At 65.6% G+C, this 56,801-nt stretch carries 50 protein-coding genes (1 of these 50 running past the window's edge); 20 read left to right on the top strand and 30 right to left on the bottom strand.

The annotated features are described in order from the left end of the window. The 6 genes from ACFFWD_RS06365 to ACFFWD_RS06340 all read left to right on the top strand — a co-directional run. Positions 1-514 carry the final stretch of an OmpA family protein gene (locus ACFFWD_RS06365; protein ID WP_376962587.1) on the top strand. The gene continues 1,229 nt to the left of window position 1, outside the view, so only the last 514 of its 1,743 coding nucleotides appear in the window; the start codon falls outside the window, past its left edge; it ends in the stop codon at positions 512-514. Continuing rightward, positions 514-1,014: a Rab family GTPase gene (locus ACFFWD_RS06360; protein WP_376962585.1), complete on the top strand. Its 501-nt coding sequence runs from the start codon at positions 514-516 to the stop codon at positions 1,012-1,014. Before ACFFWD_RS06365 ends, ACFFWD_RS06360 begins: the two co-directional genes overlap by 1 nt. Positions 1,015-1,545: 531 nt before the next feature. Then, a complete protein-coding gene (locus ACFFWD_RS06355) occupies positions 1,546-1,953 on the top strand; it encodes a DUF3597 domain-containing protein (protein WP_376962583.1) in 408 nt (135 codons plus the stop codon). Between the two features lie 126 nt (positions 1,954-2,079). Further along, positions 2,080-2,373, top strand: a complete 294-nt coding sequence (locus tag ACFFWD_RS06350) for a hypothetical protein (protein WP_376962581.1) — start codon at positions 2,080-2,082, stop codon at positions 2,371-2,373. Positions 2,374-2,453: 80 nt separating this feature from the next. After that, a complete protein-coding gene (gene mscL / locus ACFFWD_RS06345; RefSeq protein ID WP_376962579.1) occupies positions 2,454-2,873 on the top strand; it encodes a large conductance mechanosensitive channel protein MscL in 420 nt (139 codons plus the stop codon). Between the two features lie 64 nt (positions 2,874-2,937). Beyond that, positions 2,938-3,117: a hypothetical protein gene (locus tag ACFFWD_RS06340; protein WP_376962577.1), complete on the top strand. Its 180-nt coding sequence runs from the start codon at positions 2,938-2,940 to the stop codon at positions 3,115-3,117. 284 nt (positions 3,118-3,401) lie between these two features. On the opposite strand, the gene ACFFWD_RS06335 is transcribed toward ACFFWD_RS06340, so the two are convergent. Beyond that, positions 3,402-5,132 (bottom strand): ATP-dependent Clp protease adaptor ClpS, encoded by a 1,731-nt coding sequence (locus ACFFWD_RS06335; protein WP_376962575.1) that lies wholly within the window; start codon positions 5,130-5,132, stop codon positions 3,402-3,404. A gap of 328 nt (positions 5,133-5,460) precedes the next feature. Here ACFFWD_RS06335 and ACFFWD_RS06330 point away from each other — a divergent pair, with 328 nt between their 5' ends. The 3 genes from ACFFWD_RS06330 (at position 5,461) to ACFFWD_RS06320 (ending at position 9,804) form a co-directional block, all read left to right on the top strand. Beyond that, complete coding sequence (locus tag ACFFWD_RS06330) at positions 5,461-7,797, top strand: mechanosensitive ion channel domain-containing protein (protein ID WP_376962573.1); 2,337 nt, start codon at positions 5,461-5,463, stop codon at positions 7,795-7,797. A gap of 273 nt (positions 7,798-8,070) precedes the next feature. After that, the gene (locus tag ACFFWD_RS06325) at positions 8,071-9,171 is read left to right on the top strand and encodes an LLM class flavin-dependent oxidoreductase (RefSeq protein WP_376962571.1); all 1,101 of its coding nucleotides are present in this window, start codon (positions 8,071-8,073) and stop codon (positions 9,169-9,171) included. Between the two features lie 78 nt (positions 9,172-9,249). Continuing rightward, positions 9,250-9,804: a flavin reductase family protein gene (locus tag ACFFWD_RS06320; protein ID WP_376962569.1), complete on the top strand. Its 555-nt coding sequence runs from the start codon at positions 9,250-9,252 to the stop codon at positions 9,802-9,804. 66 nt (positions 9,805-9,870) lie between these two features. Here the strand turns inward: ACFFWD_RS06320 and ACFFWD_RS06315 are convergent, their stop codons facing one another. Then, positions 9,871-10,146 (bottom strand): DUF3303 domain-containing protein, encoded by a 276-nt coding sequence (locus ACFFWD_RS06315; RefSeq protein WP_376962567.1) that lies wholly within the window; start codon positions 10,144-10,146, stop codon positions 9,871-9,873. 167 nt (positions 10,147-10,313) lie between these two features. Here ACFFWD_RS06315 and ACFFWD_RS06310 point away from each other — a divergent pair, with 167 nt between their 5' ends. Continuing rightward, positions 10,314-10,787 carry a Crp/Fnr family transcriptional regulator gene (locus ACFFWD_RS06310; protein WP_376962565.1) on the top strand — a complete coding sequence of 158 codons (474 nt, stop codon included), beginning with the start codon at positions 10,314-10,316 and terminating at the stop codon, positions 10,785-10,787. 74 nt (positions 10,788-10,861) lie between these two features. On the opposite strand, the gene ACFFWD_RS06305 is transcribed toward ACFFWD_RS06310, so the two are convergent. From ACFFWD_RS06305 to ACFFWD_RS06290, 4 genes are all read right to left on the bottom strand, one after another. Beyond that, complete coding sequence (locus tag ACFFWD_RS06305) at positions 10,862-12,727, bottom strand: sigma-54-dependent Fis family transcriptional regulator (RefSeq protein WP_376962563.1); 1,866 nt, start codon at positions 12,725-12,727, stop codon at positions 10,862-10,864. A gap of 222 nt (positions 12,728-12,949) precedes the next feature. Continuing rightward, positions 12,950-14,395 carry an amidase gene (locus ACFFWD_RS06300; RefSeq protein ID WP_376962561.1) on the bottom strand — a complete coding sequence of 482 codons (1,446 nt, stop codon included), beginning with the start codon at positions 14,393-14,395 and terminating at the stop codon, positions 12,950-12,952. A gap of 348 nt (positions 14,396-14,743) precedes the next feature. Then, on the bottom strand, positions 14,744-16,117 hold the full coding sequence (locus ACFFWD_RS06295; RefSeq protein WP_376962559.1) for a DUF1254 domain-containing protein: 1,374 nt from the start codon (positions 16,115-16,117) through the stop codon (positions 14,744-14,746). A gap of 92 nt (positions 16,118-16,209) precedes the next feature. Then, positions 16,210-17,547, bottom strand: a complete 1,338-nt coding sequence (locus ACFFWD_RS06290) for a DUF1254 domain-containing protein (RefSeq protein WP_376962557.1) — start codon at positions 17,545-17,547, stop codon at positions 16,210-16,212. Between the two features lie 180 nt (positions 17,548-17,727). Between ACFFWD_RS06290 and ACFFWD_RS06285 the strand changes: the two genes are divergently transcribed. Then, the gene (locus tag ACFFWD_RS06285; RefSeq protein WP_376962555.1) at positions 17,728-18,630 is read left to right on the top strand and encodes a LysR family transcriptional regulator; all 903 of its coding nucleotides are present in this window, start codon (positions 17,728-17,730) and stop codon (positions 18,628-18,630) included. Between the two features lie 817 nt (positions 18,631-19,447). On the opposite strand, the gene radC is transcribed toward ACFFWD_RS06285, so the two are convergent. Further along, positions 19,448-20,161: a RadC family protein gene (gene radC / locus ACFFWD_RS06280; RefSeq protein ID WP_376962553.1), complete on the bottom strand. Its 714-nt coding sequence runs from the start codon at positions 20,159-20,161 to the stop codon at positions 19,448-19,450. A gap of 129 nt (positions 20,162-20,290) precedes the next feature. Between radC and ACFFWD_RS06275 the strand changes: the two genes are divergently transcribed. Further along, positions 20,291-21,010: a DNA-3-methyladenine glycosylase I gene (locus ACFFWD_RS06275; RefSeq protein WP_376962551.1), complete on the top strand. Its 720-nt coding sequence runs from the start codon at positions 20,291-20,293 to the stop codon at positions 21,008-21,010. Positions 21,011-21,040: 30 nt separating this feature from the next. On the opposite strand, the gene map is transcribed toward ACFFWD_RS06275, so the two are convergent. Then, on the bottom strand, positions 21,041-21,865 hold the full coding sequence (gene map / locus ACFFWD_RS06270; RefSeq protein WP_376962549.1) for a type I methionyl aminopeptidase: 825 nt from the start codon (positions 21,863-21,865) through the stop codon (positions 21,041-21,043). A gap of 110 nt (positions 21,866-21,975) precedes the next feature. Then, positions 21,976-23,292, bottom strand: coding sequence for a mechanosensitive ion channel family protein (locus ACFFWD_RS06265; protein WP_376962547.1), 1,317 nt, complete (start codon positions 23,290-23,292; stop codon positions 21,976-21,978). 218 nt (positions 23,293-23,510) lie between these two features. Here ACFFWD_RS06265 and ACFFWD_RS06260 point away from each other — a divergent pair, with 218 nt between their 5' ends. Then, a complete protein-coding gene (locus ACFFWD_RS06260; protein ID WP_376962545.1) occupies positions 23,511-25,304 on the top strand; it encodes a potassium/proton antiporter in 1,794 nt (597 codons plus the stop codon). A 30-nt stretch (positions 25,305-25,334) separates the two neighbouring features. Here ACFFWD_RS06260 and ACFFWD_RS06255 read toward each other — a convergent pair whose 3' ends face one another. From ACFFWD_RS06255 to mepA, 7 genes are all read right to left on the bottom strand, one after another. Continuing rightward, a complete protein-coding gene (locus ACFFWD_RS06255) occupies positions 25,335-26,501 on the bottom strand; it encodes a hypothetical protein (RefSeq protein ID WP_376962543.1) in 1,167 nt (388 codons plus the stop codon). 95 nt (positions 26,502-26,596) lie between these two features. Next, positions 26,597-27,268 (bottom strand): molybdenum ABC transporter ATP-binding protein, encoded by a 672-nt coding sequence (gene modC, locus ACFFWD_RS06250; protein WP_376962541.1) that lies wholly within the window; start codon positions 27,266-27,268, stop codon positions 26,597-26,599. Positions 27,269-27,270: 2 nt separating this feature from the next. Continuing rightward, the gene (modB, locus tag ACFFWD_RS06245; RefSeq protein WP_376962539.1) at positions 27,271-27,966 is read right to left on the bottom strand and encodes a molybdate ABC transporter permease subunit; all 696 of its coding nucleotides are present in this window, start codon (positions 27,964-27,966) and stop codon (positions 27,271-27,273) included. Positions 27,967-27,971: 5 nt separating this feature from the next. After that, positions 27,972-28,757, bottom strand: a complete 786-nt coding sequence (gene modA, locus ACFFWD_RS06240) for a molybdate ABC transporter substrate-binding protein (RefSeq protein ID WP_376962537.1) — start codon at positions 28,755-28,757, stop codon at positions 27,972-27,974. 192 nt (positions 28,758-28,949) lie between these two features. Next, positions 28,950-29,456, bottom strand: coding sequence for a hypothetical protein (locus ACFFWD_RS06235; RefSeq protein ID WP_376962535.1), 507 nt, complete (start codon positions 29,454-29,456; stop codon positions 28,950-28,952). A 2-nt stretch (positions 29,457-29,458) separates the two neighbouring features. After that, positions 29,459-29,665, bottom strand: a complete 207-nt coding sequence (locus tag ACFFWD_RS06230; RefSeq protein ID WP_212503554.1) for a TOBE domain-containing protein — start codon at positions 29,663-29,665, stop codon at positions 29,459-29,461. A 173-nt stretch (positions 29,666-29,838) separates the two neighbouring features. Beyond that, the gene (gene mepA / locus ACFFWD_RS06225; RefSeq protein ID WP_376962533.1) at positions 29,839-30,786 is read right to left on the bottom strand and encodes a penicillin-insensitive murein endopeptidase; all 948 of its coding nucleotides are present in this window, start codon (positions 30,784-30,786) and stop codon (positions 29,839-29,841) included. 533 nt (positions 30,787-31,319) lie between these two features. Between mepA and ACFFWD_RS06220 the strand changes: the two genes are divergently transcribed. Beyond that, positions 31,320-33,524, top strand: a complete 2,205-nt coding sequence (locus ACFFWD_RS06220) for a putative bifunctional diguanylate cyclase/phosphodiesterase (protein WP_376962531.1) — start codon at positions 31,320-31,322, stop codon at positions 33,522-33,524. A 141-nt stretch (positions 33,525-33,665) separates the two neighbouring features. Here the strand turns inward: ACFFWD_RS06220 and ACFFWD_RS06215 are convergent, their stop codons facing one another. Further along, positions 33,666-34,124 carry a DUF1801 domain-containing protein gene (locus ACFFWD_RS06215; protein WP_376962530.1) on the bottom strand — a complete coding sequence of 153 codons (459 nt, stop codon included), beginning with the start codon at positions 34,122-34,124 and terminating at the stop codon, positions 33,666-33,668. Positions 34,125-34,311: 187 nt separating this feature from the next. Between ACFFWD_RS06215 and ACFFWD_RS06210 the strand changes: the two genes are divergently transcribed. After that, the gene (locus ACFFWD_RS06210) at positions 34,312-35,436 is read left to right on the top strand and encodes a DUF2652 domain-containing protein (protein ID WP_376962528.1); all 1,125 of its coding nucleotides are present in this window, start codon (positions 34,312-34,314) and stop codon (positions 35,434-35,436) included. On the opposite strand, the gene ACFFWD_RS06205 is transcribed toward ACFFWD_RS06210, so the two are convergent. Both ACFFWD_RS06205 and ACFFWD_RS06200 read right to left on the bottom strand, forming a co-directional pair. After that, entirely contained in the window at positions 35,433-37,400 is a 1,968-nt protein-coding gene (locus tag ACFFWD_RS06205; protein WP_376962526.1) for a methyl-accepting chemotaxis protein, read from the bottom strand. The genes ACFFWD_RS06210 and ACFFWD_RS06205 overlap by 4 nt on opposite strands. Before the next feature lie 126 nt (positions 37,401-37,526). Continuing rightward, the gene (locus ACFFWD_RS06200) at positions 37,527-38,699 is read right to left on the bottom strand and encodes an acyl-CoA dehydrogenase family protein (RefSeq protein WP_376962524.1); all 1,173 of its coding nucleotides are present in this window, start codon (positions 38,697-38,699) and stop codon (positions 37,527-37,529) included. A gap of 232 nt (positions 38,700-38,931) precedes the next feature. Between ACFFWD_RS06200 and ACFFWD_RS06195 the strand changes: the two genes are divergently transcribed. Next, positions 38,932-39,378: a methyltransferase family protein gene (locus tag ACFFWD_RS06195; RefSeq protein ID WP_376962522.1), complete on the top strand. Its 447-nt coding sequence runs from the start codon at positions 38,932-38,934 to the stop codon at positions 39,376-39,378. 34 nt (positions 39,379-39,412) lie between these two features. On the opposite strand, the gene ACFFWD_RS06190 is transcribed toward ACFFWD_RS06195, so the two are convergent. Together ACFFWD_RS06190 and lepA are read right to left on the bottom strand one after the other, a co-directional pair. Next, a complete protein-coding gene (locus ACFFWD_RS06190) occupies positions 39,413-39,742 on the bottom strand; it encodes a hypothetical protein (RefSeq protein ID WP_376962520.1) in 330 nt (109 codons plus the stop codon). 104 nt (positions 39,743-39,846) lie between these two features. Continuing rightward, the gene (gene lepA, locus ACFFWD_RS06185) at positions 39,847-41,658 is read right to left on the bottom strand and encodes a translation elongation factor 4 (RefSeq protein ID WP_376962518.1); all 1,812 of its coding nucleotides are present in this window, start codon (positions 41,656-41,658) and stop codon (positions 39,847-39,849) included. Between the two features lie 175 nt (positions 41,659-41,833). Here lepA and ACFFWD_RS06180 point away from each other — a divergent pair, with 175 nt between their 5' ends. Then, positions 41,834-43,444: a glycosyltransferase family 39 protein gene (locus ACFFWD_RS06180; RefSeq protein WP_376962516.1), complete on the top strand. Its 1,611-nt coding sequence runs from the start codon at positions 41,834-41,836 to the stop codon at positions 43,442-43,444. Between the two features lie 17 nt (positions 43,445-43,461). Here the strand turns inward: ACFFWD_RS06180 and ACFFWD_RS06175 are convergent, their stop codons facing one another. From ACFFWD_RS06175 to ACFFWD_RS06155, 5 genes are all read right to left on the bottom strand, one after another. Continuing rightward, complete coding sequence (locus ACFFWD_RS06175) at positions 43,462-43,788, bottom strand: HPr family phosphocarrier protein (protein WP_376962514.1); 327 nt, start codon at positions 43,786-43,788, stop codon at positions 43,462-43,464. Then, positions 43,785-44,186: a PTS sugar transporter subunit IIA gene (locus tag ACFFWD_RS06170; RefSeq protein ID WP_021076632.1), complete on the bottom strand. Its 402-nt coding sequence runs from the start codon at positions 44,184-44,186 to the stop codon at positions 43,785-43,787. The genes ACFFWD_RS06175 and ACFFWD_RS06170 overlap by 4 nt, the downstream gene beginning before the upstream one ends. Positions 44,187-44,273: 87 nt before the next feature. Then, positions 44,274-44,840, bottom strand: coding sequence for an HPr kinase/phosphorylase (locus ACFFWD_RS06165; RefSeq protein WP_376962510.1), 567 nt, complete (start codon positions 44,838-44,840; stop codon positions 44,274-44,276). Then, positions 44,837-46,648, bottom strand: a complete 1,812-nt coding sequence (locus tag ACFFWD_RS06160) for a sensor histidine kinase (RefSeq protein ID WP_376962508.1) — start codon at positions 46,646-46,648, stop codon at positions 44,837-44,839. The genes ACFFWD_RS06165 and ACFFWD_RS06160 overlap by 4 nt, the downstream gene beginning before the upstream one ends. Positions 46,649-46,762: 114 nt before the next feature. After that, positions 46,763-47,464: a response regulator transcription factor gene (locus ACFFWD_RS06155; protein ID WP_139479670.1), complete on the bottom strand. Its 702-nt coding sequence runs from the start codon at positions 47,462-47,464 to the stop codon at positions 46,763-46,765. A gap of 237 nt (positions 47,465-47,701) precedes the next feature. Between ACFFWD_RS06155 and ACFFWD_RS06150 the strand changes: the two genes are divergently transcribed. Together ACFFWD_RS06150 and ACFFWD_RS06145 are read left to right on the top strand one after the other, a co-directional pair. Continuing rightward, positions 47,702-48,436, top strand: coding sequence for a HugZ family pyridoxamine 5'-phosphate oxidase (locus ACFFWD_RS06150; protein ID WP_376962505.1), 735 nt, complete (start codon positions 47,702-47,704; stop codon positions 48,434-48,436). A gap of 774 nt (positions 48,437-49,210) precedes the next feature. Next, the gene (locus ACFFWD_RS06145; protein ID WP_376962503.1) at positions 49,211-50,827 is read left to right on the top strand and encodes a phosphoenolpyruvate carboxykinase; all 1,617 of its coding nucleotides are present in this window, start codon (positions 49,211-49,213) and stop codon (positions 50,825-50,827) included. 113 nt (positions 50,828-50,940) lie between these two features. On the opposite strand, the gene rocF is transcribed toward ACFFWD_RS06145, so the two are convergent. The 4 genes from rocF to ACFFWD_RS06125 all read right to left on the bottom strand — a co-directional run bounded on the left by rocF (position 50,941) and on the right by ACFFWD_RS06125 (position 56,255). After that, positions 50,941-51,918 carry an arginase gene (gene rocF, locus ACFFWD_RS06140; RefSeq protein WP_376962501.1) on the bottom strand — a complete coding sequence of 326 codons (978 nt, stop codon included), beginning with the start codon at positions 51,916-51,918 and terminating at the stop codon, positions 50,941-50,943. Positions 51,919-52,034: 116 nt separating this feature from the next. After that, the gene (locus ACFFWD_RS06135; protein WP_376962499.1) at positions 52,035-52,853 is read right to left on the bottom strand and encodes an acyl-CoA thioesterase; all 819 of its coding nucleotides are present in this window, start codon (positions 52,851-52,853) and stop codon (positions 52,035-52,037) included. 129 nt (positions 52,854-52,982) lie between these two features. Further along, on the bottom strand, positions 52,983-53,678 hold the full coding sequence (locus ACFFWD_RS06130) for an alpha/beta fold hydrolase (protein WP_376962495.1): 696 nt from the start codon (positions 53,676-53,678) through the stop codon (positions 52,983-52,985). Between the two features lie 57 nt (positions 53,679-53,735). Beyond that, on the bottom strand, positions 53,736-56,255 hold the full coding sequence (locus ACFFWD_RS06125; RefSeq protein WP_376962767.1) for a glycogen/starch/alpha-glucan phosphorylase: 2,520 nt from the start codon (positions 56,253-56,255) through the stop codon (positions 53,736-53,738). Positions 56,256-56,464: 209 nt separating this feature from the next. Between ACFFWD_RS06125 and ACFFWD_RS06120 the strand changes: the two genes are divergently transcribed. Beyond that, a complete protein-coding gene (locus ACFFWD_RS06120) occupies positions 56,465-56,695 on the top strand; it encodes a hypothetical protein (RefSeq protein WP_376962493.1) in 231 nt (76 codons plus the stop codon). The last annotated feature ends 106 nt before the right edge of the window (positions 56,696-56,801 follow it).

Here is a 56,801-nt window from a genome sequence, read left to right as displayed (position 1 = left end):
GGCGCGCGAGGCGATCGCCGGAGAGGCGAGGTCCCGCGACCAGCAATACGCCAGGCTCGGCGAGCAGTTCGACAAGCTCGGCGAACAGTACGCCAAGCTCGGCGAGCAATACGCCAGGCTGCAATCGGTCGTCGACAATCCGGCCGTGAAGCTTGACCGCTTCATCGCCGCGACGGCGGTGTTCTTCACCAACAATTCCGATGAATTCCTCGACAATGATCAGGCCGAGCAGCAGATCCGCGAGCTCGCCGGATTGCTGACCGGCAATGATCTCAGGGTCCGAATCGTCGGCTATGCCGACCAGAGCGGCACGGAGGGCACCAACAAGACGCTCGGGCGCAAGCGCGCGGAGCAGGTGATGCGGAGATTGACCGCGCTCGGGATCGAGCCCTCGCGGCTGGTCCTGGTGTCGCGCTCGGCGACGATGCCGATCACCGACAGGATCGACACGACGATCGGCGGCAACCGCCGCGTCTCCTTCGAGAACGTCTATCGATCCGAAGTGGCCCGCTGATGCACATCGCAAAGGTCATGCTGCTCGGTGATATGGGGGTCGGCAAGACCTCGATCCTGTATCGCCTCGTCTACAATCGCTTCGAGGGCCAGTACAAATCGACGCTTGGCGTCGAGGTGCTGAGCCATGACGTCGCGCCGGCGGATGGCGGCGACCCCATGCGCCTCGTGTTCTGGGACACCGACGGCGATTTCGGCACGCAGATCTTCGACACCGTCTACGTCACCGGCGCTGCGGCCGCGATCATCGTATCCGATGTGACCCGGCCGCAGACGGTCACGCGGATGGTCGAGCTGGTCCACGGTTTCGAGACCCGCTTCCCGGGGCGGCCCTACAAGGCGCTGCTGAACAAGATCGATCTCCCCGAGGCCGCCGGCAGCGCGGGGCGCATTGGCGAGCTAGCAAAGTCGAGCGTCAAATCGGTGAGCGCGAAAACCGGCGCCGGCATCGCCGAAAGCTTTGCGGAGCTCGCGCAAATCATTCGCCGCCGGCAGCTTTGAACCAAACTCTCACCCCGTCATTGCGAGCCAACGGGGCGCGCGAATGCGCGCCCGATGACAGGCTCCGCGAAGCAATCCATCGTGCCGCAAGCGGAGAAATGGATTGCTTCGTCGCTTCAGCGCAAAATTGCTTTGCAATTTTGTCGCGAGCTCCTCGCAATGACGGACGGGGGCTAGGTTTGTGTCAGCCGCCCCGACTTCTCGGGGCTGGCGAATCGCGCCGGGGCGGCTGACTTCATCACGCGTGGGGCGCGCGATGAAAAGCTCTCGCCAGGAGATAAGCCGCGATCGCTCCGGCTTCGAGGCCGGCGTTCGGGGCCGTTGGCGAGCATGTGCAAGCATGCATCTCGTGGTGCGCGATCGAATCGCGGCCGCGCGCTTCACGGCGAAAATGCAGCATGTCGCTCGACTTTCCGAAAGTGACGAAGGTCATCTTCCGCCGCCATGGCCGCCTGCCTATCGTCCGCGCCATCGTCGGAACCTTGCGCGGGTCGACGCGCCGGTCCCGCGCTGGAACAGGAGCGAGAGATCATGAGTATCTTTGGTAGCATCATGGGCGCCATCTTTGGTCACGGCTCGGCCCAGGCCAAGACGCCGCCGACGGCGACGACCACGGCCGCAGCGCCCGGCGCGTCGCCAACGGCTACGCCTGCCGCTGCACCCGGCTCGGCTGCGGCGCAGACGGTCGACGTCGCGGCCATTGTCGACAAGGCCGCGGCGGCCACCGGTGAGCGGCTCGATTGGCGAACCTCGATCGTCGACCTGATGAAGGCGCTCGGTCTCGACAGCAGCCTCGCCGCACGCAAGCAGCTTGCCATAGAATTGAACTACACCGGCGACACCAGCAACTCGGCCGCGATGAACGTCTGGCTGCATCAGCAGGTGATGACCAAGCTCGCGGCCAACGGCGGCAAGCTGCCGAGCGACGTCAAGGTCTAGCGCTCAGCATCGAACCGGTGCGGGACGTCTCGCGCAACGCGAGGCGCCCGCTCGCTCCGCGACAGTTCGCGTCGAAACCGGTGAGTGCGCCTTGGCCGGATTTGTATCGCGTAAGGAAAGGTTGCCATGGCTCCACGTCACATTGCTACCAGTGATCGGCCGCGGCCCGCCTGTGACGGTGCCGCGCGTTCGACCGGATCAGTCACGGCGAGCTTCATGCTTGCGGCGATCGCGCTCGGCGCCTGCGGATCGGTTGCGCGCGCGGACAATGCCGACGGCGAGCGGCGGCAGGTGGACGGCAATGTCCAGCGCACGGCGCAGACGCCACCGCCGGCGCGGGTCATCCTGCCGGCGCCATGGGAGCCGGCCGTGCCGCTCCGGCCCGCGGGCGCGCCCGCCGAAACAGCAGATCGCAAATAATTCGCCGCGCGTTGCGGGACGGCCGTGATGGCCGGGCCGCTTGAGGCGCGGGGCGTCCGTTCTTCAGGACAGGAGATCATATGCTCAAGGAGTTCAGGGAATTTGCCATGAAGGGCAACGTCGTCGATCTCGCCGTGGGCGTGATCATCGGCGCGGCGTTCGGCGCCATCGTGAGTTCGATGGTGGCCGACATCATCATGCCGATCATCGGTGCGATCACCGGCGGTCTCGACTTCTCGAACTATTTCACGGCGCTCTCGAAGTCGGTCACCGCAACCAACCTCGCCGACGCCAAGAAGCAGGGGGCGGTCTTGGCCTGGGGCAATTTCCTGACGCTGACCTTGAACTTCCTGATCGTCGCGTTCGTGCTGTTCATGGTGGTCCGCCTGATGAACCAGCTCAAGCGCGAGGCGCCCGCCACTCCGGCCGAGCCGCCGAAGCCGACCCGGGAGCAGGAGCTGCTTACCGACATCCGCGACCTCCTGAAATCGCGCGCGTGAGTGCGGCGCGTCGACGCGTGAGGCACGAGATCCTGTGCATCGCCCACCTCTTGCGAGATTGCCCGTGACAGACCAGGTCAAGCTGCCCCGAAAGCTCTCGCAGGAGCCCGGTGCGCCGGCGCCGCGCCGGCCGAGCCACCAGCGCATCATCGAGGAGTTGGACCGCTGGGCCAACAGCCCCGGCCTGCAGCCGCCGACGACGGACGGCACCGGGGGAGACGGCGACACGCGGTCGCGTAGGTGATGGAAGTAAGGCGGCGCAATGAAGGAGCCGCATCACGCGGATGCGGCGCCGCCTTCGATCAGTTGAACGGCACGCGGGCCTTCGCCGTCAGCGTCCATGTCCGCGCAGCCTACGGTCACATCTCCGCGCGCTGGCGCGCCCTGAGCAACTCCGCGGCGATTTCGAACTCAGGCGCGAGCGCGTCGGGTTTTGCCTTCACCTTGGGATCGGCAAGCAGGCGCGCGCCTTGAGCTGTTCGAATGGAATGGTCATACGATTCCCTCTGCCCGCGCACCGGTCCGCCATCACCCCGCGCTCATCCCCTGCGCGCCGCCGAGCAATTTCACGTTGAGCCGGCCGCCGTCGAGCAGCATGTCATTGAGCGCCTCGTCGATGTCGCCGGAGGTGACCGACGTGCCGCTGTCGCGGGCGATGCTGGCCTGGGCGAGGCGGCGCATCAGCTCCTTGATGAAGGCGCCGCTGACGCCTGTCGTCCGCCGGACCGCTTCATCGATGACCGGCGATTCGAGCGGCAGGCCCCTGCCGTAGAGCCGGACCAGCTTGCCGCGCCCGACCTCGTCCGGCAGCGGCACCTCGATCGCCTGATCGATGCGGCCGGGACGCCCGGCGAGCGCGGCCTCGAGCTCTTCCGGCCGGTTGGTGGTGAGCACGAACAGGATGTCGGCGTCTTCCTTCAGCCCGTCCATTTCGTTGAGCAGCTTGTTGAGCTGCGATTCCTCGCATGGTCCGCCCATGTCGTCGCGGTCGCGCGCGATCAGGTCGACGTCCTCGATCACGACCATGGTCGGCTGCAACAGGCGCGCCAGGCCCATATGGGCGCCGAGCAGGCCGACCTGCTCGGCGGTGACGATCAGCGTCGTGTGGCCGGGCAGGTTGGTTGCGAGATAGCGAATGGTGTGGGTCTTGCCGGTGCCGGGCGGTCCGTAGAGCAGGATGCCCTTGCGGGTCGACTGGCCGAGCCGGCGCAGCAGGTCACGACTGCCGACAAAGCCGAGCACGTTGCGGTCGAGCAGCCGCAGCGTCCGCTCCGGCAGGATGACCGCGTCGCGATCGACCGTCGGCAGGCGATGCACGGTCACGCCGCGCGCGCGGCCGCGATACTCGGAAACGCCCTCCAGCGAAAGGATCTTGCCGCGATAGGACCGCGCCGCATGCACGGCGGCCTCCAGCTCGGCAAAGCTACGCTGCACGAGGGCATTGCCGGCGGCGCCGGCCGGCACCGCGAGCTCGATCCGCAAGGTCGGCTCGCGGTCATACTCGCGATGAAAGGTCAGCAGCACGGCGTAGCGCAACTCTCCGGCCCGGCACAGCCACAGCCCGTTGACGAGGCACTTCACCGGCTCGGACTCGCCGATGTCGACATCCTGATACTGCGGCGGGGCGATCGAGGGCGCGTTGCGGCTGTCCTTCATCAGTGCCGCGAAGGCGAGCGTCTCATAGCGGTATTCCTCGTGGATGCCGAAGAAATGGATCGGCGCGGTGAACAGCCTGTCGATCGCGACCTGGACGTCGGCGCGCATGTGGCCGGGAAACTGCCGCGACCGCGTCACGAGCTTGTGGCGCGGCACGCCGGCAAAATGCCAGTCCAGCGCGACGTAGCCATAGCGGAATTCCTCGCCCGGCAGCGCCTCGGAGCGGTTCCTCGCCGCGAGCAGGCATTCGCTGCACAGGCAGGCCGTCTTGCCGCCGAGAAAGATGTCCGTCACCGGTCCCAGTTCATCGCAGAGATCGCATGGCCGGCCGGAGTCGGCGGCCTCGGTGGTGATCAGCAATGGCTGCCCATTGGCCCGGATCAGTTGCCGCGCAGAGTCCAGCAGCGCCCGCGCGACCGCGGCGGGATAGGGGCCGAAAGGAATTCCGCCCTGTGGCTCGATCTTGGCGGCGAGTGCGATCGCTTCCTGTTCCGACTTGCCGAACACGGTACGCAGCAGGTTCTGAACGAATTCCAGCGGCGTCTCGCCGTCGTCATGGATGAAGAGCTTGATCGAGCCGCCATCGGCGAAAACGTCGTGCATGAAACCCTCAATACGCAACCAGAGATCGAAAGAACAAATATAGAACATCATGAAGCGCGAGGCGCGTCAAGCGAAAGGTTCCCGGCTTGAGCGGTGCATCCTGTCGTTTCAGGCAAACGGGCCCGGGGGAGGGGTTGCACGGGTCTGCGCCGCTCGATCGCGGTGACGTTTTTGTGTCGCGGCAAATGCCAAGAGAACGCCGCCGCAGTGGCACACTTCCGACACATCATCGCGGAGAAAGGGGAGCGATCCGACATGACGCGAGCGCGAGGGTGATCCCGATTTCGAAGGGCTCGCCGTCGCGCAATATTTTCAAGAAGAGGTCTTCGTGTCGCACAGACTCTTTCCCGCGATCCTGTTCGCGCTCACGCTTCTCATCTCGCCTGCGTTTGCCCAGCCTGGCGCCAAGCCGGCGCCCGCGAAAGCCGAAGCGGCCGAGGCGCTGACGCCGGACCAGGCGAAGCGCGCGCTCGAGACGCTGCAGGATGACAAGAAGCGCGCGCAGATCATCGACACCCTGCGCGCCATCGCCGGCGTTTCTCCGCAAGCTGCGCCATCAGCGCCGGAGCAGCAGTCGCCGATCCCGCTCACCGCCGACAGCCTCGGCGCGCAGCTTTTGCTGATGGTCTCCGAACAGGTCGGCGAGATCTCGCGCGACGTCGCCGACATGGCGCGGACGCTGACCAACTTTCCGTCGTTCTATTACTGGTTCGTGCGCACCGCCAACGATCCGTCGGCCTATGGCTTGCTGCTCGATATCGCCTGGAAGCTCGCGCTGGTGTTCGGCTGCGCGTTGGCCGCCGAATGGGTGGTGTTCCGCCTGATCAAACGGCCGGTGGCGCTATTGGAATCGCGGCTGCCGCAGACCGCGCGCGCCCCGGTGCAGACATTGGCGATCGCCGATCCGCCATCGTCGATCGCCGACGTCACGCCGGAGCCCGAGCTGCGTCGCCGCCGGCTCAGCCTGGCGCGGGCCTGGCAATCGCTGATCCGTCTGCCCTTCGTGCTCGGGCGTCTCGTGCTCGAACTGTTGCCGGTGGTCGCCTTCGTCGGCGTCGCCACCGCGCTGCTCGGCACCGAGATCGGCGACCAGTCGACCACACGGCTCGTCATCCTCGCGGTTGTCAACGCCTATGCGTTCTCGCGCGCGCTGATCTGCGCGGTGCGGGCGCTGGCGGGTCCGTTCGGCCTGGTCCGCGTGCGCGCCGAGACCGCGGCCTATGTCGAGATCTGGGCACGGCGCATCGTCACCGTCGGCGTTGCCGGCATCGCGCTCGCCAATGTCGCGCTGCTGCTCGGCCTCAGCCGCGCCGGCTACGCGGCGCTGCTGCGGCTCGTGATGCTGGTGGTGCATCTCTTCGTCGTCGTCATCATCCTGCAGTGTCGCCGCCAGGTTGCCGGCGCAATCCGCGCGCCGGCCGATCGTGCCGGCCTTGCGGCGCGCGTCCGCAACCGCGTCGCCGGCCTCTGGCATGTGCTCGCGATCGCGCTCGACCTCGCGCTGTGGGCGGTGTGGGCGCTCAACATCCGCAACGGCTATTCGCTGCTGCTGCAATATTTCGTCGGCACCGTCGCGGTGCTGCTGGTGACGCGGCTCGCCACCATGGTGGTGCTGAGCCTGATCGATCGCGGCTTCCGCATCAGCCCCGACATCCTACAGCGCTTCCCGGGGCTCGAGGCCCGCGCCAACCGCTATCTGCCGCTGCTGCGCAGGATCGTCTCGGCGGTGATCGGCGTCATCGGCTTCGTCGCGCTGCTCGAGGTCTGGGGCGTCGACGCCATCGTCTGGTTCTATGGCGGCCAGATCGGCAGCCGCCTGATCTCGGCGGTGGTGACGATCGGGATTGCGGCGTTCGCCGCGGCCGCGATCTGGGAGGTCGCCAACGCGCTGATGGACCGCCAGATCAACACGCTGTCGCGCGAGGGGCATTTCGCCCGCGCCGCGCGCCTGCGCACGTTCCAGCCGATGCTGCGCACCGCACTGTTCTGCCTGATCGTCGCCGTGGTCGGCCTGACCGCGCTGAGCGAGATCGGCGTCAATGTCGCGCCGCTGCTCGCCGGCGCCGGCATCGTCGGCATCGCGATCGGCTTCGGCTCGCAGAAGCTGGTGCAGGACCTCATCACCGGGCTGTTCCTGCTTTTGGAAAACACCGTGCAGGTCGGCGACACCGTCACGGTATCGGGCCTATCGGGGGTGGTCGAGAACGTCTCGATCCGCACCATGCGGCTGCGCGCCGGCGACGGCTCGGTGCATGTCGTGCCGTTCAGCGCGGTGACGACGATCACCAATGCGAGCCGCGGCGCCGGCAATGCCGCGGTCAGCGTCAACGTCGCCTTCAAGGAAGACACCGACCGCGCCGGCCAGATCCTGAAGGACATCGTCGCCGAGATGCGGAGCGAGGCGGAGTACCGAGCGGTGATCCGCGGCGATCTCGAATTGTGGGGTGTCGACAAGGTCGACGGCTCGGTCGTCACAATCGTCGGCCAGATCCGCTGCACCGATGGCGGCCGCTGGCCGGTGCAGCGCGAGTTCAACCGCCGCATGAAGCGGCGCTTCCAGGACGAGGGGATCGAGATCGCCTCCGCCGGCCAGACCATCCTGATGCAGATCCCCGCACCGTCGGAGCCGGACACCAACGCGATGCCGCGGAGAGTTGCGGGGTAGCGCTGCGGACTCCGCTTCACCTTGCCCCGCGTGCGGGGCGAGGTCGAAACGCATCATCGGGTTCGTCTCGCCGCTGCGCCACCGTCTCGCGACAGTGAGATGGCCAGGCGCTCGTTTCCATCGCCGGACCGGCCGCAACAGGCCGGAATGCGGCGCTTCCTTCTCGTTCCCTGCGATTTCCGCGCTGGCACAGCGCTTGCTCACTGATGCGCGAATGCGCGCAAGACGCATTGCAAGCCTGGACCATTCAAACGAGAAGGAAGGAAACACACCATGGAGCTTGGCTATTTCACGATGCCCTCGCATCCGCCGGAGTGCGGATTGAAGGAGGGCCACGACTGGGACCTGCAGGTGCTGCGCTGGGCTGATGAGCTCGGCTATCAGGAGGCCTGGATCGGCGAGCACCACACCGCGCCATGGGAGCCGCATCCCTCGCCCGACCTGTTGATCGCGCAGTCGCTGCTGCAGACCAAGAACATCCGCATCGGGCCCGGCGGCTTCCTGTTGCCCTATCACCACCCGGCGGAGCTCGCCAACCGCGTCGCGATGCTCGATCATCTCTCCAACGGCCGGCTGAACTTTGGCGTCGCAGCCTCGGGCCTGCCGAGCGACTGGGCGATGTTCAATGTCGACGGCATGAGCGGCCAGAACCGCGACATGACGCGCGAGGCGCTCGAGATCATCCTGAAGCTGTGGACCGAGCCGGCGCCGTTCACCCACAAGGGCAAGTTCTGGACGGTGTCGAAGCCCGACACGATGTTCGATTTCCTCAAACCCCACATCAAGCCGTTGCAGGGACCGCATCCTCCGATCGGCGTCGCTGGCCTGTCGAAGAACTCCGACACGCTAAAACTCGCCGGCGAGCGCGGCTTCATCCCGATGAGCCTGAACCTCAACCCCGCCTATGTCGGCAGCCATTGGGAGTCGGTCGAGGCGGGCGCCGCGAAGACCGGCCGCAAGCCGAGCCGCAAGGATTGGCGGCTGGTGCGCGAGGTGTTCGTCGCCGACACCGACGAGGAAGCCTGGAAGCTCTCGGCCGGCGACATGATGGGCCGGATGATGGGCGAGTACTTCCTGCCGCTGCTCGGCCATTTCGGCTTCAAGGACTACCTGAAGCACGCGCCCGACGTGCCCGACAGCGACGTCACCGTCGAATATTGCGCGCGCCGGAATTGGATCGTCGGCTCGCCCGCAACCGTCACCGAAAAGATCGAGACCATCTACCAGGAGGTCGGCGGCTTCGGCGTGCTGCTCGTGTTCGGCTTCGACTACAAGCACAAGCCGCAAGCCTGGCGGCGCTCGCTGGAGCTGCTCAAGACCGAGGTGATGCCGCGGCTGAAGCATCTCGGCGCCGAGTTCGAGAAGGCTGCATGACTGCTACGCGAGGGGCGGGGCTTGCTCCGCCCCCTGCGTCACATATCTTGGCAGGATATTTCTGCCTCGGAGCGCGGCATGACGATCGACGCACAGAGTTTCAAGCAGGCCATGCGCCACTGCGCCGGTGCCGTCGCCCTAGTGACGGTCGGCGCCGAGCCCGGTAAGCGGACCGGGCTGACGGTGACATCGGCCTGCTCGCTCTCGGACAATCCGCCGTCGGTGCTCGTCTGCGTCAACCGCAATGCCAGCGCGCATGCGCGCATCCTTGAGGAGCGGCATTTCGTCGTCAACTTCCTCAGCGAGGAGCACGCGCTGCTGGCGCTGACCTTCTCGGGCCAGAAGGGCGTCAACGGCGACGACCGCTTCGCCTTCGGCCGATGGACCACGGGCGCGACTGGCGCGCCGGTGCTGGAAGACGCGGTCGCCGCGTTCGACTGCGTGCTGACCGAGGCGCTCGAGACCAAGACCCATTCGGTCTTCATCGGCGAGGTCCAGCATGTGCGCACGGCGACCGAGGCCGATCCGCTGATCTATCTGCGTAGCGGCTTCCACAGCGTGCGCGATGTCAGGGACGCCGTCTCGCTCGGCGACGCCGACGCCCGGCGTGTGAGCTGGAACGAGTTTTCGTAAGCGGCCGAACAGCGCCGCGGCGGCCGATGCGGATCGTTCGCGGGCCGCCGCAAAGATTGCGCTGGATCAGCGCTTCGGCAGCGCCGCGAGGATCGGGCCGGCCTCCGCGTCTTCGACGCACGGCGTCACCGTCAGCTCCAGCACGTCGAGCCATTGGGCATACCACTGATACATGGCCTTCGGGTCCGTCGACTCCGAGATCGCGAATCCCTCGCCGTTCATGCCATGCCAGCGTCCGAGCATCTTGATCCCCTCGGGTGGCGCGCCGCCGGTTTCGAGAAACCGCTTGATTGCAGCATTCACCGTGCCCTGAGGCAACTTCCAGTGGGAGATGTATTTCATGCAACGTCCCTCCTGTGAAATGAAGCAAGTGCCGCTGCGGCCATCATCGATGGCCCAGTGACTCTGGGTCTGCCTGACAGGCGGAAGGTTCATTTTCGGGAGGGTTTGCAGGATATCGGCGGGCGGGGCCCGCTTGCTGCCGCCAAGCGCGGGCGTATATTCGCCGGATGGCTGTCAGCTCGCCCGATCTGAAAGCATTCCTGCTCGCCACGCCGTTCTTCGGTGGCCTCTCGGACACGAGCCTCGATCTCCTCATCCCCATGCTGGTCGAGCGCCGCTTCGATGCCGGCGCCACCATCGTCGCGGAGGGAGAGCCCGGACGTTCGATGTTCGTCGTTCACTCCGGCGAGCTCGTGGTGAGCAGGCGCGGGGATACTGCGGGCGTCATCCGCATGGCTGACCTCGCGCCCGGTGATTTCTTCGGCGAGATGACGCTGATCGAAATGCAGAACCGGTCGGCCACCGTGGTCGCGCAGAGCGCGGTCGTGCTGTACGAGCTCACGGCCAAAAGCCTCTACGCGTACTACAAGACCGACATCCACGCCTATGTGCTGGTGATGCAGAACATCAACCGCGAACTCTGCCGGCGGCTCCGCCGCGCCGACGGTCGCATTGCCGAGCTGCTGCACGGGAGCGGGTGACACGTTATGCCGGCGACTTGAATGCGTCGCTCCGTCATGCACGGCCATGACGGCGCAGGACGCACGCTGATCGGCTAACCGTCCAACCCGATCTTCAATGCCTTGATCCTGCGATACAGCGTGGCGCGGCTGAGCTTGAGCACTTTCGCCGCCGCCGTCACCCGTCCGCCATTGGCGCGCAGCGCCTCGATGATGACAGCGCGTTCCGCTGCAGCATGATCCGCCTCCGCCAGCCGCCCGCCGAGCGGCGGCAGGTCGAGATCGGCCTCGGTGATGACGCCGTCCTCCGCGGTGCAGCCGGCGAGCCGCAGCACATGGCGGAGCTGGCGCATGTTGCCGGGGAAGGGATAGGCCATAAGCTGGGCCCAGGCCTCGGGCGCGATGCGGCAGTTGGGCGCTTCTTCGTGCGCGATCTGCGCGATCACCTCGAGCTTGTCGGCGCGCTCGCGCAAGGCCGGCAGCCTCACCTCCATGCCGCGCAGGCGGTAATAGAGATCGGCGCGGAACGTGCCGTCGTCGGCCATGCGCGCGAGGTCGCGATGGGTGGCGCTGATCAGGCGGATGTCGACCGGGACCGGTTTCAGCGCGCCGAGCGGCCAGACCTCGCGATTTTCAAGCACGCGCAGCAAGCGCGTCTGCAGCGCAAGCGGCATGTCGCCGATCTCGTCGAGGAACAGCGTGCCGCCGCTCGCCTGCACGATCAGCCCCTTCGATCCCTCGCGCCGCGCACCGGTGAAGGCGCCGGCCTCGTAGCCGAACAGCTCGGCGTCGATCAGGCTCTCGGGCATCGCCGCGCAGTTCAGCGCGACGTAGTTATTGCGCGCGCGATTGCTCGCGGCATGGATGGCGCGGGCGAACACATCCTTGCCGGCGCCGGTCTCGCCATGCAGCAGGATCGGCAGATCGAGATTGCCGACCGTCATTAGCCGCTTCACGCCTTTGATCAGCACGGGATCCTGGCCGGCGAGCTTGTGCAGTCCGGCAAAGCGCTCCGCGCCGCGCTTGCGCGGCACCGGCAGCGGGCGCTGTGATCGCGCGCGCACCGGTGGCGCGACATGTCCGCGGCCCCAGGGCGAGCCGTCGGCACGGCGCAGCGCGACGCTGCCGTCCGCGATCGCGCCGGCGTGATCGTCGAGCTGGATAAGGCGCGCGAGGTCGATGCCGTCGGCGAGCAGCGCATCAGTCAAGCCCAGCGCCGCGCGCGCGTTGCGGCAGGCGCCGATGACGCGGCGGTCGTCGTCATAGGCGAGCATGCCGCGGCCGTCGCTGCCGGGCAGCGTCGCGACCCAGGAGGTGCGGTAATGCCGGCGGAAGAAGGCGCGCTCGATCTGTCGCGTCGTCTCCGTGGTGACGGCCAGCGCCAGCTCATGCGCGCCGCGGCCGAGATCGGTGCGGCACGAGGTGATGTTGACCGCGCCGGCGAGCCGCCCGGCATGATCGAACAGCGGCGACACCGCGCAGGTGAACATGCCCCATTGTTCGCGGAAATGCTCGTCGCGATGCACGATGATCGGTTGCTGCTCGGCGAGCGCGGTGCCGAGCCCGTTGGTGCCTTCGAATGTCTCGGCGAAGTTCGAGCCGGTGTAGATCTTCCATTCCAGGAACATCCGCGCGTAGTCGCCCTCGGGCAGGCGGCTCACCAGCATGGTGGCGTTGGGATCGGCGAGATTGACGCAATAGCCGGAGTCGCGCAGCACGCGGGCGAGGTCCTCCAGCTCCGGGAGCGCGACCTGGATCAATTCCTCCATCGGCTCGGCGACGTGGCGCACCTCGGCTTCGGTCAGCGTCTGCGGCGGGCCGCGCCGGGCCGGATCGAGCTTGTGATTGACGAGGCAACGTCGCCAGGAGGTCGCGATCCGCGACTCGGTCTCGACGCCTGCCAGATGATTGGCCGCCGACAAAACACGGGCGACGTGATTAGAGGCCGCGAGATTGGCCATCCAGAGGTCTCCACCCTGTATTTTTGGGTGAAGTCTGGCATTCAGCCGGCGAATGTCAATTGGTCGGCGGGGGGCGGGAGGAACGCCACGCGGCTTGTCTGAGAGCATCGGCGCGTCAGGCGGACATCAACCAGCCGACAGTCCCAGCGAAATCGGTCGCAATTGACTCGTTCCAGACATTCAGGGGTGGCCGCACTCGACTGCTATCGTCGCTTCGCGATGCTATCGAGCAAGCACCGGGTAGCTCTGGGGCGCCCAGCGATCGGTCCAGGGGCGCGCGGCTTCGAGCTGATAGGCGAGGCCGAACAAGGTCGCCTCGGCGCCAACGCGAGCGACGAACTGCGAGCCGAGGGGCAGGCCGTTGGCGTTCCGGTTCAGGGGTATGCTCATCGCCGGGGTTCCCGCCGCATTGAACACGGGCGTATAGTCTGCGTTGGCGACGACCCGCTCGAACAGTAACTCGAATGCCAGGTCGGTCGCGTGTTCGCCGAGAAGCTTAGGTGGATGGGGCACCACCGGCGACAGCAGCACATCGTAGGTCTCGAAGAATCCGTCCAGCGCTCGGCTGGCCTGCATCAACTGATCGACCGCGCCGGCGATCCGATCGGGTAAAAGCGCGGCCCCGCGGCGCGCGAGCGCCAGGGTCCAGGCCTCGAAGCGATCAGTGTCCGCCTCACATCCGGTCCAGGTGCACGTCGCTTGCACCACTCCAGCGGCCAGTACCATCCATTCATCGAGGAAGGCCTCGATCACCGCCGGGCCGGAAAACGGCCACGCCGTCAGCTCCACATGGTGGCCCAGGCTCTCGCAAAGCCGGGCAGTGGACAGCACGGCATCGTCCACTTCGGTGGCGGCGCGCTTGCCGCTGGTGCCCTCCCGCACCAGGCCGATGCGAAGCGGTGTGCTGAGCGGATCACGCACGAAGCCCAGCCGACCAAGCTGGCTGTCGGGGTCCTCTGTGAGGCTGAGCATGAGCGCACTGTCGCGCACCGACCGGGTAAGGACATGGTTGACGGCGATGTCGGGCAGGCCGAACGGCATGGGTGGGGAGCCGTCGTTTCGGTTGCGTCCGCGGCTCGGCTTAATGCCGAAGACGCCATTGTGACACGCCGGATGGCGGATCGATCCGCCGCCATCGCTGGCGTGCGCCATCGGCGTCATCCCGGCGGCGACCGCCGCGCCGGCGCCACCTGAAGATCCGCCGGGCGAGCGCACGAGGTCCCACGGATTGTGGGTTGGGCCGAACAGCTTGGGTTCGGTCGTGTCGATCAGACCGAACTCCGGCGTGTTGGTCCGTCCCACCGTGACCAGGCCGGCGGCCTCCAACGCCAGGGCGTAAGGGGAACTTTTTGCCGCGATGAAGTTGGCGAACGCGCGGCATCCCATCGTGTTCGGTGCGCCGGCCACCGACAGCAGATCCTTGATCAGAAACGGAACACCCGCGAAGGGCCCGGATAGGGCCGGGCCGGCCGCGCGCTCCCGCGCCTGGTCATAGAGTTTATGCGTGACGGCGTTGAGCGCTGGGTTGATCGCCTCGATGCGCACGATGGCGGCCTCGACAAGCTCGGCGGCGCTGGCCTGGCCGGATCGAACCAGATCGGCCTGGGTGGTGGCGTCCAGCGTGGCGAACGCGTCAACGGTGCCCGGCGGGTCCTGGGTCTGCGACATGCATGCCCCTGATTTTTATTGTCTCGTTGGCCTCATTCATGGCCGCTGGAGGCACCGTATCAATGCGGGAGAGGCGAGGGCAAGTTGGTTGAAGGCACAGAACGGACAGCCGGCTCGAAACCAATCAGGCTCTCATATTCGTTACCTACCATTGAGGAGATCGATGCGGGGCCTACCGGAATTCGGCAGGACGCGAAACGCGTATGACCGATTGAAAACAGCACGATCGGCTGGACGAACTGGCGCGCACGCTGGAAGGTTCGGACCTCAACAGCAGCGATCTCGCGCGCTTGCTGGCGCCTCAGCGCGAGACGCGTTCGAAAGCCCTTCGCTATGCGGGGAGCTCCTTTACTGGCTCCTCTCCACCCCCGGGATCCGAAACCGATAGTCGAGAATTTCAGACTTCGGCTGATAGGCCCGGAGGACCACCTTGAACTGGCCCTTCGGCGCCGGAAGCCAGTTCGCATCCTTGTCGCTTCCAGGCGCTTCATGCTGGATCCAGATGTCGAGGCTGCCGTCGGCATTCTTCTTCAGTCCGCTGGTGCGGTCGCCAATCGCGTAACGATTGATGGGATTGGCGGTGAAGAACAGCCGGCCATCGTCCATCAGCTCATACATGGACAGCGACCAGAACGCTTCGACAGGAATGCCGGTCGCCGGGATGTGAAGGCGGTATTTTCGCTCGCCGGTGAACGCCTCGCCGCGCGTATCTGTTTCGGCGCTGGGGTAGACAGCCTCGGCGGGCTCCAGGGCCAGCAGCGCATTGAGGGCGATGATCGCCCGATAATTATAATCCGTTCCAAAATTTCCGATCTGCGGCGGATTGTAGTACCAGCCGTCGACCGGCGTTGCGTCTCCCGCCAGGGATTTCTTGAGCGACGCAAGCATCGCCGGGAAGCGCCGGTCCCATTCCGTCCGGACATCGGCGGGCAGCGCGTCCCAGGAGCATGCCTCGCCACAAATGCCGACTTTCGCAAATCGCTCCAGTAACGGCTTCTCGTAGGACGGCGCTCCATTCAGCGCCAACGCCTGATTGACGGTCGCCACGAGCGCCGCCGCATTGCCCGGCACGGGAGCGATCCCCTTCGGTCGCTGGGATTCCTGCTTGCTCAGCGAGGTGATCCTGGTTCCGTCCTGCAGCGCGCGGACAGCGGGCAAATCTGCCGGTCCGTCGACTACGATGCGCGTGAGGACGAGGACATCGTCGGTCGGTGCGCGGACGAGCCTCGCGTTCCCCGGCAACTCTCCCTGCCAGTGCGGGCCAACGACGATAATGTCGCCTTCGCGCGTACCCGTCAGGCGGCGACCGATCGTCGCAAAGTGGTTCGAGAAAACGTCGTAGAATGCGATAGAATAGTATCGTCCGTTCGTGTCTGGCATATGGACTCGAACGGGCCCCGCCGACAGATCGAGAAAGGCCCGCGAATAGAGCGTGTCATTGTTGGGAGTCGTGACCACCCGCCGCCGGTAGTCCACGAGGTCGCGGCCGTGCACGAATTCATTGGCCGGTCCGCGCGCAGGATTGGCGGGATCCTCCAGGTAGCTCCAGCGCAAACGCATCATTTCAGCAATTGGAAAGGAATATGTGAACGCCTGCTCCATTGCGGAGCCTGCCGAGAACGGCGTGGCGGGCTGGGCCATCAGCGACTGGGCAAGAAACGGGGCGATCATGAGCAGCCCAGATCCGGCTAACGTTCTCACCGCTGTCCGAAGTCGGTTCATTCTCATTTATCCTCTGCGTTACTGGTTGTCATCGATGCCCGCGTCGGAGTCGACGCGGGAGTTTTTGGCCGCGACCGCGAACTGCATCAGCCTCAGGCCGATTGCACCGCAGGCACCTGGTAGATTCCCTCAAGCAAAGACGGCTTCGGCATGTATGCCCGCAAGATCAGAACGAACTTGCCGTCGGCCGGTGCCGGCAGCCAGTTTGCGTTCGGATTTGAGGTCGGCTCGGTTCGCGACATCCAGATTTCGAGCGAACCATCGGTGCCGCGCTTCAACCCGGCGGTCCGGTCGCCGATCGTGTATCGATCGATCGGATTCTCGGCGAAGAAAAGCTGGCCGTCCGCTGTGATCCGATACATGGAGAGCGACCAGAATGCGTCGACGGGAGGAAGTTGATCCGCCGAAAATGTCAGTTTCCACGATTGCGAGCTGTCGAATCCTCGCCCGTCCGTGCCCGCGGAGCGGAGATACATCGCTTCGACCCGTGGCAAAGCGGCGAGGCCACCGAGGGCGACCGCAGCGCGGTAGTCGTAGTCCTCGCCGAAATTTCCAAGACTGAAGCGCGGGAAGCTCCAGCCGTTTCGCGCCAGCATAGTCCTCCGCAACTGCGCCATGGCATTCGCCGCCTCTGCAATGCCGGCCTTGATTTCGATGACCTGATCGGCGGAGAAGCGCGACGGATCGAAGGGTTGCCCGAACTGGATCAACGGAGTCATGCTGTCCAGCATGCGGGCATCCGTCACCGGGGGCGGGCTTTCGTTCATGAGGCCCTGGACGGATGCAAAATATTGGTCCCATGGCGCCGAGCGCTTCGCATAGCTCTTCGGCGCGCCCGTCTCAGGTCCCTTGATTGTCCATCCGTCCTGAAATGCATGAGCCTTCGGCAAATCGCTTTCGCCGTCGACCAGCGTCCGCCCGAGTATCCAGACCCAGTTGGTCGGGGCGCGGATCGCCATCGGAATGTGGCTTGCTTCGTGAGGGCCGACGACGGTGAGCGTCCGCGCGCTCGATCCGGACGTGCGGGTGCCCACGATCGCGAAATTGTTCGAGTACATGTCCATCAACGGCACGCAGTAGTACCTGCTGCCGGAATCCGGCACGCCGATCGTCACCGGACCCTTTTCCAGGTTCAACCAGGCTTGCGAATACAAGGTGTCGTTGTTGGGGGTGGTGACGAATTGGCCCTTCGCGGTGATCAACGCGCGCTGATGCTGGAAGGTGTTGACCTTGACACCATCCGCGCTGCGTGCAGCCCGCTGGTCTGCCATCTCGATGAGAGGAAGGCCCCAAAGCCAGGCATTGCGTGCAGCAACCCTCAGGCTGCCAGGCGCGGCGGCCGGAGATGCAGCTTCAAAGCGCGTTTGCGCGCAAACCAGGTTTGAAGCCAGCGCGGCTGCGGTGGCGGCAAGAAACTCTCGGCGGTCCATCGTCACTCCTCCCTGCCTGTTTCGTTGGCGCCAGATGCCGAGACCTCGGAGACCAACTGGCAAGCAGGGTGAACGATTGGAACATTCCCGTAAATTTGATTATATTCAGCTAGCTATTACTTTTTGTTATGCCGAGCGTACAAAATGCCTACGCCAGACTTTCTGCTCAGGCGGCTGCGAATGCGGCATTTTCAATTGCTCGTTCTGCTTGCCGATCAAGGTTCGTTACGCGCCGCGGCCGCATCGCTGAACCTCACCCAGCCCGCAGCAAGCAAGATGCTGGCCGAGGTCGAGCGGGCGTTGGGGACCGCCTTGTTCGATCGCGGGCGGCACGGCGTTGAACCCAATGTCTTCGGCCGCTCCGCGATCCGCCACGCACGCGTGATGATGGGCGAAGCTACGCATGCCGCGAACGAATTGAACGCGATGCGGGGTGGCGCGACCGCTGTCGTGCGTGTGGGAGCGCCATCGATCACCGACGTCGTGCCGAAGGCGACAGTGGAACTGATGCGGCTTGTCCCAGGCGTCTGTGTCGAGATTCGAGAGGGGCCCGTGCGCGACCTCTTGAAACTGCTTCTCGAGGCCGAACTCGATTGCGTGTTCGGCGCGCTGCCCTCCGAGGCGTTGATGAACGATCCGATCGAACAATTGCAGTCGGAGATCATCTTCAACGATCACATCTGCGCAATTGTGGCGAAGGCGAACCCGCTGTCCCGCAAAGGCCAGGTAACCTGGCATGATCTTGCCTCCCAGCGATGGATCGCTCCCCCTCGCAACACGGCGGTTCGGCGGGCCTTCATGGCAGGGTTTCTGAACAACGGGCTGACGCCGCCGCAGCCGGTTGTGGAAGCAGTTTCGCCCCCAACGCTTGGCGCACTCATAAGGCTGGATCGTTCATTGGTCGCCGTTGTTCGGCACGGCAGCGCTCGGGACAGCGACGCGTTTCCCGGTGCCCGGGTCGTTGAGATCATGCCGCGCGTGGCATTGCCTCCGCTGTGCGTGATCCTGCGCCGAATATCGGCCGAACGCCCCAAGGCTGTCATGACCTTCGTTGAGGCTCTCAAGCGCGCTGCTAACATGTGACCCAGCGCGACATGAGAAACCCCGCAGTCGGCGATCATTGACGCAGCGCAGCGTGGCGGGCGGTCGTTATTCCGGGCTCGCGCCAGGAGATGCGTCTCGGAATGAGGAACGGCCCCATGCCACTGATTTGCCCGACGGCGCAAGGCTGATTGTAAAAAATATTCCGCTTCCGTCGTCGGGCAAATCAGTGGCACGAATCCGCCCGTCTCACCCGATCGAGGGGCGCGTCGCGATCGTCACGAGCGTTGGGTCGAGATGCGGTGGACGCGGCGTGCGTGACTGACGAGTGCGCGCAAGGCGGACGGTGAAGTCGTGTGGTCCTGACGCCCCAGTGGCAGGTGTCTCGTCAGCAAGTCTTTGCTGGCGACGGTGACAAACAAGCCCGTCTCGCCGGGGAGAGCACGAAGGAAGCCGTAAAACCATCGCGCAGGGAAAGCCGGAGTTTCCGGTTAGTAAAACCATCGCGCAGGGAAAGCCGGCGTGTTTTCCGGTTTCACCTGTGGTCCTACCCCTGTGCTTTTTGTTGCACCGGACCCATGGGTGCAATCGGCACCCGGCTTTCCCTGCGCCCTCTGCTTGAGGAGAGGGCGGAACGAGATGCAAAGCTCGGGCGGTTCGCGTCGCGAGAAGGCGGATATGTGTCTCGCAAGCGGTGCAACAGATTCGATGTCGTCCCGGCGAAGGCCGGGACCCATAACCACAAATGCCGCTTGCTGTGCGGCGCTGGAACGACGAGTCATTTTCACAACACCCGCCGTGGAGTATGGGTCCCGGCTTTCGCCGGGACGACGCCGGGAGATACCTGCGCAATGCCCCCTCAAATCAATCGCATCCCCTTCAGGCTCGCGTGCCCGTTCTTGCCGACGATGATGTGATCATGCACGGCGATGCCGAGCGGTTTTGCGATCTCGACGATCGCTTTCGTCATCTGGATGTCGGCCTGCGACGGCGTCGGGTCGCCGGAAGGGTGGTTGTGCACCAGGATCAGCGCGGTCGCCGACAGTTCGAGCGCGCGCTTGATCACCTCGCGGGGATAGACCGGCGTGTGGTCGACGGTGCCGGTCTGCTGCACCTCGTCGGCGATCAGCTGGTTGCGCTTGTCGAGGAACAGCAAGCGAAACTGCTCCTTGTCGGCAAAGGCCATGCTCGAGCGGCAGTAGTCGATCACGTCGTTCCACGACGACAGCGCGACGCTGCGCTTGATCTCGCCCTTGGCGATGCGACCAGCGGCCGCCGCGAGCAGCTTGAGCTGGTTGATCGAGGCATCCTTGATGCCGTCGACTTCGCGCAACCGCGCGACGGGGGCGTGCACGACCTCGGCGAACGAGCCGAATTTCTTGAGCAGTGCCTTGGCGAGCGGCTTGGTGTCGCGGCGCGGGATGGCGGCGAACAGCGCCATCTCCAAGAGCTCATAGTCGCTCAGCGCGTCCGGGCCGGCCGCGTGGAAGCGCTCGCGCAGCCGCTCGCGATGGCCGTGATAATGCGGCGTCGCGTCGGCATCGTCGGGGCTGTCGCTGGTCTTGGCGGGCATCGGCCACAACCTTGCCGTGCCGGACGGGTTTTGCAAGAGCGGATCGTGCCGCGACGCGCACGCCCGATTTGCCTTGCTGGGGCGGTCGAACTACCGTTCGCCTTGACGACATCGAGAAAGGCAATCCGCGTGACCTCGTTCAAAGTGATCCGTGCCCGCGCCGAGAAGCGCAAGGGCGGGCCCAAGGCGCTGGAAAAGCTGCTGCCGCCGGTCGTGAGCCCAAAGACGCTGGCCAAGCTCGGCGACGATCGCGTGCTCGCCGAGATGACGAAGCGGGTGTTCTGCGCGGGCTTCGCCTGGAGCGTGATCGACACAAAATGGCCGGGGTTCGAGGAGGCCTTTCTGGGCTTTGCCCCGGCCAAGCTCGCGTTCAAGCCGGATGAATATTGGGAGAAGCTGACCAGCGACACCAGGATCGTGCGCAACGGCGCCAAGATCATGTCGGTGCGTGACAATGGCCGCTTTGTGCAGGAGATCGCGCGCGAGCACGGCAGCTTCGGAAAATTCCTGGCCGCATGGCCGTCCTCGGACGAGGTCGCCCTACTGGATCTGCTGGTCAAGCGCGGCAGCCGGCTCGGCGGCAATACCGGGCAGATGCTGCTGCGCTTCCTCGGCTGGGACGGCTTTGTGACGTCGCGCGACGTCGTCGCTTGCCTGCGCGATGCCGGCCTCGACATCGCCGAGGAGGTCAAGTCGAAGCGCGATCTTGCCAAGGTGCAGGCACAGTTCAACGCCTGGGCCGAGGAGACTGGCCTGCCTTACGTGCACATCTCGCGCATCTGCGCGATGTCGATCGGGGAGAACTATGAAGCGGAGGAAATCACCCGCCGCATGCGAGGGGACGATTGATCACACGCCGTTTGCTCACACGTCGTTTGATCAGACCTGCACCCACGGCTTCTCGCCATGGCGCTCGGACAGCGTGAAGATCTCGACGCCGTCGGCGGTGACGCCGACCGAGTGCTCGAACTGGGCCGACAGCGAGCGGTCGCGCGTCACCGCGGTCCAGCCGTCGGACAGGATCTTCACATGCGGCTTGCCGAGATTGATCATCGGCTCGATGGTGAAGAACATGCCGGGCTTCAGCGGCACGCCCTCGCCGGGGCGGCCGATATGGATGATGTTCGGCTCGTCGTGGAACAGGCGCCCCAGGCCGTGGCCGCAGAAGTCGCGCACCACGCTCATGCCTTGCGGCTCGACATAGCTCTGGATGGCGTGGCCGATATCGCCGGTGGTGGCGCCAGGCTTCACCGCGGCGATGCCGCGCATCATCGCCTCATAGGTTATTTCGATCAGGCGCTCAGCCTTGCGCGCGATTCCGCCGATTGCGTACATCCGGCTGGAATCGCCGTACCAGCCGTCGACGATGAAGGTGACGTCGATGTTGACGATGTCGCCTTCCTTCAACGGGCGGTCGCCGGGCATGCCGTGGCAGACCACGTGGTTGATCGAGGTGCAGGTCGAGTAGCGGTAGCCGCGATACATCAGCGTCGCCGGATAGGCGCCATGGCTGAAGGCGAAGTTGCGGACGAACTCGTCGATGACAGAGGTCGGGATGCCCGGCTTGACGACGTCGGTGAGCGCGTCGAGGCACTTCGACACCAGCGCGCCGGCCTTGCGCATGCCGGCAAAGCCGCTCTGGCCGTGCAGCTTGATCTGGCCGGTCTTGCGAAGGGAGGTGTCGGTGGCGTCGATATAGCTCATGGGCTGGGCGGTTCTGTCCGGGAAGGGGTTGATTTAGGGCCTAATTTAATGATCGGGGCGGCCGGCGCAAGCCAAGGTTGGGCATGGGGACGATGCCCAAACGCCTGAATCTAACTGGAAACCTCGACCACGCTCTCCACCGGCAGCGCGCCGCCGCGAATCCGGAGTTCCCGCACCGGATAGGGCACGCGGATGCCCTCCTGCTTGAAGGCGTCCCACAGGGCCAGCATCACGTCGCTCTTCACATTGTCCATGCCATCAGGATCGGCGATCCAGAAGGTCAGCGAGAACCGCATGCCGGCCTCGGCGAACTCGGTCAGTATGCAGTTCGGCGGCTTGACCTTGGTCGCGCGTGGATGGGCCGTGGCGGTGTCGATCGCGAGCTTGCACACCTGCCTTGGATTGGCGTCGTAGTTGGCGGCGAAGGGGATCTTCACCAGCGTGTTCTTGTCGGTATAGGTCCAGTTGGTGACTTTCTGCGTCACCAGGTCCTCGTTCGGGATCAGGAACTCGCGGCCGTCGCCGGCGGCGACCGAGATGTAGCGGGTCTTCATCGCGCTGATGCGCCCCTGGCTGTCGCCGACAGTGACGAGGTCGCCGGGCTTCACCGATTTGTCGGCGAGCAGGATGATGCCCGAGATGAAGTTGGCGACGATCTTCTGCAGGCCGATACCGATACCGACGCCGACCGCGCCGGAGAACACCGCAAGCGCCGACAGGTTGATGCCGACCGTGCTCAGCGCGATGACGACCGCGATCACCATCAAGCCGATGCGGATGATCTTGACCAGCAGCACCTGGATCGAGGGGGTGAGGTCGGTAGCGCGGTAGATCCGGCTCTCGGCGAAATTGCTGGCGATGTTGGTCAGCCACAGCGCCACGATCAGCAGCGCGCCGGCCTTGATCAGCAGCAGCGGCGTCAGCCTGAGGCCGGCAACCACGATCGCATAGGAGTCCAGCGTGTCCGCGGCCCAATCGAGCTGGCCGATGATGCTGAGTGCCGCGACCACCCACGCCGACACCGACACCAGCTTGACGATGAAGGCGTTGTCGATCACCGACGTCACGAGGCGGATGGCGAGCCACGCCACCGCCAGCTTGGCGGAGACCGCGATCAGGTAACTGCGGCTCGGCCACGTCATGTGCCACATCACAACGCGCGAGATCAGCATCAGGAGCGCGAATATGGCGGTGGAGGCGCTCGCCACCATCACGCGCGCGGCATGGCGGAGCGGCAACGGCCAGCGCATGGCAAGCGTCGACATGTCGACGCGCGCACGAACGGCGGTGTCGGCCGCATAAGCGATCCCGGCGCCCGCGAGGATGATGCCGAACTGAAGATAGAACCAGGGCGAGGCGATCTCGGCGCCGACCGAGCGCGCCGCCATTTGGATCGATTCCAGAAGCTCCTTCAGGCTCATGTCCATCGGCAAAATCTCAATTCAAGCAGGTCAGGCAAATGTGATTCGAACGATCGGCAGAATCCCACAAAGGCATTCGCGCGACCATCGATACAACACAGTGTCGGGGCGATGTCAGGCCGTAAAACCGGGCACATTGCCGCTATCGTCACAAAATGGGTTGGCGTCCAAGTGTGGCGACGATAAGGATGCAATTGCAAGTGTTTGTCACCTTCTGAAGGCGCATGGCTTCCCTCGACTCGGTCAGTATAGCGATCCTGCTCGGCGCGGTTCTGGTGATGGCCGGAATCCTCTCGAGCCTGTTGGCGCTGCGGTTCGGCGCCCCCCTGCTGCTGGTGTTCTTGCTGGTCGGCATGCTGGCGGGCGATTCCGGCCCGGGCGGGCTGCAGTTCGACGACGTCCGCACCACCTATCTGGTCGGCTCGGTGGCGCTGGCGCTGATCCTGTTCGACGGCGGCTTGAAGACGCGCTTTGCCAGCATCCGCACGGTGCTCGCGCCGTCGATGGTTCTGGCGACGGCCGGCGTGCTGCTGACCGCGCTGATCACGGCGCCGGTCGCCCGCTATGTGCTCGACCTCAACTGGACCGAGTCGCTCCTGGTCGGCGCCGTCGTCGCCTCGACCGACGCCGCGGCGGTGTTCCTGCTGGTGCACACCCAGGGCCTGCGCCTGCGTCCGCGCGTCGGTGCGACGCTGGAGGCGGAATCCGGCACCAACGATCCGTTTGCGATCTTCCTCACCTTGATGCTGGTCGAATTCATTTCGATCGGACAAAGCTCGGCGTCGCATATCGCGATGGAGTTCCTGCGCGAGGCCGTGCTCGGCGCCATCATCGGGGTGATCGGCGGCCGGCTGGTGGTGCTGGCGCTGAACTATGTCGCGCTGCCGCAGGGGCTTCACGCGCCGTTCGTCACCACAGCCGCGCTGGTGATCTTCGGCGGCTCGCAGATCGCGCATGCGTCGGGATTCCTCGCCGTCTACCTTGCCGGTATCATCATCGGCAACCGGCCGACCCGCGCGCATAATTCCGTGGTGACGTTCCTGGACGCGGCGACCTGGCTGGCGCAAATCGTGATGTTCGTGCTGCTCGGTCTCCTGGTGTCGCCGCATCGCCTGCTCTCGAGCGCCGGCGGCGCGGTGCTGGTGGCATTCGCGCTGATGCTGATCGCGCGGCCGCTCGCGGTTCTGATCTGCCTTGCGCCGTTCCCCTTCAACTGGCGGGAGAAGATCTTCATCGCCTGGACCGGCCTGCGCGGCGCGGTCGCGATCTTCCTCGCCTCGATCCCGATGCTGGTCGGCCTGTCGAAGGCCTATCTCTATTTCGACGTCGCCTTCGTCGTCGTCATCATCTCGCTCTTGCTGCAGGGCTGGACGCTGGCGCCGGCGGCGCGGCGTCTGCATGTCGCGCTGCCGCGCGCCGAACGCGGCCCGCGGCGTGTCGAACTCGACCTGCCCGGCCAGCTGGAGCAGCAGCTGGTCGGCTATCCGGTGCGGTCGAAGAGCCTGTATTTCCGCCGCGGGCTGATCCCGTCCTGGTCGAAGCCGACGCTGGTGATCCGCGACGAGCGGATCCTGACGCCGACCGAGGCCGATCCGGTCGCGCCCGGCGACTACATTTACCTGCTGGCGCCGCCGGAACGCGCCGGGGCGCTCGATCGCTTCTTCGTCGAGATGGCGCCGTCGAGTGCGCCCGATCCGCATCTGCTCGGCGACTTCATGGTCTCGGGCGAGCATACGCTCGGCGAGCTCGCCGAGATCTACGGCGTCAAGGTCGACGAGCATCAGGCCAAGCTGACGCTTGCGGATTATTTCGACATCAATCTCGACCGCGCGCCGAAGGAAGGCGCCGAGCTCGCGCTCGACGAGATCGTGCTGGTGGCGCGCAATATCGGCGGCGGCCGCGTCAACGTCGTCGGTCTCCGCCTGCCGGAGGAAGAGGAAAAGGTCGTGCCGCTGACGCGCACGCAGGCTCTCAAGCGCAAGCTCGCCGACATCTGGACGTCGGTGGCGGGCGTCTGAGTTCGGGCGTGCTGCCGGTTGGCGCCGGCCTCACTGCTTGCGCAGGAAGCTCGAATCCGGCGCGAATTTTTGGATCATGTCGGTCAGGTGATCGTCGCCCGGCGGGCTGGCTGCGTCCTTGGCGGCGGTGGCCGGCTTTGATGGGTCGGCGCTGCCGGGTGTCTTGTCGCCGGATATTTCGGCAAGTGCCGCGAGCAGCGATGCATCCAGTTGCTCCGCGGGTGCGGTGGCGGGCGCTGGCGGCGGTTGGACCTCGGTCGGTTGCTTCGGCGCGCTCCGCGCGTCCGGCTCGCGCCGGCCCACGACGGGTGGACGATCCTGCGGCTGCGCCGGCTTCGGCGGGTCGGCGCGCTTGGCGGAGGCCTCAGAGACGACGGCAATCAGCGAGGCCTCGAGATCCGCCGGCGTGCTGGCCGGCAGGGGCGGCGGCGTTCGGCCGGGCGGCTGATCCGCGGCGCCGTCCCGCCTGGGTACGCTGCCGAAAGCCGGTTCCCGCCGGGTGGCGGGCCGTGGTCCTTCGCCTGCCGTGGCCGGCTTCGATGCGTCGCCGCGCCCGGTGACCTTGGCCGATGCCTGCTCGAAGGCCGCAATCAGCGCCGCCTCGAGGTCGTCAGCGGGGGCGGTCGGAAGCGGCGGCGGCAGGCGGCTCGGCCGGTCTTCGGGCAGGGCCGCAACCTGCGGCTCCGGCATGGGCACGGCCGGCGGCGGGGCGGGGGGCAGCGGGAGCGTCTGTCCGCGCGCCCTGGCGATGATCCCGTCGACGATCGCGCCGAGCCGGCCCTTGTCGGGGGCGGCCAGGTAGCTGATCGCGAGCTCGTCGACATATTGCGGGCCGTAGTCGGCGAGGACGGCGGCGAGCCCCGCGAGATCGGGGTCGCTCTCGACCAGAACGCGCCAGGCCTCCTTGTCATAGGCGGCGCCCGGGCGGTTGTCCGGCCACGCAACGCGGCGTCGCGGCGGCTGTGGGGCGGCTTCGCGCGGGGGGACCGGCTCGAACATCGGGGGCCGCAATCCGCTGGCGGGGAGCTCGAGGCCGGCCGCGCCGGCCACCGCGAAAGTCGCCTTCCGCCGGCCCCGCTCGGCCACCTGCAGCGAGATCAGGCCGACCCCCATCAACAGGAAGCCGAGCGCAGCCCACGCGATCGTCGCGCACAGCAGCAAGCCGATCAGCAGCAATATCCAGCCGGTAAATCGCACAACCCGTCGTCCCCGATGCGCCCGATCCGATGACCCGGTCAGGGCCTAGCCAGCGAGCCTGGCCATCTTAAGCCAGCTTGGGGGGAAACAGCCAGCTAGGAGGTCGCCGTCAGCACCTTGACACCGCCGAATGCGGTGACCTGGCCGCGGCGGAGCATCACGATCTGGGTGGCGAGCTGGCGCAGCTCGGCCGCGTCGTGGCTGACATAGACCATCGGGATACCGGCCTCATCCCGCAGCCGGACCAGGTAGGGCAGGATCTCGACCTTGCGGCCCTCGTCGAGCGCCCCCAGCGGTTCGTCCAGCAGCAACAGCCGCGGCCGGGACAGCAACGCGCGCCCCAGCGCGACGCGCTGGCGCTCGCCGCCCGATAGCTTCCCGGGGCGGCGGTCGAGCAGCTCGCCGATGTCGAGCAGGTCGACGATGCGCTTGCGTTGCGCGGGATCGTCGGCGAGGCCGTTCATGCGGCGGCCGTAGTCGAGGTTGTGCCGGACGTCGAGATGCGGGAACAGCCGCGCGTCCTGGAAGACATAGCCGATCCGGCGGCGATAGGCCGGCACGTGGATGCCGGCTTCGGTGTCGTCGACCGTTTCACCGTCGATCGCGATGGTGCCGCGGTCCGGGCGCAGCAATCCGGCGATCATGTTGATGAGCGAGGTCTTGCCCGAACCGGACGCGCCGAACAGGCCGGTGACGCGGCCTTCGCTGGTGAAGGCGGCCGCAAGCGAGAATTCGCCGAGCTGTTTCTTGACGTCGACGCGCAGCATGGTCAGTTCCCGTGCAGGCGTTGCGTCGCGCGTCGCGCGAACCATTCGGAGGCGATCAGCGCGGCCATTGCGATCACGATAGAGATGACGACGAGGCGCATTGCCGCCGCGTCGCCGTCCGGCGTCTGGATCAGCGAGTAGATCGCGGACGAGATCGTCTGCGTCTCGCCGGGGATGTTGGACACGAAGGTGATGGTCGCGCCGAACTCGCCGATCGCCTTGGCGAAGCCGAGCACCATGCCGGCGAGCACGCCGGGCAGAGCGAGCGGCAGCGTCACCGTGGCGAACACCCGCCACGGCGCCGCGCCCAGCGTCTCCGCCGCCTGCTCCAGCCGCTGGTCGATCGCCTCGATCGAGAGGCGGATCGGCCGCACCAGCAGCGGAAACGACATCACGCCACAGGCGAGCGCCGCGCCGGTCCAGCGGAAGGCGAAGACGATGCCGAGATGGTCGGCCAGCCAGCCGCCGACAAGGCCGCGCTTGCCGAAGGTCAGCAGCAGCAGATAGCCGGTGACGACCGGCGGTATCACCAATGGCAGATGCACCACGGCATCGACGACCGATTTGCCCCAGAAGTCGCGTCGCGCCAACAGCCAGGCGAGCGCGATCCCGAACGGGGTCGCGAACAGCGTTGCGACGATCGCGACCCTGAGTGAAAGCAGGATCGCGGTCCATTCGGCCGGTGTGATCTCGAACACGCGCGTTATGTCGTCGGGCTGACCAGGAACTTGAACCCGTATTTCTCGAGGATCGTCTTCGCCGCCGCGGAGCGCAGGAAGGCGAGATAGTCCGTTGTCTCGCCCTTCGCGGTCGTGGTCGCGGCGAGGGGATAGATGATCGCCGGATGCGAATCGGCCGGGAAGGTGCCGACGATCTTGACGCCGGGCTCGACCTTGGCGTCGGTCGAATAGACGATGCCGAGCGCCGCCTCGCCGCGCGCCACCAGCGTCAGAGCGGCGCGCACGCTTTCGGCCATCGCGAATTTCGGCTCGGCGGCCTGCCAGGCGCCGAGCTTCTCCAGCGCCGCCTTGCTGTACTTGCCGACGGGCACCGACTTGACGTCGCCGGTCGCGATCTTGCCGTCGCCGGCGAGCTTGGCGAGGTCGAAGCCGGGACCGATATTGACGTTGTCGATCTTGGAGTCCTTCGGGGCGATCAGCACGATCGAGTTGCCGAGCAGGTTGACCCGCGTCGGCTCGTTGATGGTCTTCTGCTTGATCGCGTAGTCCATCCAGTCGGTGTCGGCGGAGATAAATACGTCGGCTGGCGCGCCCTGCTCGATCTGCTTGGCCAGGACCGAGCTTGCGGCGTAGCTGGCGCTGATCTTGACGCCCGTCTTGGCGGTAAAGGCCGCGTCGATCTCATCGAGCGCGTTCTTCATCGAGGCCGCGGCAAAGACGGTGAGCGTCTTGTCCTCGGCGGCCGCGGGCGAATGCGCCGCGCCGAACAGGATGACGAAAGCGGTGAATAGTGCGGCAAGACGAGACATCGATCGCGCTCCGTGCGAGCTTGCGCGCGAACGACGCGCAAGTCAGGCGTTGGGTGGGTCAGAAAATTGCGACGGACGGAAGCGCTGCTCCGCTTCTTCCCCGGAAGACTTACGGTCGTCGGGGATATCGCGATAGCCCAACAATATCAGGCTGGTGGCCCGGGTAAAGGCGACCGTTTGTCGAACGGGCGCTTATTCCGTCGGCAGGATGGCGATCGAGATCGAATTCTCCTTCGTGCCGCTGACCTGCAGCACGAAGGGGCTCGCCGCCAGCTCGTATTTCATGGTCTTGCGGATACCGTCGCAATCGGTCGCACCGCTGAACGCCCTGGGTTTGAGGACGTGTCCATCCTGCACGACGTCGACCCAGCCGCCGGCTGAGAGGCTGATGGTGTAGAGCCCGGCCTTCGGCGCCGTCTTGATTCTGGTGAAGCCGGCGAAGGTGCCTTCCTTCGGCGCGCGCTCGGGCGGCGACGGCAATTTGGCATCGCCAGGGGCGACCAGCGCCAGCGTGATGCCCGTTGCCGGCAAGGCCGCCTGCTCGCTGCCCGACGCGAGCTTGGCGCGATCGGGCGTGGTGAGCGCGGCGCGCTCGCAGTCAACAGGCCATTTGAACTTGTCGCAACCGCTCGGCTCCTCCGCCGCGAAGGCGGGGGCCGTAGCAAGCAACAGCAATGCAGTGACGAGCGATTTGCGCATGTTCAATCCACCGCAATCATCACGTCGGACGCCTTGACCACGACGATGACCTTGCCGCCCACCTTGATGCCGAGGTCGTCGACCGCCTCATTCGTGATGGCCGATGTCATCACATTGCCGCCGATATCGACGCGGACGTGAGACGTGGTCGCGCCCTTCTTCACCTCGACGACGGTGCCCTTGATCTGGTTGCGTGCACTGATGCGCATGACGGCTCCTCGCAAATGCCCAGCGACCGCGCAGAGATGCAGCGCCGGTGTGACGTGGCTGTGAAACGTTGATCGGGACCTGCGTCCCGGCGGGAGACGTGCGCTTACGGCGCGACGGCGCCATAGCTTAGCAAAATCCCGTGTGGAGGGGCTATAGCCGCCTGACGAAGATGTTATTGCTTGGCGTCAGCGGCCTTCAGCACGATTTTGCAGGCGGCCGGCAGCTGCGCCAATGTCATCGGCGGGCGCGGTTTCGGCGGCGTCGGCGGGGGCTTCGGGTGCAGCACCGCATCCGAGAACCAGTAGGCGAGGTCGGCAGGCTTGCAGCCTTCATCCTCGGATTGCGATGGCTGGCCCTCGCATTCCGGACTGCCGGCGGGACAGCGCATGCGGATGTGAAAGTGGTAGTCGTGGCCCCACCACGGCCGGATCTTCGACAGCCAGCCGCGGTCGCCCTTGGCCTCGCGGCACAGCGCCTTCTTGATCGCGGCGTTGACGAAGATGCGCTGCACCGCCGGCTCCTGCGCGGCTGCGCGGATCACCAGCACATGTCCCGGCGTGAAGACCCTTGGATTGATATCGAGCCGATCGTCGCGCACCATCATGACGGCGGAAGTCTCTTCTCGCTCTTCGCGCGACAATTTGCGATCGGGCATCGGCGTCAGCCAGATGTCGGCATCGAGCCCGATCTGATGGCTGGCGTGGCCGGAGAGCGCAGGTCCACCGCGCGGCTGGCCGATGTCGCCGACCAGGATCCCGGGCCAGCCGGCGTCCTTCTGCGCCCCGGCCGCGAGCCGCTTCAACAGCGAGATCATCTCGGGGTGGCCCCAGTAGCGATTGCGTGACAGCCGCATCACCTGCCAGCTCTCGCCGTTGAGCGGCATCTGCGCGGCGCCGGCCAGGCAACCCTTGGCGTAGGAGCCGATCGACCGCGGCGGCATCGCGGCCGGCAACAGCTTGCGCGCGAACAATTCCTTGGCGCCGATCTTCGGATCGTTCGGGTTGGCGAGCGGCTGCAGCGGCTTGGGATTGACGGAGCCCTTGTCCTGCGCCCATGCCGAAGCGCTGCTGGCGACGAAGACGGATAGCAGGAGCGGGATCAGAAGCAGGCGGGGTGTCATTCGGATCACTCTGTCTGCGCAAGGCTAGCACGGATTCAACCGACGCGGGCCGCGTATCAATCGCATTTGCTTGATCGCCCACAGCCTGGATGAAGATGACCCGCGGCTTCTCCGCCTGCCTCTGTGCACCTGCATCCGGCGCGCACTGTCGCTCGTATGCGCTGGTCGCGCGCGACGCACATCGCGAGATCTTGAACGAGCGCGGGGCGCGCGCAGGATGCGACGAAAGCCGCAGTGGCTTAACCGCGCGATAACCCTGTTGCTCGTTGACAAATGTTGATGCGCAGCAGACGCGTTCCGCGCATTCGTTGGGCATCCGTGCGCGTGTTTACGCATTCGTCACCATGCATTGGTGCGGATTGACGGTGAAATGCAGTGTGCACTGCGCCTCGTGTTCGCTTGCGGCGTGAATTCGCCTTCAAAGCAGGCAACCGGTCGGACCTCGTCGGGTGCAGCCAGTCGCCAATAGATACCAATTTTTCAGATACTTATCGCAGAACTCACGCCGAGTTGGAATGCGCGTGGGGCGTGCGATGCCGAGCATACGGCCGAAGGAAACCAAGAAACTGAAGCGGGCCGTGACGTCCCGCCTGCCGGGGCGGCCGGTCAGGGCCGCACCGAAACTGTCGGGCAAGTCGCGCCGCCCAGTGGCGGGAATTGGCGAACTGGTGCGCCAGCGCGCCCAGGCTGAAGCCGCGATTGCCGAGGCTCGGAAGTCTCATGAGCGGCTGCGCGAGGCGATCGACATCCTGCCGCAGGGCATCGTGTTCCTGGACGCTGAGGGGCGCTACATCCTCTGGAACAAGAAATACTCGGAAATCTACAAGCGCAGCTCCGACCTATTCGAGCACGGCGCGCGTCTAGAGGACACCATTCGTGTCGGCGTCGAGCGCGGCGATTATCCCGAAGCCAAAGGCCGCGAGGAGGAGTGGATCGCCGAGCGGCTCAAGAAGCTCTACGAGCCTGGCGAGCGGCATGAGCAGGCGCTGGCCGACGGCCGCGTCATCCTGATCGAGGAGCGCCTGACCGCGGACGGCGGCGTCGTCGGCCTGCGCGTCGACATCACCGAGTTGAAGCAGCGCGAGGCATCGTTCCGCCTGCTGTTCGACGGCAATCCGGTGCCGATGATCGTGTGCGCGCTCGACGGCGAGCGCATCCTCAGCGTCAACGACGCCGCGATCACGCATTACGGCTATGGCCGCGCCGAGTTCGAGAAGCTGACGATCAAGAGCCTGCAGGCGTTCGATGCCGAATTGCCCTGGGTCGGGGAGCACACGAGCGACGAGCAGGTGGCGCGGACCTGGAAGCATGTGCGCGCTGACGGCACGCTGATCGATCTCGCGATCTATTCGCGCCAGTTGATGCATGGCGACCAGCCGGCCATGCTGCTCGCGCTGATGGACATCACCGAACGCAAGCGCGCCGAGGCGCGGCTTGCCTTCATGGCCCAGCATGACGGCCTGACCGGCCTGCCGAACCGCAACCTGCTGCGCCAGCAGATGGACGATATCCTGCTGCACAACCGCCGCAACTCCGACAAGGTCGCCGTGCTGATGCTTGGGCTCGACAATTTCAAGGCGGTCAACGACACGCTCGGCCACGGCATCGGCGACAAGCTATTGCGCGGGGTGGCCAAGCGGCTACGCTCGACACTGCGCGAGGAAGACGTGTTGGCCCGCCTCAACTCCGACGAGTTCACCATCGTGCAGAACGGCGTCGGGCGGCCGGAAGATGCGGTGTTGCTGGCAAAGCGCATCCTGGCGGCGATCGGCGAACCCTATCTGATCGAAGCGCACTCGGTGGTGATCGGCGCCAGCATCGGGATCGCGATGTCGCCCGGCGACGGCGACGATTCCGAGAAGCTGTTGAAGAGCGCCGACATGGCGCTGTCGCGTGCCAAGAGCGAATTCCGCGGCACCTTCTCCTTCTTCGAGGCGGAAATGGACGCCCGCGCGCAGAGCCGCCGCAAGATCGAGATCGACCTGCGCGATGCGATCCAGAATGAGGGGTTGCGGCCGTACTATCAGCCGTTGGTCGATCTGAAGAGTGGCCGCATCACCGGCTTCGAGGCCCTGGTGCGCTGGCCGCATCCCGAGCGCGGCATGATCTCGCCGGGCGAGTTCATCCCGGTCGCCGAAGAGACCGGACTGATCAATCCGCTCGGCGGGTTGATGCTGCGCCACGCCTGCGTGGATGCGGCGCAATGGCCCGACGACGTTCGCGTCGCGGTCAATTTGTCGCCGCTGCAGTTCCGCACCGGCAATTTGCTCTCGCTGGTGACCGACGCGCTCAAGCAGTCCGGCCTGCCGCCGCGCCGGCTCGAGCTCGAGATTACCGAGACGCTGCTGTTGGAAAAGAGCAGTCAGGTGCTGGCCACGCTGCACGCGCTGCGGGCGCTTGGCGTCCGTATCTCGATGGATGATTTCGGCACGGGGTATTCGAGCCTGAGCTACCTGCGCAGCTTCCCGTTCGACAAGATCAAGATCGATCAGTCCTTCGTGCGCGATCTCGGCTCCAACCGTGATGCGCAGGCGATCGTGCGCTCGATCATCAGTCTCGGCATGGGGCTTGGCGTCACCATCACCGCCGAGGGCGTCGAGACCGAGGCCGAGTTGAGCTGCCTGCGCGCCGAGGGCTGCCACGAGGGCCAGGGCTTCCTGTTCAGCCGCGCCCGGCCGCATGCCGACATCGTGAGCCTGCTACAGGCGCAGCGCGGCGAGGCGCAGCTGGTGGCGTAAGGCGGGCTGCCAACTCTCCGTCATTACGAGTGAAGCGAAGCAATCCATCTTTCCACATATGCGGAACGATGGATTGCTTCGTCGCCTCAGCGCAAAAATGCTTTGCAATTTTGTCGCGAGCTCCTCGCAATGACGGTGGGGTTACGTTTCGCGACCCGTCTTCCGCTTGTTCAGGTGATAGGTCAGCGCCAGCGCGACGCAGTGGCGCAGCGCGGTCTCCGGGACCTTGTCGGCGACGTTGAGCAGGATCGCGCGGTTGCCGCTGTAGCGGAGCTCGGGATCGAGCTCGCGAAACGTCTCGACCAGATTGGTCTGGCAATGGAAGTAGACCGCATACTGGTCCGTCGCCGGTTTCACCTGATCGATCCGGATGGTGCTGCCGCTGCCCGTCTCCGCCGTGAGGTAGCTCGGCTGTCCCCATTTCAGCGTCTCCTCGAGGGCGCCGACGCCCCTGGTCGCCTTCGCGGTGTCGAGGATCAGCCGGCGCAGCGCCAGTAGCTTCGCCTTGACCGGCGCCGGGTAGCCGCCGAACAGTGCCCCCGCAGGATCGGGCTTGCCTGCGCGCGAATGGCTGGTCGATCGTCGGGCCGGCTTGGGCATGGCGGACTCCACGTGGGGTTGCGCCAGGTAAATAGGTTGTCCGCCGGTCTGGCGGAAGGCCGCGCCCGCCCACCCGCAAGGCGGGCCGTTCTCGCCGCCGGCCGTCAGTCGATTTCGCGCTATTTTGCTGCTGCAACCATCTGCTAGTCTGCCCGTAGCTCGCCTCGTCGACCGAAGGGTTCTGGCCGTGGCACAGAAGGGCTTTCTTCTTATCGCCGACATCACCGGCTACACGATGTTCCTGACCAGCTCGGAGCTCGAGCACGCCCAGGGCGTGCTCGATGGGCTGTTCAAGAGCATCTTCGCCGAGATCCGCGCGCCGATCGTGCTGTCAAACCTGCAGGGTGACGCGGTGCTGGCCTATCTGCCCGACACCGACCTGCCGCAGCGGCAGTTCCCACTCGATGCGATCGAGCGGGTCTATTGCAGCTTCGCCAACACGCTGGCGGCGATGCGGCTCAACACCACCTGCACCTGCAATGCCTGCCGCAACATGGGGCAGCTCGACCTGAAGTTCTTCCTGCATCACGGCACCTATGCCATGCAGACGCTCGCCGGGCGCACCGAGCTGCAGGGCGCGGAGGTGATCCGCCTGCACCGTCTGATGAAGAACTCGGTGACCAAGGCGACCGGCATCAAGGCCTATGCGCTGGTCACCGAGCAGGCCGCCGACGCGATCGGTCTGCCCGAGTTCTTCGCCGACACCGTCCGTCACGTCGAGCCGAGCAGCGAGTTCGGCGACACCGTCTGCTTCGTCTATGACCTCGCACCGGTGTTTGCGGCCTGGCGCGGCGCGCGGCGGATCGCCGTGCGGCATGACGAACCGCTGGCGTTCGAGATCATGGAATGCGAGCTGCCGGTGCCGCCGGCGGTGGCCTGGTCCTACGTCACCGACGTCGCGCGGAAGGTACGCTGGCAGCAGGGCATCGATGGCATGACCATGACCGGGCTCGCGCGCGGCCGGGTCGGCCTCGGTGCCACCCAGCACTGCGCCCACGGCAAGGAGACCACCGTCCATGACGTCGTGGACTGGCGGCCGTTCGACTACGTCACCTATCACATCCACACTCCGCTCGGCACGGTGGTGCGGGAGACCGCGGAGTTCACGCCGCTGGACAATGGCGGCACCCGTCTTGTGCTTCGCTGCGCGCGGCCACAGAGCGACAACCAGGTCGCGCAGACCGTGGTGCGGATGATGATGCCGATGATCAGGGGCAAATTGGTGCGCGACCGCCGGGCCTCGAAGGTCGCGCTGATGGAGCTCGTTGCCGACGATCTCAAGGCCGCCGCGTCGGCGCAGCAGAGCGCTTAGGCGGCGTTGCGCAGGCCGGCGAGGAAGGTGTCCACGCTTTGCATCAGCGCGCCGGCCTGCTGGCCGAGCTCGCCGGAGGCGACCTGCACATTGCCCGCCAGCGCGCGGGACTGGTCCGCGGCACGGCTGGCGCCGGCGACATTGTTCGACACCTGGCCGGTGCCGGCCGAAACCTGCTGCACGCTGCGCGCGATCTCGCGCGTCGCCGAGCCCTGCTCCTCGACGGCGGCGGCGATCGTGGTGGCGATGCCGCTGATCTCGCGGATGGTGTCGCTGATGCCGCCGATCGCGGTGACGCAGTCTCCGGTCGCCGACTGGATCGCGGTGACCTGGCCGGCGATCTCCTCGGTCGCCTTCGCGGTCTGGCTCGCGAGCTCCTTCACTTCGGAGGCGACGACGGCAAAGCCGCGGCCGGCTTCGCCGGCGCGCGCCGCCTCGATCGTGGCGTTGAGCGCCAGCAGATTGGTCTGGCTCGCGATCGCGCTGATCAGGCGGAGCACGTCGCCGATCTTCTCGGCGGCGGCGGCGAGGCTTTCCACCATCTCGGTGGTCTGCCGCGCCTTGACCACGGCGTTGTCGGCGACCTGGCTCGAATGGGTGACCTGACGGCCGATCTCGCTGACGGACGAGGCGAGCTCCTCGGTCGCGGCGGCGACCGTGCTGACGCTGGTCGAGGCCTGCTCGGAGGCGGCGGCTGCGGCGGCGGCCTCCGCGGAGGTGCCGTTGACGCTGGTCGTGATGTCGCCAGCCGCGCGCTCCATGTCCTTGGTGGCGCGCGCCACCGCGGCGACCACGCCCTTGACGTCGGCCTCGAAGCGGTCGGCCATTTGTCGCTGCAGCGCCTGCTTCTCCGCCTCGGCCTTCGCCTTGTCGGTCTCCTGCGCCGCGCGCAAGCTGCCGGCTTCGATCATGCTTTGGCGGAACACGTCGACCGCCTTGGCCATGGTGCCGAGCTCGTCGCGGCGCTCGCTGCCGGGAATCGCGACGTCGGTGTCGCCGGCCGAGAGGCGGTTCATCACCGCGGTGATAGCGGCGAGCGGCCGCGACAGGCCGCGGCCGAGCAGGAAGGCGAGCAGCACTGCGCCTGCCAGGATCGCGATCGTGCCGAGGATCAAATTGCGCTGCGCGCTCGCGGCGGCCGCTTCATATTCGGTGGTGTCCTTGATGATCTCGAGCACCGCGACCGGCTGGCCGGCGTAGTTCTTGATCTGCCCGAGATAGAGCTCGACCGCATGGCCGTCGAGCGTGGCGTCGCGCAGCAATGCGGAGCCGTTCATCACGCTCTTGAGCTCGTCCTGGGTCGCCACGACGGTGTTGCCGAAGGTCGAGGACAGCCGCCGGAAGCTCTGGCCGTCGAAGGAATGCACCGCGAGGTCGATGCCGAAGCGCTTCTTGGCGCGGTCGACGAATTCCTTGCCGAAGGCGGCGCCGACGTCGACATTGGCGATGCTCTTGCCGTCGCGCATGATCGGGGTCAGGCCGAAAATGTTGAGCGCCTCGCGGCCGGGCTCGACGCCGACGATCGACCTGCCGCTCTTGATCGCCTCGACCACGGTCACGCGGCGGCCCGAGACGTCGTCGCCGAAGACCTTCGGCTCATGCACGCGATAGAACGACGTCGCCGGCGGCACCTGGAAGGTGATCAGCGGGATGCCCTGCTCCTTCAGCGCCTTGTTGGCGTCGCCGAGCAGCGCGGCCAGTGCTTCGCGATTGTCCTTGACGATGGCGTCGCCGACCGGCGGCAGCGCGGCGATCGCGGAGCTGACCGCAAGCGCGGCGCGGCCCTCATAATCGATCGCTGCAATCACGCTGTCATATTGCAGCTTGAGCTGCTGATCGAGCGCCAGCCGGGTCAGTGCGCGCTGCTGGCTGATGGAGAAGCCGCCGAGGATGGCGCAGGCTACCGCGACGGTCAGTGAAATGGCAAGGATCAGGCGGGCGGCAATCGATCGAATCTTGAACATGGGACTGGCGGGACTCCAGGCAGTAACGAGTCCGCAAAGTCTCAGAAAAAGCTTAACAACTGCCGCCGTCGCGGCCCGTATTTCTACCGCGGCAGTGCGGCCCGCTATTACTTTGGTACCGTCCGGCTAGCGCGTCGTCGGCGGCGCGGCGAGGTTGCCGGTCAGGATCGCCTTGCCGGCGTCCTCGTATTGCGTGTCGCGGGCCTGGATCTGCTGCGCGATCGCATGCATGTCGCGGAAGCGGCGCTCGAACGGATTCTTGGCAAACACCGCGGTGGCGCCGGCCATGTGGTAGGCGATGTCGACCACCGCGGCCGATTGATGGATGGTCCAGGTCGAGGCGATGCGGATCGCGACGCGATGCGCCTCGGTGATTGGCTCGCCGCGCGACAGGTCGCGCCAGACGTCGTTGGCCGTGGCGTAGAGATAGGCGCGCGCGGCGCGCAGGCTCGCCTCGGTGCGGCCGATCAGGCCCTGCACGGCGTTGTTGTCGCGCATCGCCTTCAGCCCCTGGGGCGTCTTGCCGCGCGCAAGCTCGGTCGCCGCATCGAGCGTGGCGCGGGCCACGCCGAGCGAGGTGGCGGCAAAGCCCATGCTGAATACCATGTTGGTCGAGAGCTTGTAGAGCGGTCCGGGCTCGCGGCACGCCGCGGGATCGTCGCGCAGCGCGGCGAATGTCTCCGGAATGAAGAGGTCCTCGACCGAATAGGAATCGGTGCCGGTGCCCTTCAACCCGATCACGTCCCAGACATCGTGCATGGTGGCCGAAGTCATCGGGAACAGGATGGTGCGGATCTCCAGCGAGCCGTCCGGCTTCTTGCGCGGTGAACCGTCTGCCTCGACGACACGGACATGGGCGCCGAGCCAGCTTGCCTGCCGCGAGCCGGAGGCAAAATCCCAGCGCGCGCTCGCCCGATAACCGCCGGGCTCGGCGCGGACCTCGTGCGCGATCGCGCCCCAGGCCAGGATGCCGGGCGCGACGTTGAAGATCTCGTTGGCGGCATCGGGTTCGAGATAGGCAGCGGTCATGGCGCAGACGCCGCACTGGCCGAGGCACCAGGCCGTCGACGCATCGGCCTTGGCGATCTCCTCTTGCATCTGCATGAAAATATCGAGCGGGGCCTCGGCGCCGCCAAAGCTTCGCGGCAATAGCGCGCGATAGAGCCCGTTCTCGACCAGGGCCGAGGTGACCGCCGGCGTCAACCGCCGCGTCCGCTCGATCTCGTCGGCTTCGCTGATGATGAGCGGCTGGAGCGCGCGTGCCCGCTCGACGAGGTCGAAACCCTGCGGCCTGTTCATGCGTTCCTCGTCCCCTTTGCCTTCTTATGGGCGGGTAGGGGATGGTGACCTATCCGTGGAGAGAGGGCAAGGTGGGGTGACACCGTTGCAGATCAGCCATCTCGCGACGATGTGGTCGGCTCTTGGCCGCGTGATGCGTGGCTGAACGGGCCGCGCAGCGGACCCAAAGCGAACAAATTGTTGCGGTAGCAGCACGCCGCAACAGCAGCCGAGACGCCGATGGAGCATCGCCATGCTCAAGCTCCCGCCACCGATCTGGACGTTGATCTATCTCCTGCTCGGCGCGGCCCTGAGTTGGTCGCTCGGCTGGCCGCGGCCGTCTGGCCTGCCGCTTCCGCCGCTCGGAATGGCGCTGGTGGTAATCGCGTTCGTTCCGCCGGTGTGGGCGCTCGTCCTGTTCCGGCGCGAGGGGACCGAAATCGAGCCGACCTCGCCAGCCAATCGCACGCTGGTCACCAGCGGTCCCTACCGGTTCACCCGTAACCCGATGTATCTCGGCCTCGTGCTTCTCGCGCTCGGCATTGCGCTATGGGTCGGCGCCTGGCCGATGTTCCTGGCCCCGATCGCCGTGTTCGCGACAACCAATTGGGTCCACATTCCCTTCGAGGAAGCCAAGATGCGCCGCCAGTTCGGCGCGTCCTATGACGACTACACCGCGCGGGTGCGGCGCTGGGTGTGAGAGGGCAATCCGGGCGCAGCACGCTTTCGCGCTCCTACCCGCAATTCCACATCCGCCCGATCGGCGTCCAGGTCCAGCACGGACCGAAGCTGCCGCCATTGTAGCGCCCGCGATAGAATCCGGGCCGGCCGAAATAGTATAGGTCGCCGCCATACCAATAGCGCGGCGAGTAATCCGGCAGGCCACGGGCCGCGCCGCGCGCACCAAACACCGGAACGGTGTTGATGGGCGGCTGACGATAGCCGGGCAGGAAGCCGTAGCCGTGCCAGCGCGCGGCGTTTCGCTTGTGCGCAGGCGCGGCCGACGTCACGGCCGGCAGCAGTGACAGGAGGATGATGATCGATACGAACAATTTGCGCGACATTGCCGCAGCATAGTCGGCTCGCCGTTCAAGCGCGATTCAAATCGAGGTGCGCTTCAACCTTGTCGCGGTGGCGACGGCATCAAGCGTGCCGTTGCGGAGTAGCCTCAGCTATCCACCTTCAGCGCGGCAATGAAGGCTTCCTGCGGGATGTCGACCTTGCCGAACTGCCGCATCTTCTTCTTGCCTTCCTTCTGCTTCTCCAGCAGTTTCCGCTTGCGCGTGATGTCGCCGCCGTAGCATTTCGCGGTGACGTCCTTGCGCAGCGCGCGCACGGTTTCGCGGGCGATCACCTTGCCGCCGATCGCCGCCTGGATCGGGATCTGGAACATGTGCGGCGGGATCAATTCCTTCATCTTCTCGACCATGGCGCGGCCGCGGCCTTCGGCGCGGGTGCGATGGACGAGCATCGAGAGCGCATCGACCGGCTCGGCGTTGACGAGGATCTGCATCTTGACGAGATCGGCCGGCTTGTAGTCGGTCAAATGATAGTCGAACGAGGCATAGCCCTTCGAGACCGATTTCAGGCGGTCGTAGAAGTCGAACACCACTTCGTTGAGCGGCAGGTCGTATTTCACCATCGCGCGCGAGCCGACGTAGGTGAGCTCCTTCTGCGCACCACGGCGGTCCTGGCATAGCTTCAGAACGCTGCCGAGATATTCGTCGGGGGTAAGGATCGTCGCCTCGATCCACGGCTCGTCGATCTCGGCGATCTTCACCACGTCGGGCATGTCTACCGGATTGTGGATCTCGAGCTCGGTGCCGTCGGTGAGCCTCATCTTGTAGATCACGCTCGGCGCGGTCGCGATCAGGTTGAGGTCGAATTCGCGCGACAGCCGCTCCTGGATGATCTCCAGATGCAACAGGCCGAGGAAGCCGCAGCGGAAGCCAAAGCCGAGCGCGGCCGAGGTCTCCATCTCGAAGGAGAAGCTCGCGTCGTTCAGCCTGAGCTTGCCCATCGCGGCGCGCAGCGTTTCGAAGTCGTCGGCGTCGACCGGGAACAGGCCGCAGAACACGACCGGAATGGCGGGCTTGAAGCCCGGCAGCATTTCCGACACCGGCTTCCGGTCGTCGGTGATGGTGTCGCCGACCCGGGTGTCGGCGACTTCCTTGATCGCCGCGGTGATGAAGCCGATCTCGCCGGGGCCGAGCTCATCGACCTGCTGCATCTTGGGCGTGAAGAAGCCGACGCGTTCGATGTCATAGGCCGCGCCCGTGCCCATCATGCGGATGCGGCTACCCTTCTTCATCACGCCGTCGACGACGCGGATCAGCACCACGACGCCGAGATAGACGTCGTACCAGCTGTCGACCAGCAGCGCCTTCAGGGTCGCGTCGCGGTCGCCCTTCGGCGGCGGCAGGCGGGTGACGATGGCCTCCAGCACGTCGGGCACGCCGACGCCGGTCTTGGCCGAGATCATCACGGCATCCGACGCATCGATGCCGATCACGTCCTCGATCTGCTGCTTCACCTTCTCGGGCTCGGCGGCCGGCAGATCGACCTTGTTCAGGACCGGCACGATCTCGTGATTGTTGTCGAGCGCCTGGTAGACGTTGGCGAGCGTCTGCGCCTCGACGCCCTGGCTCGCGTCGACCACCAGGAGGGAACCCTCGCAGGCCGCCAGCGACCGCGAGACCTCGTAGGCGAAGTCGACATGGCCGGGCGTGTCCATCAGGTTGAAGATGTAGTCCTTGCCGTCCTTGGCGCGGTAGTTCAGCCGGACGGTCTGCGCCTTGATGGTGATGCCGCGCTCGCGCTCGATATCCATGGAATCGAGCACCTGTTCCTTGCCCGCCATTTCGCGATCCGACAGCCCGCCCGTCATCTGGATCAGGCGGTCGGCCAAGGTCGATTTGCCATGGTCGATATGGGCGACAATGGAGAAGTTGCGGATGTTGGAAATCGGGGCGGTTGTCATGGGGCGCGGGATAGCATCCGCACCCCCGCGCGGGCAACCATATTGCGGTATTTTGCGGGGGTGTGACGGGCGAATCAGCGGCTGTTTCGCGGGCCTTGGACCGTTCGCCCCGCTTCAGCCCCTCGTTCACGCCAAGCTGATTTCGTCGTCGTCAAAAACGCGCTACGCACAAGCCATGTCGACTGCTTCCTACCTACCCGCCGCATCGCGCGCGAGGCGCCGGCCGACCGTGCGCCGGCTGGCGGCGTGGCTCGCCTCGCGCGCCGTCGATCCGCGGACCGGCGTGTGGCTCGTGATCGGCTTTGCGCTGATCCATGCGGTGCTGTGGACGCTGATCCTGGTCAAGCTCAAGGCCGCGCAGGACGTTCACATGGACGTCGCGGAAGCCTATGCCTGGGGTCAGCGCTTCCTGCTCGGCTATGGCAAGCATCCACCGCTCTCGGGATGGATCGCCGGTGTCTGGTTCAGGATCTTCCCGGTCACCAATTGGTCCGCTTACGCGCTTGCGATGACGACCGTGAGCTTTGCGCTCGTCGCCTGCTGGCTGATCGCGCTCCGTGTCGTCGACCGCCGCCGCGCGTTCTTCATGGTGGTGATGCTCGCGCTCTACCCGATCTTCAATTTCAAGGGCTTCAAGTACAACGCCGACCTCGTGCAGCTCGTGCCGCTGCCGCTCCTGGTGCTGGCCTATCTGAATGCGTTCGAAAAGCGCAACGTGAAATCCGGGCTGTGGCTCGGCTTTGCCAGCGCGCTGGCGCTGATGACGAAATACTGGGTGGTGACGGTGATCGGCGCCGTCGGTCTTGCGGCCTTGATCCATCCGCAGCGGCTTGCGTTCCTGCGCTCGCCGGCGCCGTGGGTTGCGATCGGCACGATGATCGTCGCGATGCTTCCGCATCTGGTCTGGCTGGAGGAGGTCAGCTTCACGCCGTTCACCTATGCCGGCGACGTCTATTCACTGTCGAGCCGCGCGCTCAACGTGCAGCTCGTGATCGGCTATATCGGGCACAATCTTGCGCTGCTCGCCGCTCCGGTCCTGCTCGGCCTGCTGGCGCTGTCGCTGGGCTCGTCGACCTGGCGGCCAGCGGCCGCGCTGGCGCGGATCTGGTCGCGCGGGCCGAACCCGGGCGTCAACCTTGCGCAGGCGCTCAACGTCTGGATCATTCAGGCCATCGTCGCGATCGGGCCGCCGCTCGGCGCACTCGCGTTCACGGTCTATATCAAGACCGATTGGGGCATCCCGCTGTTCTTCCTGGTGCCGCTCGCGCTGGTCGCGATCCCCCGCGTGCGGGTTCCGCTGATGGCGCTGTTCACCATCACCGCGATCTGGCTCGTGATCACGATCGTCATGCTGTTCGCGGCGCCGAGCATCGCGAGGCAGGAGATGGCGTCGAGCCACAATGGCGCCTCGACCTATTTCGCGCGTTCGGAGCTTGCGCGCGAGCTGACCGGGACCTGGCACAGCAAATTCCATTCGCGCTGGGCGGTGGTCGCGGCGCGCACCGATATCAGCGAGCCGATGACGTTCTACAGTCCCGATCATCCGGCCGCGATCACGCCCAACGAAGTGTCATCGGGACTGATCTCGCTCGATGACGCCAAACGCCTCGGCTTCATCGGCGTCTGCGACACCACCGATCCGATCTTCCTGAAGCCGTGTGAGGCGTGGATGGCCGAGCATGCCAGGGATGCCGAGCCGCTGGTGATGACCACGCAGCGCTTCTTCGGCGGCCATCCCGGCCCGTTGACGGTATGGAAAGTTTATCTGGTGCCGCCGGCGAAGTAGCGGCGCTCGCGATGCGCCTAGGTGCCTTCTTCGTTGAACTTGCTGGCGACAAGCTCGGCGATCGCATTCAGCGCGGCTTCCGCTTCGGGGCCCTTGGCGGAGACAACGACCGACGTGCCGGGGCCGGCCGCGAGCATCATCAACCCCATGATCGAGGTGCCGCCGACGGTCTCGCCGCCGCGCGTGACCCAGACCTCGGCGTTGAAGCGTTCGACCATCTGGACGAATTTGGCCGAGGCACGCGCGTGCAGGCCGCGCTTATTGACGATCATGAGCTCGCGGGAAATGGCGCCCGCAGGCACGGCGGCTCCGACGTCGTATGTGCCCGGGGTTTCGTCGCTCATTTGCCGGCGAGAACGCGGCTGGCGATGGTGACGTATTTGCGGCCGGCTTCCTGGGCCATCGCGATCGCGTCGGGCAACGAGCGCTCCTCGCGGACCTTGGCAAGCTTGACCAGCATGGGAAGGTTAATGCCTGCGAGCACCTCGACCTTCGGGCGGCTCATACAGGAGATCGCAAGGTTCGACGGCGTGCCGCCGAACATGTCGGTGAGGATGGCGACGCCATCGCCGCTGTCGACGCGATTCACCGCTTCGATGATGTCGCTTCGACAGAGATCGGAGTCGTCCTCCGCTCCGATCGTAATTGCTTCAATTTGTTTCTGCGGACCCATGACGTGTTCAAGCGCAGCTCTGAACTCGTCGGCAAGGCGCCCATGGGTCACCAGCACTAGACCAATCATCGGAAACTCCTCGCGGGCGCTTTTTGGTGCACCGCACGAACGCGCCACTTTGACCATCCAGAGGCCCTGCGCAAGAGGGCATCTTGGCTAGTCTCCCGGTTCCTGGCGGTAGAGAGGGGAGGCTGCGCCGACCGAATCGGACGCAATAGTGGATGTGATATGGTTACCAATTCCCTGTGCACAATCTTCCGCAAGATTACGGGGGGATGAACTTTCAGTTGTCGTCAGCGCCGCGACAACCAGCGGCAGGGGGTGAAAACCGGCTCCGACGGGGATTCTCGGTAACAAAACACCGTTGATGCGGCTCCTGAGCGCTTCCGGCGGGGGCAGCCGCTCCGCGTCGTCGGCCGCGAGGTCGACCACGAGACCGACCACAGCCTCGGCGGCGAACGCACAGCGGCGGATTCCGAGGCCGTGGATTTCGATCAAGCCGGCCAATTCGGGCGCCGGGCGGACCCACAATTGTTCGCCGGCTGTGTCGAGATGGACACGGTCGTCGCCCACCAAAATGGCCGATGGAAGCTGTCCGGAGCGCCCGGCAAGAATCAGATCGAAGGCCAAACGCGACTTGCCGGAGCCGGAGGGGCCGCGGATCAGCACCGCGCGGGTGCCGATCAGGACGGCGGAGGCGTGCACGCTCGGCGTGCGGCTCATAGCGCTGGCAGCCTGACCACGAAGCGCGCGCCGGCCACCGTGAGCTGGCCGTCCTCGTCGACGGGGCCGAGACGGTTCTCCGCCCAGATGCGCCCGCCATGCGCCTCGATGATCTGCTTGGAGATCGAGAGCCCAAGGCCGGAGTTCTGGCCGAAGCCCTGGTGCGGCCGGTCGGTGTAGAAGCGCTCAAAGATCCGCTCCAGCGCATCTGCGCCGATGCCGGGGCCGTCATCGTCGACGACGATCTCGATCTCGCCGCGCGTGCGGCGGCAGACGATGCGCACCTTGTCGCCGGGCTTGGAGAACGACTGCGCGTTCGACAGCAGGTTCGAGATCACCTGGCCGAGCCGTGAGTCATGGCCGGGCACAGAGAATGTGTCGGTCGGGCCGCGACCTTCGAAGCGCGCCTCGACGGCGACATCGTGGCCGAGCCGCGTCTCGTTGGCGACGCCGACAAGCGTCGTGAGCAGGCGGCGCAGATCGACCGGCGCCATGTCCTGCCGCTGCAATTCGGCATCGAGGCGGCTCGCATCGGAGATGTCGGATATCAGGCGATCGAGCCGCTTGACGTCGTGCTCGATCACGGCGAGCAGCCGGGCACGGCTGTTCTCGTTGCGCGCCAGCGGCAGCGTCTCGACCGCGGAGCGCAGCGAGGTCAGCGGGTTCTTCAATTCATGCGCGACGTCGGCGGCGAACATCTCGATCGCCTCGATGCGGCTGTACAGCGCGTTCGTCATGTCGCGCAGCGCGCCGGAGAGATGGCCGATCTCGTCGCGCCGGCCGGTGAAGTCGGGGATTTCGACGCGGGTCTGGATGCGGCGGCGGACCCGCTCGGCGCCGTCGGCAAGCCGCCGCACCGGGCCGGCGATGGTGCTGGCGAGCAACAGCGACAGCACGATCATCACAGCGGAAGCGACGCCGCCGATCTTCAGGATGGCGAGGCGTTCGGACGTCACCAACTGGTCGATGTCGTCGCCCTGGGTGGTCAGCATCAGTGCGCCGCGCACGGCGCGGAAATGCTGAACCGGGACTGCGACCGACACCACCACGGCGCCGCGTTCAGTGACGCGCACCATGCTGCTCTTCATGCCTTCGAGCGATTGCGCGACTTCGGGATAGCCCCTGCCGCCTTCGGGCCCGAGCTCGCGATAGATCGGCAGGTCGCCACGGTTCAACCAGGTCTTGATCGCGGTCTTGGTCTTCTCGAACAGGGAGGGCTTTTCCGACGGCGGCGGCAGCTCGAAGCGCAGCACGTCGCCGCGCGCGAACAGGTTGCGGCTGTCGAGGATCAGCCCGCCGTCGCGGTCGAAGATGCGGGCGCGCGTCTTGGTCGGCGCGATCAGGCGGCGCAGCACCGGCGCCACGCGCTCGGGATTGATCGGGAAGTCGGCCGATTCATCCGGCGTGCCGACGCTTTCGCCGAGCTTCAGATCGAGCAGGCGGTCGGGATCGAAGGTCGTGGTGTTGCCCTCGGCGGTCGCCGAGGTCGCGATCGCTTCCGAGATGATCTCGGCATAGACGAGCAGGCTCTGGGTGCGCGCCTCGATCAGGCCGGCACGGAATTGCGAGAGGTAGAGGATGCTCGCCACCAGCGCGACGAGGCCGGCGAGGTTGAGCGAAACGATGCGGCGCGTCAGGCTCGAGAACGACAGCGCGAAGAAGAACTGGCCGGCGCGGCGCAGCCAGTCGAGCGGGCGCCAGCCTTTCTCCTGCGCCAGTACGGTGTCGTCGGCCGCGAGGTCCTGTTCGAGGAGCTGTGCGGCGTCCTCGCTGGTCAGGCCCTGCTCTGGCTGCGTTCGATCAAGCACAGGCAAAACTGCCGGTTGGTTTGGATGTCGTCCCGTGAAGCATGTGATCGCCCGCGTCAGCCTACCCCAGCCGCGCGGGCTCTGTCAGTTAACAAGCCGTTCCGAAAGTGCAGATCAGGCTTCCTTGAAGCGATAGCCAACGCCGTAGAGCGTCTCGATCATCTCGAACTCGTCGTCGACCACCTTGAACTTCTTGCGCAGCCGCTTGATGTGGCTGTCGATGGTGCGGTCGTCGACATAGACCTGGTCGTCATAGGCCGCGTCCATCAGCGCGTTGCGGCTCTTCACCACGCCCGGGCGGGTGGCGAGCGCCTGCAGGATCAGGAATTCGGTCACCGTCAGCGTCACCGGCTCGTTCTTCCAGGTGCAGGTGTGGCGCTCCGGGTCCATCCGCAAAAGGCCGCGGTCGAGCGCGCGGGCGTCCGGCTCCTTCGGCGGGGCGGTCGGATCCTTGGGCTGGCCGCGGCGGAGCACGGCCTTGACGCGTTCCACCAGCAGGCGCTGGGAGAACGGCTTGCGGATGAAATCGTCGGCGCCCATTTTCAGGCCGAACAATTCGTCGATCTCCTCATCCTTGGAGGTGAGGAAGATCACCGGCAGATCCGATTTCTGGCGCAGCCGCCGCAGCGTCTCCATGCCGTCCATGCGCGGCATCTTGATGTCGAGGATCGCCAGATCGGGCGGCGAGGTGCGAAAACCATCCAGCGCCGACGCACCATCCGTGTAGGTCATGATGCGATAGCCTTCGGCCTCGAGCGCGATCGAGACGGAAGTGAGAATGTTGCGGTCGTCGTCGACCAGGGCGATTGTGGGCATGAGCTGCTTTCACAATGAGAGTGGCTTAAACGGCGGGCATTCCAGCAACGCGCCGTACAAATGGGCTTCGAACGCGGCCAACGAGCGATGCAAGCTTGGCTGAAGTGTGACCGAGTTCCCAAGAACGCTTCTGCGGTCCGAGCGTTCCAACCCCCATATAGCACCCTGAGACCATGAGGAAAGGCCCTTTTTGGGATAAGAAAAGGGCCGTTTTTGCAATGAGATGGCTGCCAAACCATGCAACCGACCGCTGATTTCGACCCCGCAAGGCTCGCTCGCTCGCTGCTTCGCCGCAGCCGCCAGGGAGCGCTCGCCACGCTCTCGGCCGGCAGCGGCGACCCCTATTGTTCCCTGGTCAATGTCGCCAGCCATCCTGATGGCTCGCCGATTCTTTTGATCTCGCGGCTGGCGCTGCATACCAAGAACCTCTTGGCGGACAACAGGGTCTCGCTGATGCTCGACGAGCGCGCCGCGGGCGATCCGCTGGAGAGGGCCCGCATCATGCTGGCGGGGCGGGCCGAGGAGGCACCCGAAGCCGCCATCGACCTCCTGCGGCGGCGTTACCTCAATGCCCATCCATCGGCTGAAGCTTTTGCAGGATTTAAGGATTTTTCGTTCTTCCAGATTCGGCCCACAGGCGCGCATCTGGTCGCGGGCTTTGGCCGCATTGTCGACCTCAAGCCGGAGCAATTCCTGACCGCGATCGGCGATGCCGCCGCCCTGCTGGAGGCCGAGCCGGGCGCCGTCGCACATATGAATGAAGGCCACCGCGAGGCCATGAACCTCTATGCCACGCGCCTGCTTGGCGCCGAGAGCGCGGATTGGACCTGCACCGGCTGCGATCCCGACGGCATGGACATGCAGGCTGGCGGCAAGACACTGCGGCTCGACTTCCCGGAGCGGGTCACCAGCGGCACTGAGCTGCGCAAGATGCTGGTCCGGCTCGCCGGCGAGGCCCGCGCCAAGGAGTAATTTCAGCGGGGATTTTTGGGGGATGATCTTTGGCCCGGCCGGCGCCGCCGCGAGGCATCATGTCGCACGGCCGTTGCTCCGTGCGCGCGCTCCAAGGACAGCGATGCGCCGGCGCCTGTGAGATTGCGCTGTCACGCTGACGTCACGCTATCGTTGGCACTTTTGCGAACATCGGCATGATAGCGCCATCATTTGTGGACTGGCGATGCCGGATGCGTCTCCGAGATCGTCTCCGAATGTGCAATCAGGTTGCGCGCATTCGCGTGCATGGCGAGTGCAAGGCCGATGACCAGCTTCGGCGATCCCGGCTTCAATCACTCGCATCAACGGGTGCTATCCGCGTGCGATACGATCGCTGGCGACAAGCCTCGCGCCGACGTGTTGTCCCGCCGAACAAAACATTACTTTCGTGCCGAAGGATTTGACGGCCCGCAACGCGCGTGGTCGTGCGCCAGCTGAATGGCACTCTTTGTGCATCGCAACGCCGTAGTTTTCCGGGAACAGCGACTGAACGTCGCGTGACTCCTGGGAATACAACGGGCAACCGAAAGCCAAACGAAAGGCTCCCGCGCTGCGGCAAGTATTTGCATATGACGATGTGGCTGCCATGGAATAAACCAAAACCCGGTCGACTAGCTTGGCAAGCCCGGCGATCCCCACTATTAGGTCGCCGGACCGGGGCCAGAGGGCTATATTCACAGAGCGGTCACCGCGACGGGGGCGCGTTTGGCGACATTCGCGCGAACAGGATACGCGGTTTCGAGGAGGTAATTCGTGCAAGAGACGGGCGTGCATAACGGTGCCTTTGGCGCCGATAAATTCGGCTTAAAAAATCTCAAGGGCGTCTACTGGAACTTCGGTGCGCCTCAGCTTTACGAGCATTCGCTGCGCAATGGCGAAGCGGTGCTCTCGGCCGACGGCGCGCTCTGCGCTGATACCGGCGTGTTCACCGGCCGCAGCCCGAAGGACAAGTTCACGGTCCGCGATGATCTGACCGACAAGAACATGTGGTGGGCCGGCAACCAGTCCATCACCTCGGAGCAGTTCGCCACGCTCCATGCCGACTTCCTCAAGCATGCCGAAGGCATGACGCTGTTCGCGCAGGACCTCTACGGCGGCGCCGATCCGAAGCACCGGATCAAGACACGCGTCTTCACCGAGCTTGCCTGGCACTCGCTGTTCATCCGCACGCTGTTGATCCGTCCCGAGGTGTCGGAGCTCGCGAGCTTCGTGCCCGAACTCACCATCATCGACCTGCCGAGCTTCCGCGCCGATCCGAAGCGCCACGGCTGCAAGTCGGAAAACGTCGTCGCCATCGATTTCGCCCGCAAGATCGTCCTGATCGGCGGCTCGCAATATGCCGGCGAGATGAAGAAGAGCGTGTTCACCACGCTGAACTATTACCTGCCCGAGAAGGGCGTGATGCCGATGCACTGCTCGGCCAATGTCGGTCCCGACGGCGACACCGCGATCTTCTTCGGTCTCTCGGGCACCGGCAAGACCACGCTGTCGGCCGATCCCAAGCGCACGCTGATCGGCGATGACGAGCATGGCTGGAGCGAGGACGGCGTCTTCAATTTCGAAGGCGGCTGCTACGCCAAGTGCATCAAGCTGTCAGGCGAGGCCGAGCCTGAAATCTACGCCGCCAGCAAGCGCTTCGGCGCGGTGCTGGAGAACGTCGTGCTCGGCGAGAGCAACCGCGTGCCCGACTTCGACGACGGCTCCAAGACCGAGAACACCCGCTCGGCCTATCCGCTCGATTTCATCCCCAACGCCTCGCGCACCGGCTGCGCGCCGCACCCGAAGAACGTGGTGATGCTCGCCGCCGACGCGTTCGGCGTGATGCCGCCGATCGCCAAGCTGACGCCGGCGCAGGCGATGTATCACTTCCTGTCCGGCTACACCGCGAAGGTCGCCGGCACCGAGCGCGGTCTCGGCAACGAGCCGCAGCCGGAATTCTCCACCTGCTTCGGTTCGCCGTTCCTGCCGCGCGATCCGTCGGTCTACGGCAACATGCTGCGCGAGCTGATTGCCAAGCACAATGTCGATTGCTGGCTGGTCAACACCGGCTGGACCGGCGGCAAGTACGGCACCGGTCGCCGCATGCCGATCAAGGTGACGCGTGCGCTGCTCACCGCCGCGCTGAACGGTAGCTTGCGCAACGGCGAGTTCCGCACCGACAAGTATTTCGGCTTCGCTGTGCCGACCTCGCTGCCTGGCGTCGAGCCGGACATCCTCGATCCGATCAAGACCTGGGCCGACAAGGCCGAGTTCGACAAGACCGCGCGTGCGCTGGTCGGCATGTTCCAGAAGAACTTCGCGAAGTTCGAGGCGCAGGTCGACGCCGAAGTCCGCGCCGCGGCGCCGGAAGTGAAGATCGCCGCGGAATAATCCGCGCAATGATACGTGATATGAAAAGGCGGCCCTCGTGGCCGCCTTTTCTGTTTCGGCTGTTCCGTCGCCGCGCCGATATCCCTGCCCGTCACCCTGACCTGGTGCACGGGCTACTCACCCATATCCGGCAGCACGGCGTTCGTCGGCGTCGGGCGATCGGTGATTTGCAGGCCGAACAGGCTGCCGATCAATTCGACCGCGACGCGCGCGGTACGGCCGCGCTCGTCGAGGAACGGATTGAGCTCGACGATATCGAGCGAGCGCACCAGGCCGGAATCGTGCAACAGCTCCATGATCAGATGCGCCTCGCGGTAGGTCGCGCCTCCGGGCACCGTGGTGCCGACGCCGGGCGCGACTGCAGGATCGAGGAAGTCGACATCGAAGGAGACGTGCAGCACGCCGTTCTTCGCCTTGACGCGGTCGATCACGCGGCGGATCAGCACGGCGACGCCGAACTCGTCGATCTGGCGCATGTCGGCGATCGAGACCTTCCGTTGCCGCAACAATTTGCGCTCCAGCGGATCGATCGAGCGGGTGCCGATCATCTCGAGCTGGTCGGGCGGTATCGAGGCGCGCGGCAGCCCGCCGAGCAGATCGTCGAGTCCATCCTCGCCGCACAGGAAGGCCGCCGACATACCGTGCATGTTTCCGGTGATGGTGGTGGCCGGCGTGTTGTAGTCGGCATGCGCATCAACCCACAGCGCGAACAGTGGCCGGCCCTGCTCCTGCCAGTAGCGTGCGACGCCGTTGATCGATCCCATCGACAATGAGTGGTCGCCGCCCATGAAGATCGGAATCGCGCCGGAACGCGCCAGCCAATAGGCGCGCTCGGAGAGAGCGCGGGTCCAGGTCTTCACCTCATCATAGAATTTTGTGTTTGCCGGGGCCGGGGCGTCGGTGACAACGGCCGGGATCGCAAGATTGCCGTGGTCGTCGACGCGGAAATCCAACTGCTCGAGCACGCGGGCGATCCCGGCCGTGCGCAGCGCGTCCGGTCCCATGAGCGGGCCGGCCTGCGCCGCGCCGATCTCGATAGGAACGCCAAGCAAGGCAATGCGCGAGGGTCTGGACGTGTCGGCTTCGGACATGCGGCAGGGCTCCCAAAGGCGTGGAACAGAAGCGACGCACCAATGTTCCTTCAACCCTTGAAATAGGCAATCCGGTCAAATTCGACCATGTGGATAGTTTGCCTCGCCTGCGCCGCCTAAGCCTTGAAATAGGCGATTTGCGTCGTGGTTGCGAGCAGGCGGCCGGACGGTGACCACAATTCGCCGTGCTGGTCGCCGTAACTCTTGTGGAAAATCCGCCCGTCGGCCGCCGCCAGCACGCGGGTGGCGCCCTCCGCGGCGAGGTCGTCGGTGTCGACATGGAAATAGGTCGTCAGCGACACCGTGCCGAACGGGACCAGCTCGCGCCGCGCGTGGAAGACGCGGCCGAAGAAGGCGTCCGACATCGACATCAGCGACAGCGCGTCGAGCCTGCGCGGCACGCGGTCGGCGATCCACAGCTTCGAATAGGCTGACGACGGCGGGTTTGTCGGTCCGCTCCTGAGCTTCGGCTCGCCCGCGACGAAGCGGAAGTCGTACTGCTTGACCCAGGACATTGCGAGGCTCGGAAACGGCAGCGTCTCTTCGAACGGCGTCGCGCCCGGAAAGTCGGCCTGCTGGTGCGACCATGACGGCCGCCGCTCGGCGAACACGGCGGTGGCGAGCGTGACGACGTCGCCGCCGCCCTGCGTCATCTCCACGCTCCAGTGCTGGCTCGAGCGGTTGGCCTTCACCAGGCGGACGTCGAGATCGAACGTGCCTTCGGCGACCGGCGCGCAATAATTGACTGTCAGCGCCAGCGGATCGCCCGCGCGCTGCGGATGCTGGATCAGGGCCCGCAGGATCGTCGCGGCGGTACAGCCGCCAAACGGGCCGACGAAGGCCCAGTAATCCGGGCTGGTCCGCCCCTGCCAGCGGCTGTCGCCGGCCGTAACTGCTGTGGCTTCGTCGAAGAGGTGCGGGGTCTTGGTGAGCATCAAATCCTCAAGTGCAACTAACGCTCGCAATGACGGCGCGGCGGGTCAGTACCAGTATCCCGGCAGCCGCCCCGAGTTCAATGACGCGGGAGGCAATGAATTTCCGCGTGCCGGGATTGCATGGGTCCGTCACTGGTCCATGGGAGCGCAAAAATCGTCGATTGCCCTGGCAGCTTCGTCGGGATGAGTTGCCAGCAGCATATGCGCGGCTTCGAACCGATGGATTTGGCAACGCGGCTGCTCAGCCAGGATCTCATCGACTTGTCTCCGTCTCACCAGTCGGTCGGAGCGACCGTGCAGACACAGCACCGGGCAGGTGATCGCCCGTAGTCGACTGCGCTTGTCCACGCGAAGCACGTCGCGGAAGCGCCGCTGGAGAACCTTATGAGGCAGGTTCGCGAGGATGCGGCAAAGGCGAGCGGTGAGTTCGGGCGTCGCCGTTGATCCCATCAGCGCCGCGGCGATGATGCCCTTCGGGAGCCATCTGAAGTCGATGAGGGGAGCAAGCGCGGCGAACTGCGCCGGTATCGGATGTCGCGCGAAGCTCGATGCCAGGACCAGCCCAACGACACGGGGATCGGCGGCGGCTAGCTCGATCGCGATCGGCCCGGAAAAGGATTCGCCGAGGATGACGAACGGGCGATCCGGCGTGCGCTCCACGACGTAAGCGGCCAATTGATCGTAGCCCAGCGGTCGGTCGAGCGGGTACGCGCACACCTGGACAGGGCGAACTAGCGCGAGCCTCTCTGCGAGACTTCCCAACAACTCGCCTGTTCCGTCCATGCCCGGCAAAAGGATGATCGGAGTGGCGTCGGACGCGCTCATCAGGCCATCACAGCACGTCGCGGCTCAAGCAGGGACCGGGCAGATTGCACGCGCGTCCTATCCCTTCGCCTCGCGCTTGGCGCCGAGCTGTGGTGACGCGGTCGGGTGGACCGGCACGTGCCAGATGTCCTCGGCGTATTCGCGGATGGTGCGGTCGGAGGAGAACCACGGCATCCGCGCGACGTTGAGGATCGAGGCACGGGTCCAGGCCGGCATCACCTGCCAGCGGGCGTCGATGCCGCGCTGCGCCGAAAAGTAGGAGTCGAAGTCGGCCGACACCATGTAGTGGTCGAGATAGCGCAGCGCATGCCCGATCGAGGCGAAGCGGGCGGGATCGCCGGGCGAGAACGCGCCGCTCTCGATGGCGTGGATCGCGCGATCGAGCCGCGGCGATTTCTCGATCACGTCGCTGGCATCCAGCCCCTGCTTGCGGCGGACCATCACGTCGCCGGCTTCCATACCGAAGATCGCGATGTTCTCCGCGCCGACCCAGTCGCGGATCTCGATATTGGCGCCGTCGAGCGTGCCGATGGTCAGCGCGCCGTTGAGCGCGAGCTTCATGTTGCCGGTGCCGGAGGCTTCCATGCCCGCGGTCGAGATCTGCTCTGAAAGGTCGGCGGCCGGGATGATCACCTCGGCGAGGCTGACATTGTAGTCGGCGAGGAAGGCGACCTTCAGCCTGCCGCCGAGCACAGGGTCGTTGTTCACGACTTCGGCGACGTCATTGATCAGCTTGATGATCAGCTTGGCGTAGCGGTAGCTCGCCGCGGCCTTGCCGGCGAAGATTTTGACCCGCGGTACCCAGTCGCGTTGCGGCTCGTCCTTCATGTCATGATAGAGCGCGATCGTCTCCACGATGTTGAGCAGTTGCCGCTTGTATTCATGGATGCGCTTGATCTGCACGTCGAACAGCGCCGACGGATCGACCTGGATGCCGTTGCGCTCGCGGATCAGCCGCGCCAGCGCCAGCTTGTTGTGGTGCTTGACGTCGCGGAAGCGCTTCTGGAACGCAAGGTCGCTGGAATGGCTTTCGAGGCGCTCGAGCAGCGAGAAGTCGTCGAGCACGGCCTCGCCGCAGGTCTCGCGCAACAGCGCGGTCAGGCGCGGGTTGGCCAGCATCAGCCAACGGCGGAAGGTAATGCCGTTGGTCTTGTTGGTGATGCGCTGGGGATAGAGATGGTGGAGATCGTGGAACACGGTCTCCTTCATCAGGTCGGAATGCATCGCCGAGACGCCGTTGATGCGGTGCGAGCCGACGAAGGCGAGCTGGCCCATCCGTACCCGGCGGCCGCTCCTCTCGTCGATCAGCGACACCGAGGCGCGGTATTCGATATCGCCGGGACAGCGCTCCTCGGCGAGCGCCAGATGCTGCACATTGATGCGGTAGATGATCTCGAGATGCCGCGGCAACAGCCGCTCGAACAGCTCGACCGGCCAGGTCTCCAGCGCCTCCGGCAGCAGCGTGTGGTTGGTGTAGGAGAAGGTGGCGACCGTGATCTTCCAGGCCTCGTCCCAGCGGTAGCTGTGCAGGTCGACGAGGATGCGCATCAGCTCCGCGACCGCGAGGCTCGGATGGGTGTCGTTGAGCTGCACGGCGGCCTTCATCGCAAGGCTGCGCAGCTGGCCGTCGGCGGAGAGGTGCCGTTTGACGAGGTCCTGCAGCGAGGCGGAGACGAAGAAATATTCCTGGCGCAGCCTGAGCTCGCGCCCCGCGGCGCTCTCGTCGTTCGGGTAGAGGAACTTGCAGATCGCTTCCGCGCGCGCCTGCTCGGCGCTGGCCGAGACGTAGTCGCCGCTGTTGAAGACGTCGAGGCTGAGCGGGTCGGGCGCGTGCGCCGACCACAGGCGGAGCGCGTTGACGTGCTGACCGCGCCAGCCGACGATCGGCGTGTCGTAGGCCATTGCCTCCACGGTTTCCGCCGGGTGCCAAATGGCGCGATCGCGGCCGCGGTCGTCGACATGTTCGACATGGCCGCCGAAATGGACGTTGTAGACCACCTCCGGCCGCTGCAATTCCCAGGGGTTGCCGAAGCCCAGCCATTCGTCCGGATATTCCTGCTGCCAGCCGTGGTTGATGATCTGGCGGAACAGGCCGAAATCGTAGCGGATGCCGTAGCCGATCGCGGGGATCGCAAGCGTCGCCATGCTCTCCATGAAGCAGGCGGCAAGCCGCCCTAGGCCGCCATTGCCGAGCGCGGCATCCGGCTCGCATTTGCGCAAATCCTGGAGGTCGACGCCGAGATCGCCGAGCGCGGCCTCGAACACCCTTAGCAGCCCCATATTGTTCAGCGCGTCGGTGAACAGGCGGCCGATCAGGAATTCGAGCGACAGGTAATAGACCCGCTTGGCGCCGGCGTCGTAGCTCTCCTTTTCCGCCGTCAGCCAGCGGTGCACGATACGGTCGCGCAGCGCCAGCGCTGCCGCCTTGTACCAGTCGCGCCGGGTCGCCATACCGGCGTCCTTGCCGATCGCAAGCCGGAGCTTGGCGAGGATCGCGCCCTTGATCTCGGCCAGCGCCAGCTCGTCGACGGGCTGGTTCAGAGCCGGGTGGTTTGTTTGTTCCTGCAACGCGCCAATCCCTGCCGTTCAGACTCATTACAATGATACGCTTACAATGATACGCGCGTTGCACTGCAACCGAAACCACCGGAAGCGTTGCCGTGCAACGCGCTGATATGATTTTATGCAAGGACCGGGCCGGTTTGAGGCATTCGGGCGCCACAAGATTGGTGTTAGGATCGACGCCGAAAGTCGAGATTCTGCGACCATTTGGCGGAGGAATCGTGATGAGATTGCTGATCGAGATCGCAGCCGCGGCGTTGCTCATGATCTGCATCACCGCCACCAGCGCTGCCTTTGCCGCCGGGACGAGCGGCCGCAGCGCCGACGGCCTCACCTGCAGCTTCTCGGTCCCGCAAAACGCCTCGCCGGCAGCGCGCTGCGCCGCCATCAAGCGCCAATGTGGCGGCAAGTTCTACGCGAATTATTGCGGGGACAGGCTGCTCTCGGCGATGTGACGATCGCTGCTGCCGAAATCTTGGCGATGTGATGCTGCCTCCACGACGTCGTCCTGGCGAAACAGGCCGTGTAGAAACGCTGGCGCGGCGGCTGGAGCTGAGATCA

It is taken from the genome of Bradyrhizobium erythrophlei, assembly GCF_042430365.1.
Taxonomy (GTDB): Bacteria; Pseudomonadota; Alphaproteobacteria; order Rhizobiales; family Xanthobacteraceae; genus Bradyrhizobium; species Bradyrhizobium erythrophlei.
This window is presented reverse-complemented; position numbering and strand designations above follow the sequence as displayed.

Coding starts and splice junctions, on each gene's coding strand:
- ACFFWD_RS06360 (WP_376962585.1), top strand. CDS start 514: ATGCACATCGCAAAGGTCATGCTGCTCGGTGATATGGGGGTCGGCAAG.
- ACFFWD_RS06355 (WP_376962583.1), top strand. CDS start 1,546: ATGAGTATCTTTGGTAGCATCATGGGCGCCATCTTTGGTCACGGCTCG.
- ACFFWD_RS06350 (WP_376962581.1), top strand. CDS start 2,080: ATGGCTCCACGTCACATTGCTACCAGTGATCGGCCGCGGCCCGCCTGT.
- mscL (WP_376962579.1), top strand. CDS start 2,454: ATGCTCAAGGAGTTCAGGGAATTTGCCATGAAGGGCAACGTCGTCGAT.
- ACFFWD_RS06335 (WP_376962575.1), bottom strand. CDS start 5,132: ATGCACGACGTTTTCGCCGATGGCGGCTCGATCAAGCTCTTCATCCAT.
- ACFFWD_RS06325 (WP_376962571.1), top strand. CDS start 8,071: ATGGAGCTTGGCTATTTCACGATGCCCTCGCATCCGCCGGAGTGCGGA.
- ACFFWD_RS06320 (WP_376962569.1), top strand. CDS start 9,250: ATGACGATCGACGCACAGAGTTTCAAGCAGGCCATGCGCCACTGCGCC.
- ACFFWD_RS06315 (WP_376962567.1), bottom strand. CDS start 10,146: ATGAAATACATCTCCCACTGGAAGTTGCCTCAGGGCACGGTGAATGCT.
- ACFFWD_RS06310 (WP_376962565.1), top strand. CDS start 10,314: ATGGCTGTCAGCTCGCCCGATCTGAAAGCATTCCTGCTCGCCACGCCG.
- ACFFWD_RS06305 (WP_376962563.1), bottom strand. CDS start 12,727: ATGGCCAATCTCGCGGCCTCTAATCACGTCGCCCGTGTTTTGTCGGCG.
- ACFFWD_RS06300 (WP_376962561.1), bottom strand. CDS start 14,395: ATGTCGCAGACCCAGGACCCGCCGGGCACCGTTGACGCGTTCGCCACG.
- ACFFWD_RS06295 (WP_376962559.1), bottom strand. CDS start 16,117: ATGAACCGACTTCGGACAGCGGTGAGAACGTTAGCCGGATCTGGGCTG.
- ACFFWD_RS06290 (WP_376962557.1), bottom strand. CDS start 17,547: ATGGACCGCCGAGAGTTTCTTGCCGCCACCGCAGCCGCGCTGGCTTCA.
- ACFFWD_RS06285 (WP_376962555.1), top strand. CDS start 17,728: ATGCGGCATTTTCAATTGCTCGTTCTGCTTGCCGATCAAGGTTCGTTA.
- radC (WP_376962553.1), bottom strand. CDS start 20,161: ATGCCCGCCAAGACCAGCGACAGCCCCGACGATGCCGACGCGACGCCG.
- map (WP_376962549.1), bottom strand. CDS start 21,865: ATGAGCTATATCGACGCCACCGACACCTCCCTTCGCAAGACCGGCCAG.
- ACFFWD_RS06265 (WP_376962547.1), bottom strand. CDS start 23,292: ATGGACATGAGCCTGAAGGAGCTTCTGGAATCGATCCAAATGGCGGCG.
- ACFFWD_RS06260 (WP_376962545.1), top strand. CDS start 23,511: ATGGCTTCCCTCGACTCGGTCAGTATAGCGATCCTGCTCGGCGCGGTT.
- modC (WP_376962541.1), bottom strand. CDS start 27,268: ATGCTGCGCGTCGACGTCAAGAAACAGCTCGGCGAATTCTCGCTTGCG.
- modA (WP_376962537.1), bottom strand. CDS start 28,757: ATGTCTCGTCTTGCCGCACTATTCACCGCTTTCGTCATCCTGTTCGGC.
- ACFFWD_RS06235 (WP_376962535.1), bottom strand. CDS start 29,456: ATGCGCAAATCGCTCGTCACTGCATTGCTGTTGCTTGCTACGGCCCCC.
- ACFFWD_RS06230 (WP_212503554.1), bottom strand. CDS start 29,665: ATGCGCATCAGTGCACGCAACCAGATCAAGGGCACCGTCGTCGAGGTG.
- mepA (WP_376962533.1), bottom strand. CDS start 30,786: ATGACACCCCGCCTGCTTCTGATCCCGCTCCTGCTATCCGTCTTCGTC.
- ACFFWD_RS06220 (WP_376962531.1), top strand. CDS start 31,320: ATGCCGAGCATACGGCCGAAGGAAACCAAGAAACTGAAGCGGGCCGTG.
- ACFFWD_RS06215 (WP_376962530.1), bottom strand. CDS start 34,124: ATGCCCAAGCCGGCCCGACGATCGACCAGCCATTCGCGCGCAGGCAAG.
- ACFFWD_RS06205 (WP_376962526.1), bottom strand. CDS start 37,400: ATGTTCAAGATTCGATCGATTGCCGCCCGCCTGATCCTTGCCATTTCA.
- ACFFWD_RS06200 (WP_376962524.1), bottom strand. CDS start 38,699: ATGAACAGGCCGCAGGGTTTCGACCTCGTCGAGCGGGCACGCGCGCTC.
- ACFFWD_RS06195 (WP_376962522.1), top strand. CDS start 38,932: ATGCTCAAGCTCCCGCCACCGATCTGGACGTTGATCTATCTCCTGCTC.
- ACFFWD_RS06190 (WP_376962520.1), bottom strand. CDS start 39,742: ATGTCGCGCAAATTGTTCGTATCGATCATCATCCTCCTGTCACTGCTG.
- lepA (WP_376962518.1), bottom strand. CDS start 41,658: ATGACAACCGCCCCGATTTCCAACATCCGCAACTTCTCCATTGTCGCC.
- ACFFWD_RS06180 (WP_376962516.1), top strand. CDS start 41,834: ATGTCGACTGCTTCCTACCTACCCGCCGCATCGCGCGCGAGGCGCCGG.
- ACFFWD_RS06175 (WP_376962514.1), bottom strand. CDS start 43,788: ATGAGCGACGAAACCCCGGGCACATACGACGTCGGAGCCGCCGTGCCT.
- ACFFWD_RS06170 (WP_021076632.1), bottom strand. CDS start 44,186: ATGATTGGTCTAGTGCTGGTGACCCATGGGCGCCTTGCCGACGAGTTC.
- ACFFWD_RS06165 (WP_376962510.1), bottom strand. CDS start 44,840: ATGAGCCGCACGCCGAGCGTGCACGCCTCCGCCGTCCTGATCGGCACC.
- ACFFWD_RS06155 (WP_139479670.1), bottom strand. CDS start 47,464: ATGCCCACAATCGCCCTGGTCGACGACGACCGCAACATTCTCACTTCC.
- ACFFWD_RS06150 (WP_376962505.1), top strand. CDS start 47,702: ATGCAACCGACCGCTGATTTCGACCCCGCAAGGCTCGCTCGCTCGCTG.
- rocF (WP_376962501.1), bottom strand. CDS start 51,918: ATGTCCGAAGCCGACACGTCCAGACCCTCGCGCATTGCCTTGCTTGGC.
- ACFFWD_RS06135 (WP_376962499.1), bottom strand. CDS start 52,853: ATGCTCACCAAGACCCCGCACCTCTTCGACGAAGCCACAGCAGTTACG.
- ACFFWD_RS06130 (WP_376962495.1), bottom strand. CDS start 53,678: ATGAGCGCGTCCGACGCCACTCCGATCATCCTTTTGCCGGGCATGGAC.
- ACFFWD_RS06120 (WP_376962493.1), top strand. CDS start 56,465: ATGAGATTGCTGATCGAGATCGCAGCCGCGGCGTTGCTCATGATCTGC.